The sequence below is a fragment of the Nocardioides currus genome, from assembly GCF_003057875.1.
Classification (GTDB): Bacteria; Actinomycetota; Actinomycetes; order Propionibacteriales; family Nocardioidaceae; genus Nocardioides; species Nocardioides currus.
In genome coordinates, this window is the sequence record NZ_PYXZ01000002.1 from 54,740 (window position 1) to 111,404 (window position 56,665).

The following is a 56,665-nucleotide window of genomic DNA, read 5'->3' on the forward strand; positions in this document are numbered from 1 at the left end:
TCGAAGGACTGTCGGGAGATCAGCGCCGACCCGCCCCAGCCGATCGTCTCCTCGTCGAGCTCGACCCAGCCGTCGGGGAGGTCGACGGCCTCGTAGTCAGCCGGCAGGTGCACGGTCACGTTGATCGCGGACGGGCGCACGAGCCCTTGCGGGTCGACGTCGAGGCGGTAGACCAGCTCGTCGCCCGACCTGGCCGCGGCGCCCGGGACGTCGTACGCGACGGCGAGCTCGTGCGTGGCCTGGGGGCGGAAGGGGACGGTGCGGCGCAGGAACGGCCTCCCGTAGAAGTCGCCGACGTGCGGGGTGAAGAACGCGTCGTCGACCCGCGCCACGACGTCGCTCGCACCGCGCGGCAGGAACTGGGCGAGCGACAGCGTGGCGAAGCGGGTGGAGTAGCCCTGGCGCGGGTCGCGGCCCCGGAACGGGTACGGCGTGGTGTCGTTGTGGATCCGGGTCGTCGCCGTGACCCGGGCGCTGCCGTCGGCGGCGAGCACGACGTCGGAGGTGACCGTCCGGCTCTGCCAGTAGTCGGTCTTGCTCGGCACGGCGTTCTGGGAGAAGACGCCGAGGTAGTCGTGGTCGGTGCCGGATAGCTCCCCGGTGAGGCCCAGCCGGGAGAAGGCGGCCTGGGCGTCGGGGTCGCGGAGGTAGACCGCGAAGTGGCGTCCGGCGGCGTTGTCGGACAGAGCCCGGATTTTCTCCACGAACTGCCCGGTCGCGAACAGTCGGTCGCGGAAGATCGGGACCAGCGCCTGGTTGACCTGGTGGCGCACGCGGTAGTCGGGGATCGAGTCGTAGCTGCCGATCAGGGTCGGCACGAAGTTCTCGGCCGTGATCGTGCCGTAGTAGGGGACCTCGAGCGGGCCGGTGAGCGCGACGAGGTCGCGCAGCGCCATGACGTCGATCGCGACGAGCCCGTCCATCTGCTTGCCGCGCAGGCTGCGCCACGCCCGCAGCGCCTCCTCGCCCGAGACCGTCCAGTCGGGCGCGAAGGTGGCGGTGCCGATGCGGAGCCTGCCCCGGTGGAACGGGTTGCCGTCGACCTTGGGCCAGTAGCGGGGCACGAAGGCGCGGCCGTGCGTGGCGGTGTCCTGCGGCGCGCCCATCTCGATCCTGCCCCCGCGCACCGACATCGGGGTGAAGGTCAGGGGAGTGCCGCCGGAGTAGAGCTGCTCGGCGGGGTTGAGGATCGCGACCAGGTAGTTGCGCTCGCGGTCGGCGCCGAGGACGTCCGGCAGCACGTCGGCCAGCGGGGCGAGCGAGTCGAGTCCGCGCTGCACCGGGTCGAGGCCGGCCAGCCCGTCGTCGCGGAGATCGGCGATCCGGCCGCCCAGCAGCGGCGCGCCGGCGTCGACGGCCGCCAGCTCGCCCTGGGCGTCCGCGACGCGGTCGCGGACCTCGTCGAACCCGGCCAGCACCTCGCGCAGCGCCCGCAGGTCGACCCGCCCGTCGGTGACCAGGCTCCCCTCGTCGCCCGACAGCTGCGGCAGCACGACCAGCCCGGTCTCCGCGACGGACGTGAGGTCGTCGAGGGCGTCCGCCAGGCGGCGTACGTCGTCGTCGGCGGCCGCGAGGACCGGCAGGTGCCGCCACGCGGCGCCCATGACCCCGTGCCGCGTCGCCACCGCCCGGTCGGCGTGCGTGCGCGCGTCCTCGACGTGGGCCTCGGCCGCGTCGAGGTCGTCGTCCTGCAGGGCGGTGACCGCCTGCTCGAGCGCCGACTGCGCCTGCCGGGCCTGCCACCACGTCCAACCGAGGGGCACCCCGATCGCCACCCCGACGAGCAGGACCCCCGCCACGAGCGCGAGGACGATCCGGCGGGGAGGCACGGGCGACATGGTGCCAAACGCACCCGGGCGGTCGCCGGCACATAGGCTGCCGGCATGCGCGGAATCATTCTGGCCGGTGGCACCGGGTCGCGACTGCACCCGATCACGCAGGGCATCAGCAAGCAGCTCGTGCCCGTCTACGACAAGCCGATGATCTACTACCCGCTCTCGACGCTGATGCTCGCGGGGATCCGGGACGTCCTGATCATCACGACCCCGCACGAGGCCGAGGGCTTCCACCGCCTGCTGGGCGACGGGTCGCAGTTCGGCGTCAACATCACCTTCGCCGTGCAGCCCAGCCCCGACGGGCTCGCGCAGGCCTTCATCATCGGCGCCGACCACATCGGCTCCGACACGGCCGGGCTCGTGCTCGGCGACAACATCTTCTACGGCACCGGCCTCGGCAACCGGCTGCGGCGCTTCGAGACACTCGACGGTGCGGCCGTCTTCGGCTACCACGTGGCCGACCCGAAGGCCTACGGCGTCGTCGAGTTCGACGACCAGGGTCGCGCGCTGTCGCTGGAGGAGAAGCCCGAGCAGCCCAAGAGCCACTTCGCGGTGCCGGGCCTCTACTTCTACGACAACGACGTGATCGGCCACGCCGCCGACCTGAAGCCGTCGGCGCGCGGCGAGCTGGAGATCACCGACCTCAACCGGATCTACCTCGAGCAGGGCAAGCTCCAGGTCGAGGTGCTGCCGCGCGGCACCGCCTGGCTCGACACCGGCACGTTCGACTCGCTCAACGACGCCAGCAACTTCGTGCGCACCATCGAGGGCCGGCAGGGCTTCAAGATCGGTGCGCCGGAGGAGGTCGCGTGGCGGATGGGCTTCCTCTCCGACGCCGAGCTCGCCGAGCGGGCCGAGCCGCTGGTGAAGAGCGGGTACGGCGCCTACCTCCTCGGGCTGCTCGAGGAGCAGGCCGGGCGCTGAGTCGGCGCCAATCACCGGCTGAGTCGGCGTCAATGACTGGCTGAGTCGGCGTCAATGACTGGCTGAGTCGGCGTCAATGACTGGCCGAGTCGGCGTCAATGACTGGCTGAGTCGGCGTCAATGACTGGCTGAGTCGGCGTCAATCACCGGGTTCACGCCGACTCGACACCGGGTTCACGCCGACTCGGCACCGGGTTCACGCCGACTCGTCGAGCAGCGCCAGGTCGGCGGCGACCATCGCCGCCACGATCCCGTCGAAGTCGACCGTCGGCTCCCAGCCCAGCCGGTCACGCGCGTGTGTCGGGTCGCCCGTGAGATCGGTGGCGTCCGCGGGCCGGACGAAGGCGGGGTCGGTGGCGACCAGCGGCTCCCAGTCGCTGATCCCGGCGTGCCGGAACGCCGCCTCGACGAAGTCGCGCACGGTGTGGCCGACCCCGGTCGCCACCACGAAGTCATCGGCCTCGTCGGTGCGCGCCGCCCGCAGCATCGCGTCGACGTAGTCGGGCGCCCAGCCCCAGTCGCGGCGGGCGTCGAGGTTGCCGAGGGTCAGGATGTCGGCGCGGCCACGCGCGATGGCGGCGACGCCGCTGGTGATCTTGCGGGTGACGAACCGCTCGGGTCGCCGCGGCGACTCGTGGTTGTAGAGCACAAGGCTCGAGGCGTGCAGCCCGCGCGATCGCTGGACCGCGACCGACAGGTGGGCGAAGGCCTTCGCAGCGCCGTACGGGTTGAGCGGGCGCACGGGCGTGCGCTCGGACTGCGGGGACGCGTCGGGCTCGCCGAAGATCTCCGCGCTCGAGGCCTGCACGAACCGCACGTGGTCGCCGACCTGCCGGGCCGACTCCATCAGCGCGACCGCGGCGAGGCCGTTGACGTGGGCGGTGAGGTCGGGCTCGTCCCACGACTGCGCCACCGAGCTGATGGCCGCGAGGTTGTAGACCTCGTCGGGGGCGAGGTCGAGCACGAGCCGTCGCGTCGCCTCGACGTCGCCGAGGTCACCGACGTGGGTGACGACCTCGGGCGGGGTGTACGTCGCCGCCGACTCGTCACGCAGGACGAGCGCGTGCACCTCCGTGCCGTCGGCGAGCAGGCGCTCGGCGAGGTAGCTGCCGTCCTGGCCGCCGATGCCGGTCACGAAGGCGCGGGCGGTCACCAGCCGGCCTCGAGGGCGGCCACGTCGGCGTCGACCATCATCGTGACGAGCTCCTCGAAGGCGACCTTCGGCTCCCAGCCGAGCTTGGTGCGGGCCTTGGTCGCGTCGCCGATGAGCAGGTCGACCTCGGCCGGCCGCATGAACCGCGGGTCCTGGCGGACGTGGCTGCGCCAGTCGGTGATGCCGACGTGGGTGAAGGCGACGGTGAGCAGCTCCTCGATCGAGTGGGTCTCGCCCGTGGAGATGACGTAGTCGTCGCCCTCGGGCTGCTGCAGCATCCGCCACATCGCCTCGACGTAGTCGCCGGCGAAGCCCCAGTCGCGGCGGGCGTCGAGGTTGCCCATGACGATCTCGTCCTGCATGCCGAGCTTGATCTTCGCGACGGCCTTGCTGACCTTGCGGGTCACGAACTCCTCGCCGCGCCGGGGCGACTCGTGGTTGAAGAGGATCCCCGAGCTCGCGTGCATGCCGTAGGACTCGCGGTAGTTGATGGTCATGTAGTGGCCGTAGACCTTGCTGACGCCGTAGGGCGATCGCGGCCACAGCAGCGTCCCCTCGGACTGCGGCACCTGCTGCACCTTGCCGAACATCTCCGAGCTCGACGCCTGGTAGAAGCGGATGCGACCCGGGTCGTCGCCGGCGTGCAGGCGGACCGCCTCGAGGATGTTGAGCACGCCCAGCCCGGTGACGTCGCTGGTGACGAACGCGTTCTCCCACGAGTAGGCCACGAAGCTGACCGCGCCGAGGTTGTAGACCTCGTCGGGCTCGGAGTCGCGCAACGCGCGCATCAGGCTGGACAGGTCGGTCAGGTCACCGTTGTGGAGGCGGACGTCGGGCACGAGGCGCTCGACCAGCTCGCGACGCGGGTTGTTCTGGCCGCGGATGACCCCGTGGACCTCGTACCCCTTCGCGAGCAGCAGCTCGGCGAGGTAGAGGCCGTCCTGGCCGGTGATCCCGGTGATGAGCGCGGTAGGCATGCGGGCCAGTGTGTCAGCCGCGCTGGCCGTAGGCTGCCGGACCATGAAGATCCTCGTCAGCGGTGGAGCGGGCTACATCGGCTCGCACACCGTCCTCCAGCTCATCGCCGCCGGCCACGACGTCGTCATCGTCGACAACTTCAGCAACTCCCGACCGACCGTGCTGGGGCGCCTGGAGGCGCTGACCGGCCAGGCCATGTCGATGCACGCGTTCGACCTGTGCGACTACGACAAGACCGAGCACCTCTTCGCCACCGAGGACTTCGACGCCGTCATCCACTTCGCCGGCCACAAGGCCGTGGGCGAGAGCGTCGAGAAGCCGCTGGACTACTACGAGAACAACCTCGGCTCGACGTTCTCGCTGGTGCGCGCGATGCAGCGCTACGACGTCGACAAGCTGGTCTTCTCCTCGAGCGCGACGGTCTACGGCACCGACCAGGCGGGCGCGACCGAGGACCGGCGCACCTTCGCGACCAACCCCTACGGCTGGACCAAGGTCATGCAGGAGCAGATCCTGCGCGACGTCGCCGTGGCGGCGCCCCAGATGCGCTTCGCCCTCCTGCGCTACTTCAACCCCGTCGGCGCGCACCCGTCCGGCACCATCGGCGAGGACCCCAACGGCATCCCCAACAACCTGATGCCGTTCATCGCGCAGGTCGCGGTCGGCAAGCGCGAGAAGCTCAGCGTGTACGGCGACGACTACGACACCGTCGACGGCACCGGCGTGCGCGACTACATCCACGTCGAGGACCTGGCCGCCGGACACGTCGCCGCCCTCGAGGCGCTGACGACGACCACCGAGCCGGTGAACACCTGGAACCTCGGCTCCGGGCAGGGCACCAGCGTCCTCCAGCTGCTCAAGGCCTTCGAGCGGGTGGTCGGTCGCGAGCTGCCCTACGAGGTGGTCGCCCGCCGTCCCGGTGACGTCGCCTCCTCCTTCGCCGACCCGTCGAAGGCCAACGCCGAGCTGGGCTGGCGCACGAAGAAGACGATCGACGACATGTGCGCCGACGTGTGGCGCTGGCAGTCGCAGAATCCCGAGGGGTACGGCGGCTGATGCTGACCGGCTTCGCGGGGGTGGTGCTCGCCGCGGCCCTCCCGTTGGCGGGGTCGACGGTCGTCATCGACCCCGGCCACCAGCTCGGCAACCACAACTTCCCGGTCCAGATCAACCGCCCGGTGCCTGCGGGCGGGTTCACCAAGCCGTGCAACACCACCGGCACGGCCACCGCCGGCGGCTACGCCGAGGCGACCTTCGCCTGGCAGGTCTCCCGGGCGCTGAAGCGCACGCTGGTCGCCGAGGGCGCGGCCGTGGTGATGACGCGCCACGCCAACCGCGAGGACCGCTGGGGGCCGTGCGTCGACGTCCGGGGGCGGGCCGGCAACAAGGTGCAGGCAGACCTCCTCGTCTCCGTCCACGGCGACGGGTCCTACGCCGCCGGCGCCCGTGGTTTCCACGTGATCGCGCCCGCCGACCGCGCGCCGTGGACGGCCGACATCCACGACTCGTCGATGCGGCTCGCCCTCGCCGTACGCACCGGACTGGGGCGCGCGGGCTTCCCGGTCGCCAACTACATCGCCGGCGGGGACGGTCTCGACGTCCGCTCCGACCTCGCCACGCTGAACCTCTCCGACGTGCCGGCCGTGATGGTCGAGCTCGGCAACATGCGCAGCGCGTCCGAGGCGCGGGTGATGACGACGAGGGCCGGACGCGCGCGGTACGCCGCCGGGCTGGCCGAGGGCGTCAGGTCGTTCCTGGGCTGAGCGGGCCTCAGGTCAGCGAGGCGGCGAGCGTGCGGGACAACCAGTCGGCGTAGGCCTCGACGGTCCAGCCGCGCTGGAGGACCAGGAGGTCGAAGACCTCGACGGCGATGCAGGCCCACAGCACGTCGCGCGCCTCCTCGACGCCGATCCCGGCGCGCAGCTGCCCGGTGTCGACGAGGTGACGCGCGACCATGGTCATGCCGGCCAGTCGCTCGTCCTGCAGGGTCGCCCACAGCTCGGCGATGGCCGGGTCGGAGTGTGCTCCGTTGCGCAGGGCCAGCTGCACCCGAGCCGACTGCGCGCCACGGCGCGCGGCCCCCGCGGCGTAGAGGCGCAGCTTCTCCCGGACGTCCGGCTCGGCCCGGATGGCCAGCGCCTCCGGGCGCTCGGCGACGGGCACGGGATCGTCGTCGCCGGCGATGGCCACGTCGAACACGACCTTGACGAGGGCGGCCTTCGTGCCGAACCCCTTGTAGATGCTCTCCGGGGAGACGCCGGCGCGTCGGGCGACCTCGACCACCGTCGTCGCGCTGTAGCCGACCTCCTCGAGGAGCTCCTGGGCGGCCGCGATCACGGCCCGGCGGCTGGCGAGGGCACGGGCGCGGCGACCACTCGCGTCGTAGGAGCGCGTGGGTCTGTTGACGTCGTCGGGCATCGGGTCCATCCTATTCGTTACATGTTCACTGTAATCAAAAGGAGGTGTCATGGACGCGCACGACACGGTGCGACCGTCGCTGTCGGCGAGCGAGACGGCCGTGCGCAGCATCGACGTCATGGCCGTCGGCGACCTGGCGGACTTCGAGGCCGTCGTCGCGCCCGGAGCGGTCAACCGCGAGGACGCGGTCGAGCCGCCGGCGTGCCGGGTCGGCGGGCCCGAGGGTTTCCACGCCACGGCCCTGTGGCTGCGGGCGGCCTACAGCGACTTGCGCCACGAGATGGACCACGTCGTCGCCGAGCGCGACCTGGTGGTGGTGCACGCGACGATGTCTGGCTGCCACACCGGCGACTTCGTCCTCCACGGCCCGGACGGAACGGTGGATCGTGTGTGGGCGCCGACCGGGCGGACCTTCGCCGTCGCCCAGACGCACTGGTTCCGCCTCGCGGACGGACTCGTCACCGAGCACTGGGCGGTGCGCGACGACCTGGGCCAGAGCCTCCAGCTCGGGTGGGTGCCGCCGACGCCGCGCTACCTGGTGCGGTGCGCGCTCGCCACGCGTCGTGCCCGCCGGGCGCTCAGGTGACCGCGTTGCGGGTCGCGAACCGTGCCTCGCGCCAGACCCCGGACTCGAGGACGTCGGCGAGGACGTCGACGGCGTCCCACACGTCGGCGTACCCGACGTAGAGCGGGGTGAAGCCGAAGCGCATCAGGTCGGGGGCGCGGAAGTCGCCGATGACTCCGCGCTCGATCAGCGCGGCCATCGGGGCGTAGCCGTCCTCGTGGCGCAGCGAGACCTGGCTGCCGCGGACGGCGTGGTCACGCGGCGTGACGACCTCGACGTGGTCGGGGACCCGGGACTCGACGAGCTCGATGAACAGGTCGGTGAGGGCCAGGCTCTTCGCGCGCAGGGCTGCCATGTCGACGCGGTCCCAGATCTCGAGGCTGGCCTCGAGACCGGCGTAGCTCAGCAGCGGTGGCGTGCCCACGAGGAAGCGGGTGATCCCCGGTGCGGGCTCGTAGGAGTCGGTGAACTCGAACGGGCGCGCGTGGCCGTGCCAGCCCGCGAGCGGCTGCGTCGCCGCGTCCTGGTGGCGCGACGCGACGTAGATGAATGCGGGGGCGCCGGGGCCACCGTTGAGGTACTTGTACGAGCACCCGACGGCGAAGTCCGCACCGCAGCCGTCGAGGTCGACGGGCACGGCACCGACGCTGTGGCTCAGGTCCCAGATCATCAGCGCACCGGCGGCCTGCACCTGTGCGGTGACGGCGGCCATGTCGTACATCCGGCCCGTGCGGTAGTCGACCTGCGTGAGCACGACGACCGCCACCTGCTCGTCGAGGACGTCGGCGAGCGTGGGGCCGTCGGCCGAGATGAGCCGACGCTCGTGGTGGCTGCCCGTGGCGCCCTCCATCATGTAGAGGTCGGTCGGGAAGTTGTCGCGGTCACCCACCACCGCGTGCCGGTCGGGGCGGAGCGTGAGGGCCGCGGCGAGCGCCTTGAAGAGGTTGATCGAGGTGGAGTCGCACACCACGACCTGTCCCGGCCCGGCGCCGACGAGCGCTCCGACGCGGTCGCCGAGGGTGCGCGGCTTGTCGAACCAGCCGGCGTCGTTCCAGCTGCGGATCAGGCCCTGGCCCCACTCCTGCGTCACCACGTGCTCGATCCGCGACGCGGTGTGCGCGGGCAGGACGCCGAGGGAGTTGCCGTCGAGGTAGATCACCCCGTCGGGGATCACGAAGTCGTCGCGGAAGCCCGCCAGCGGGTCCTTGACGTCCAGCTCGACGCAGGACTCGCGGGTGGGGGTGGTCATCGGACCTCCAGGGTCGAGAGGGCGTTGAGGACGACCCGCAGGTGCGGGACCTCGTGGATGCGGAGCAGGTGGGCGCCACCGAGGACGGCGAGCACGGCGAAGAACCCCTCGGCCTTGCGGAACTCGTCGCCGAAGATGTCGTAGTTGTGCGGCAGCACGTTGCACACCGGCGCGCCGAGCGGGCGGAGCCGGAAGGTCTGGGTGAGCACCTTCGTCTGGTGGTTGGCGCGGCCGACCGGGTCGAGCAGGTTGCCGTAGTGGAAGCCCATCCCGGGGTCGATGACCACGCGGTCGACGCCGAGCGAGCGGGCCCGCTCGAGCCGGGCGCCGAAGTGGTCGAGGAGGGCGGGGATCGGGTCGGCGTCGGGAGGCACGTCGGTGGGCTCGCGGACGTTGGCCGCGTCGCCGAAGCACATCACGACCGCCGCGTCGTGCTCGGCGGCGAGGGTGAGCATCTCGTCCTCGTGCTCGCGCCCGGTCATGTTGAGGATCCCGGCGCCGGCGGCCAGGCACGCCTTCACCACCCGCGGGTCGTAGGTCTCCACCGAGACGACGGCGTGCTCGACCAGCCCCTCGATCGCCGGCACCAGGGTCCGCACCTGGTCGTCGGCGCCCACCCGCACGGCCTTCGCGTTGCTCGACTCGGCGCCCAGGTCGATGATCGCCGCACCCTGCGCGGACTGGATCCGGCCCATCCGCACAGCGTCGGCCGGCGAGACGGCGACGCTCTCGCGGTAGGTCGAGTCGCGCGAGAGGTTGACGCAGCCCATCAGCGTGACCGGCCCGTCGCCGATCGACACCGACCCGTGCGGTCCGTCGAGGACGACCGGCGTCACCGGGGCACGCCACGCGTCGGCGTGCTCCACCTGCAGGGACGCGAGGTCGGCGAGCGTGATCACGGGGGCCACACTAGGACGGTGACCGAACTGAGCCTGCACTCCCTGCGCGACCTCGACGACGACGCACTGGCCGCGGCGTACGCCCCGCGCGCCGAGCCGTGGCTGCGGGTCAACTTCGTCAGCAGCGTCGACGGCACCTCCCAGGGCGGCGACGGGCTGAGCAAGAGCATCAACAACGACGCCGACAAGCGCGTCTTCGACGCACTGCGCACGCAGGCGGACTGCCTCGTCGTGGGGGCGGGCACGCTGCGCTCGGAGGGGTACGACGTCCCGCGGCTGCCGCTCGTGGTCGTCAGCCGCAAGGCGGAGGTGCCGGAGAAGCTCCGCGAGGCGCCGTACGGCCGGATCCTGATGGCGACCGTGGCGAGCGCCGAGCACCTGGACGCGACGCGGTCCCTGCTGGGGGAGGAGAACACGCTCGTGCTCGGCGACGACGAGATCGACTTCGCGGCCCTCAAGTCCACGCTCGCCGACCGCGGTTGGGTCGACCAGCTCTGTGAGGGAGGGCCGCAGCTGTTCGGCACGATGGTCGAGGCGGGCGTGGTCGACGAGCTGTGCCACACCGTCGTGCCGCGGCTGCTCGGCGGCGACGGCCTGCGGATCATGACGGGCCCGGACGTCGACGTCGCGCTGGAGCCGATCTTGCTCCTTCAGCAGGACGGCACGATCCTCGGCCGCTGGCTGATCAGCTGAGAGCGGCGAGCAGCGCCTTGTTGAAGGCCGGCAGGTCCTCGGGGTTGCGGGAGGTGATGAGTTTGCCGTCCTCGACGACCTCCTCGTCGACCCAGGTGCCGCCGGCGTTGCGGATGTCGGTCTGCAGGCTGGGCCACGACGTGAGGCGCTTGCCGTCGAGCACGCCGGCCTCGACCAGCGTCCAGGGCGCGTGGCAGATCGCCGCCACCGGCTTGCCGGCTTCGACGAACGCCTTGACCAGGGCGACTGCCGCCTCGTCGGTGCGCAGTGCGTCGGGATTGGCCACGCCGCCGGGCAGGACCAGCGCGTCGTAGTCGTCCACGGACGCGTCGGCGACCGTGACGTCGACGGGTCGCGTCTCCGCCTTGTCGAGGTGGTTGAACAGCTGCACCTCGCCGGACTCCGGCGAGATGAGTGCGGCGGTGTGCCCGGCACCGGTGACGGCGTCCCAGGGTCCGGTCAGCTCGACCGCCTCGATGCCTTCGGCTGCGGTCAGGAATGCGATTCGCTTGGTGTCGGCCATGTCTTCACCATCGCTCGCCGGCCGGGTGCGGACAACCCTCGGAAGGGTGGGCTCAGCCCGGCAGGCTGATCCCCTCGGCGCTCGCGCGCGCCCGCAGTCGCGGCAGCACGTCCTTCTCGTACGCCGCCATGAACCGCGCCTGGTCCGGACCCGGGGCGTGGAAGACCAGGTGGCGGAACCCCATCTCGACGTAGTCCCAGATCTTCTCGACGTGCTCTCCCGCGTCGCTGGAGACGATGAACCGCGACGCGGTCCGCTCGACGGGCAGCGCGTCGGCGAGGCGCTGCATCTCGATCGGGTCCTCGACGCCGGTCTTCTCGTCGCCGGACAGGGCCAGCGCGCCCCAGAAGCGGGTGTCGTCCCTTGCGCGCTCGAGGTCGGGGTCGAACGACACCTTGACCTCGATCATCAGGTCGAGGTCGTCGAGCGTCTTGTCGGCCTTGCCGGCGCCCTCGGCGAGCGCGGGCAGCAGCGTGTCCTCGTAGAGCGAGCGACCCTTGCCGCTGGTGCAGATGAACCCGTCGCCGACCCGGCCGGCGAGCCGGGTGGCGGAGGGGCCCGACGCGGCGACGTACAAGGGGACGGGCTGGTCGGGCAGGTCGTAGATCGTGGCGTTGGCCAGCTGGTAGTAGTCGCCGTCGAAGGTGACGCGCTCGCCCTCCCAGAGCGACCGGATGACCTGGAGCGCCTCCTTGAGCCGGGCGAAGCGCTCCTTGCCCTCGGGCCACTCGAGCCCGAGCGGCGACTCGTTGAGGGACTCGCCGGAGCCGACGCCGAGGATGATCCGGCCGGGAGCGAGGCAGCCGAGCGTGGCGAAGGCCTGCGCGATCACGCCGGGGTGGTAGCGGAAGGTCGGCGTGAGGACGCTGGTGCCGAGCGTGACGCGGGACGTGCGGGCGGCGACGTTGCCGAGCCAGGGCAGGGCGGCGGGAGCGTGCCCGCCGTCGTGGCGCCACGGCTGGAGGTGGTCGCTGATGAAGACCGAGTCGAAGCCGGAGTCCTCGGCCAGCACGGCGAGGTCGGCCAGCTCGACGGGGGCGAACTGTTCGGAGGATGCCTTGTATCCGAGCTGGAGCATGGGAGTCCTTCGTCTCAGCTGATCGTGCCGGAGTTGTTCTTGGCCAGCGAGCGCGAGATGACCATCCGCTGGATCTGGTTGGTGCCCTCGAAGATCTGCATGACCTTGGCCTCGCGCATGAAGCGCTCGACCGGGAAGTCGCGGGTGTAGCCGTAGCCGCCGAGCACCTGCACGGCGTCGGTCGTCACCTTCATGGCGTTGTCCGTGGCGACCATCTTGGCGATCGAGGCCTCGCGGGAGAAGGGGTGGCCGGCGTCCTTGAGACGTGCGGCATGCAGCATCGTGGCCCGGGACGCGACGATCGCCGCCTCCATGTCGGCGAGCACGAACGCCAGGCCCTGGTGCTCGATGATCGGCTTGCCGAAGGTCTCCCGCTCGCGGGCGTAGGCCACGGCGGCGTCGAGGGCCCCCTGGGCCAGCCCGGTCGCGACGGCGGCGATGCCGAGGCGGCCCGAGTCGAGGCCGGCCAGGGCGATCCGCAGTCCCTCGCCCTCCGCGCCGAGACGGCGCTCGACCGGGACGCGGACGCCGTCGAAGCGCATCGTCGCGGTCGCCGACCCGGTGAGGCCCATCTTCCGCTCGGGCGGGTCGGCGGTGAGGCCCTCGCTGTCGGCGGGCACGAGGAAGCAGGAGATGCCGCCCTTGTCCTCGGAGGTCCGGGCCATCACCTTGTAGAAGTCGGCGTGCCCGCCGTGGGTGGTCCAGGCCTTGGCGCCGTTGATGACGTAGGAGTCGCCGTCGAGTCGGGCGGTGGTCCGCATCGCCGCGGGGTCGGAGCCGGCGTGCGCCTCGGAGAGGCAGTAGGCCCCGAGCAGGTCGCCCGACAGCATCTCCGGCAGCCACCGCTGCTTCTGCTCGTCGGTGCCGGCGGTGAAGAGCCCGAAGCACGAGAGCGCGTGCACCGAGACGCCGACGCCCACCGACGACCAGACCGCCGCGATCTCCTCGAGCACCTGCAGGTAGACCTCGTAGGGCTGGCCGCCGCCGCCGAGCTCCTCGGGGTAGGGCAGGCCCAGGATCCCGGCCTCGCCGAGCATCTTGAAGACGTCGCGCGGGAAGGTCTCGGTCGCCTCCGCCTCGGCCGACCGCGGGGCGAGCTCCTTGGTGGCGATCTCGCGCACCAGCTTCAGCAGCTCGGTGGCCTCGTCCGTGGGAAGGGTGCGTACGGCGCTCATGGCCGCGACGCTACCTCCGTCACGACGGCGGTGGGACGGGGGATGGGGCGACGACGAGCCCGCTGCCGAGCAGGCTGGCCAGCGCCTCCTCGACCAGCGCCCCGGCCTGCGGGTGCGGGCCGTGCTCGGCCACCGTCGCGGCCACGACCTCGTCCACGGTGGCGGGCGCGGACAGGGTGAGCCACACGGTCGTCCCGATCCCGCCGAGCAGGTGCGCGACGTCCCCGACCATGACGACCAGCTCGTCGCCGTACTGCACGGCGTCGAGCCACGGGGTGCGCGCCCACTGGTCGCCGCTCGGCTCCACGGGAGGCGACGCTGGGTGGTGCTCCGGCGGCTCGGGAGCCTCGATCTCCTCGGCGAGCAGGTCGACCAGCTCGTCGAGGTGGTCGACGACCTCGTCGTAGTGCAGGCCGAACGCGCCGCCGCAGCGGTCGATGGCGCTGGCCAGCGTGAGCAGCGGGTGCTCGAGCTGGGTCAGCGACGACGTCTGCGGCACGATCTCGACCATCGCCTCCGCGGTGCCGACCGGCTCGAGACCGTGGGTCCCGTGGCCGCGCCGCAGGAGCACGACCCGCCGCAGGCTCGCGTGCTGCGGCGGCACGACCAGCCCGGCGTCGTCGGGGGAGACGCTGGCCTTGTCGCGGGGCCGGCTCGGGTCGGTGATGACCGAGAGCGGCTTGGGGTGCGGGTGGACCGCGAGGTCCTCGGTGAGGGACACGGTCTCGTCGCTGAGGTAGCCCAGCCGGCCGGCGAGAGCGCGGACCGCCGTCGTCTTGCCGCTGCCCGACTCGCCGACGACGGCCAGGGCACGCCCCTCCGTGTCGGCGACGGCGCCCGCGTGGATGTTGAGCCGCTGCCCGGCGGTGGCACGCAGCGCGGTCAGGGTGACGAGCACGGTGAGGGCGTAGTCGTGGGCGACCGGGTCCGCCGGGTCGGGCAGGTCCTCGACGAGCACCTCGGCGGGGCGGTCGGTCACCGCGCGCGACCACTGGTGCCGCAGCCGCGCGGCGGTCGCGTCGTCGGGCACCGGGATGCCCACGGCGACACCCATCGTCTCGACGACGACGAGCTCGGGAGCGGTCACGCCCCAACCCTAGGGTGTGGCTCGTGCGCACCACGTGGATCGTCCGAGCGGTGCTCGTGGCGTACGCCGCGGCGATGCTGCTCGTCGTCGCGGGACCGTGGGGTCATGCGCTCAACCGGCTCACCGTCCGGCTCTACGTGCAGTTCCGCTACACCTGGCCGATCGCCCCGGACTGGGCCCTGCCCGAGCACTACGGCCTGCTGCTCAACGTGCTGCTCTTCGTCCCGCTGGGGGTCGGGCTCGCGCTGGTCACCGGCTGGCGGTGGTGGCAGGTGTGCCTCGCCGCCGCGGCCGCCTCGACGGCCCTCGAGCTGCTCCAGCTCGTGCTGCCGCGCGACGCCGACCCCGTCGACGTGCTCACCAACACCCTCGGCGCCGCGGTCGGCGCGCTGGTCGTCACTGCGTGCGTACGACGCCCATCGCGACGAGGTCCGTGAGCAGCACCTCGACGTCCGCCGCCACCTCGGAGGGCGCGAGCCCGGCCAGCTCGGCCGCCTCCTCGACGATCTCCTCGAGCGTGCCGCCCTGGGCCACCAGCAGCCACACCAGGCACGCCGACCCCTCCAGGACGACCGCGGGACCGTGGGGGAGCGGGGCGACGTACGCGACGGGCAGGCCCCCGGCGTCGAGCTCCTCACGGCTCACCCAGGCGATGTCGTCGGCGATCGCGTAGGTGGTCACGCCGTTCCGCCCGACCGGCTGCCCAGCAGGCCGCGCAGCTCGCGCGCCGCCCGACGCACGCGCAGCAGCTGCCGCTCGCGCAGGTCCCGGCGCGTGGGCGTGCGGCCCAGCTCCATGCCCAGGTGGTCACGGTTGACCCGGAACGACGCCGCGAGCAGCTGCGCCCGCTCCCGGGTGCCCGGCGTGGCGATGAAGCGGGCCCGCCACTCCTGGAAGCGGGTGCCGCCGCCCTGCGAGAAGAGCCGCCACAGCTCGTAGGCGGGGTCGTCGCGGAACTGCTCGAGCTCGCCGAGCGCGGCCGCGAGGGCGACCTCGGCGTCCAGCGTGCGGGCGAGCGTGCGCACTGCCGCCTGCTGCTCGGCGTCCGCGTTGTCCCAGGCGTACTCCACGTCCGAGCGGTCGGTGGAGCGTGCGGCGTGCAGCACCAGCACGAGCAGCTGGCCGGTGCGGTCGGGCACCGGGCAGGGCACGTGGGCGATGTCCAGCGTCTCGGCGTCGGCCGACCAGGCGGCGTACGCCACCTCCGGCGGCAGCCGGACGCCGGGCCAGTGCACGTGCACGTCGACGTAGCCCCAGTCGTCGTGCCACCAGTTGGCGGCGTGGGCGAAGACCGATCCGGTGGCGAAGTCGCTGCGCTTGGTCCAGCCGGCCCCCTCGAGCGCGGCGACGAGCAGGTGCAGGTGCGTCGGGCGGACGAGCACGTCGACGTCGCTCGAGCTGCGGGTGGCCGGCCTCAGGTCGGGCAGCAGGGCCGGCCCCTTGATGTGCAGCAGGTCGGCTCCGGCACGCTCCGCTAGGTGCTGGACGACCGCGTGCGCGAGGTGCACACGGGCCGCCAGGGGGATGCTCACGGCCTTCGCGGACGCGGGCTCGCCCGGGTCGTGGGATGCGGCCGTCATGCCCACATGGTGCCAGCCCCTCACCTAGACTCCGCCGCATGACCTTTGCCGAGTTCGTGCGACTGACTCGTGCCTACTGGTGGTTCCTGGTCCTCCTCACCGCTCTCGGCGCCGGGGTCATGATTGCCAAGACGTCGCGCGAGCCGGAGCTCTACTCCGCCGGCGCGTCGGGCATCGTCAAGGTCGGCTTCTCGTCCTCGGCGGGCGAGGAGATGAGCAACCAGTCGCTGGCCTCCGACAAGGCAGCGCTCTACGTCGCGCTCGCCAACACCACCCCGGTCGCCGAGCGCGTGGTCGAGAAGCTCGGCCTCGACGTCGACCCGGGTGCGATCGCCGGCCGCTTCAGCGCGTCGGTCGACACCGACATCAACCTCCTCACCGTCCAGGCGATCGGCACGACGCCCGAGGAGGCCCGCGACCTCGCCAGCATCGTCGTGCAGGCCATCGCCGACGAGGCCGAGGAGATCGAGAACACCGGACGGCCGGCCGGTAACAAGGCGGAGACCCTCGTCCAGGTGGTGCCGCTCGAGCAGGCCCAGCTCCCCGGCGCGCCGTTCACGCCCAACTACCGCAACGGTGCGATCAAGGGCGCAGGCGGCGGCCTCGTGCTGGCCTACGTGATCCTGATCGCGCGCCGCCTGATCGACCGGCGCATCCGATCGGTCAAGGACGTCGAGACCGCCACCGGCTCCGCGGTCATCGGCATCATCCCGAAGGTCGACGCCCTCAACCGCACCCACCGCGGGGTGCGCGGAGACCTCGGCCAGGCCGCCGAGGCCTTCCGGCAGCTCCGCACCAACCTGCGCTTCCTCGACGTCGACAACCCTCCGCGCCGCATCGTCATCACCAGCGCGCTGGCGAGCGAGGGGAAGTCGACGGTGTCGTCCAACCTCGCCCGGCTCGTCGCGCAGGCGGGCGAGAAGGTCGTGCTGATCGACGCCGACCTGCGGCGCCCGATGCTGGCCACCACCTTCGACATCGACGGCGAGGTGGGCCTCACGCAGGTGCTGGCCGGCGACCTCCGGGCCGGCGAGGCGATGGTCTCGTCGGGCATCGACAACCTCTGGCTGCTTCCCGCGGGCCGCATCCCGCCCAATCCCAGCGAGCTGCTCGGCTCGCTGCGGATGAGCCAGCTGATCGACGAGCTGGCCCGGACGCACCTCGTGCTGCTCGACGCGCCGCCGCTGCTCCCGGTCACCGACGCCGGCCTGCTCTCGGCCTTCTGCGACGGGGCGCTCCTCGTCCAGGCGACGGGCCAGACCTACATCGAGCAGAGCGAGCACTGCCGCCGCATCCTCGACCAGGTCGGCAGCCGGCTGCTGGGCATCGTCCTCAACAAGGCGCCCCTCAAGGGCGTGGGGGCGATCGCCTACGGCGACGGCTACGGCTACGGCGGGTACGGCGCGCAGGCGGAGTACGCCTCCCGCGAGGCCTACTCCACGGCCGGCAAGGGCAAGCGCCGCAGCAAGTGACGCGGTCCGCTCAGTAGGCGCCGCGCGAGCCCAGCACCGCGGTCAAGGTGCGCGCGAGGATCGAGAGGTCCTGCACCATCGACCAGTTGTCGACGTAGTAGAGGTCGAGGCGCACGGTGTCCTCCCACGACAGGTCGGAGCGACCGGAGACCTGCCACAGCCCGGTCATGCCCGGCAGCACGTTGAGCCGACGCAGCATGTCGTCCTCGTAGCGCTCGACCTCCGAGGGCAGCGGCGGGCGCGGGCCGACGAGGCTCATCTCGCCCCGCAGCACGTTCCACAGCTGGGGGAGCTCGTCGAGGGAGAACCGACGGATGAAGCGGCCGGGGCGGGTGATGCGGGGGTCGGCCGCGTCCTTGAAGAGCACGTGGTCCTCGCGCATGACGAGCTCCACCTTGTCGGCGTCGACGACCATCGAGCGCAGCTTGAGGCAGGAGAAGACCTTGCCCTCGCGTCCGACCCGCTGCTGGCGGAAGATCGCCGGCCCGCCGTCGTGCGTGCGCACCCACCACATCAGGGCCAGCAGCACCGGGCCGGCGGGCACGAGGATCAGCGTCGCGGCGACCAGGTCGAACATGCGTTTGGCGCTGTTGGTGGCGGCCTGCGAGCGCGGCCGGCCCAGGTGCATCAGCGGCAGTCCGGCGACCGGTCGGATGCGAACGCGCTCGCTCGAGACGTCGGTGACGTTGGGCGCGACGATGATCTGGACGTACGGGTGGTCCTCGAGCTCCCAGGCCGCGTGCCGGAGCTCGGTCGAGGAGCCGACCGCCCCGCCGGCGAAGAAGACGATCTCGGCGTCGTGCTCGTCCACCGCGTCGCGGACCTTGTCGGCCAGGCCGAGCACGGGGATCCCGGTGGAGGTCTCGACGAGGCCGGCGTAGTCGGGCGGCACCAGGCAGCCGATCACCTGGTAGCCGAGCCACGGCTCGCGACGCAGGACGGCGTAGATCTCGCTGACGTAGCCCGGGGTGCCGATCAGGATCACCCGCTGGTTGAGGATCCCGCGCACCCGCAGCCGCTGCACCACGCGCCGCGCGAGCAGTCGGCCGATCAGGAGCAGGGGGACGCCGATCAGGAAGAGCAGCACGAAGAACCCACGGGAGAGCGGGAACTTCATCAGGAACGCGCTCACCCCGACCAGGGCGGCGGTCACGAAGGAGCCGTTGACGATCAGCCGGAACTCCTCGGTGCCGGCGCCGAAGAGGTCGCGATCGTAGGCGCCGAACAGGACGAGCACCAGGATCCAGGCGATCACCAGGAAGGCGCCGGCCACGGTGGTGTTCTCCAGGACGTCGCCGGCGGTGGTGAAGATCGACAGCGAGACGCGGAACCGGACGGCCAACACGGTGGCGACCAGCACCATGGCGAGGTCGACCGCGGCGATGAACCAGGGCAGGCCCTGACGCGAGATCCGGCTCGCGGAGCCCGTCTCGTGGGCAGGCAGCGGTGCAGGCGACTGAGCCTCGGACTCCTCGGGCATCGTGGCCATGCTAGGCCCGGGTCCTCACGTCGTCGGCGATCGTCCGGAGACGGTCGATGAACTTCGCCTCGCTGAACGCCTCCGCGCGGTCGAGGATCGCGCGACGGTCCCACGGGTGGGTGTCCGCGTCCGCCATGGCTGCGGCGACCTCGTCCGCCCGCGGGTGGTCGAAGAACAGCCCGGTCTGGCCCTCGAGGATGGTGTCGAGGTAGCCACCGGCGCGCAGCGCCACGGTCGGCACGCCGAAGGCTGCCGCCTCGAGGGGAGTGAGCCCGAAGTCCTCGTGGCTGGCGGCGACCAGCATGCCGGCGTGGGCGTAGGCCCAGCGCAGCTGCTCGTCGGACAGGCCCGACAGCAGCCGCACGTGTCCGGGCAGGTCGGCTCGCAGTCGGGCGGCCTCGGGTCCGGATCCGATGACGACGAGCGGTCGCTTCGTGCGGCGTACGGCATCGATCACCACGTCGACGTTCTTGTACGGCAGCAACCGCGAGACGACCAGGGCGTAGCCGGGATCGAAGTCGGCCAGCTCCTCGATCGGCTCCTGTGCGGCGGTGACGTCCATCGAGTGCGGGGGTGGGAGCAGCTCGGCACTGCGGCCGTAGGTCTCGGCGATCCGGCGCTGGACGACCCGGCTGTTGGCGAGGTAGACGTCCACGGACTCGGCCGAGCGGGCGTCCCAGCGCTTGAGGCGGGGCCGCATCGCGAGCAGTGGCATGCCGAGCGGGTGCTTCCACGCGGAGCCGCCGAGGTACTCGTCGGTCTGGTAGAGCCAGCGTGCCGGGTTGTGGCAGTAGACGACCTTGTGGCCGGTGGTCGGGAAGCCGTGCGCCCAGCCGCTGCTCGACGCGATGGTGACGTCGGCATCGATCGTGACGCCCGACGAGGCCCGGCGCAGCGCCGGCAGGGCGAGCCGGTGGTCGCGGCGGAAGCGGGAGATCCGGTTGATCGGGTGGGGGATGACGTTGGCGTTCTTGAACTCGGGGTAGGTGATGCCGCGGTGGTAGAGCACGGTGTGGAGCGGGGCACCGGGAAACGCCTTGAGCATCGTCAGCACGACCCGCTCCGCGCCGCCGCGCTGGGTGAGGTAGTCGTGGGCGAGCGCGAGGGGGATCTTGGTGGTGGGCACGGCCTCGCCCGTCGTGGCGGTCATCTCGATCCCACCTCCTCCAGCAGTCGTCGGACGCGTTCCCGGCCGGCGGCCGGTGAGTACTCAGTGTCCCAACGCAGGCGTGCTGCCGTGGTTATCTTCGAAATCTCGCCGGGTCCGGATTGGTCGATCGCCTCGATGATCGCGGCAAGGGCCGCGACGTCCCCGGCGGGTGAGACCCACGGGTGGTCGGGGCCGGCGACCTCCGGCAGGGCGCCCGCGTCGGAGACCACGAACGGCACGCCGGCAGCCATCGCCTCGGCGACGACGAGCCCGAACGACTCAGGCACGCGGCTCGGGAAGACCGCCACGTCGACCGAGCGGAACAGGTCCGCCGGCGTGACGTGGCCCAGGATGGTGGCCCGCTCGCCGAGGGCGGCCAGTGAGCGGCGTACGGGCTCGAGGTCGGCCTGCGCCACCCAGCGGTCGTCCCCCGCCACCCGCAGGGTGGCGGTCGGTCGGGCCAAGACGGCGTCGGCCAGGACGTCGAGACCCTTGTCGGTGGACAGGCGTCCGAGGAAACCGACGCGCAGCCCGTCCGCCCGCACTGGACGGGGCGCCGCCGGAGGGTCGTCGGTCCAGTTCGGCAGGGCCCGGGAGCCGACGATCCCGCGGCTCAGCGTGTGTGACGGCGTCAGCACCGTGAGGGCCCCGCGGCGGGCCACCGCGAGCGCCGCCCACTGGGCCCGGCTGCGGGGGAGCTGGTGGAGGTGGACGACGCGACGCCGGTGACCGGCGGTGGCGAGGGCCGGCACGAGGCCGTGGCACCAGAGCAGTCCGTCGCGGGTGCGGTCCCAGCGCCGGAGACCGCGGAGGTAGCCGCGACGTCCTTCCCCGGGTACGGCGACCGCCTCGAGCCCCTCGGCCCGCGCGGCGGCGACGACGTCGCCGGGCGTGGCGGGCGCGACGACGACGGCCTCGCGGTCGAGGTCGCGGACGGCCGCGGCGGTGCGCAGGAGCATCTGCTCGCCGCCCCCGAGGTCGCCGTTGTTGGCGGCGAGGAACACGGTCTCAGGCACGCAGCCTCCCGAGCCCGGGGGCAGGCGCCTTCCACTCCGGGTTGGCCAGCCGCATCTCGTGGGCCCGACCCAGCGCGAAGGCGATCGCGATGGCGGCGGGCGTGTCGAGCAGGACCTCGCCGAGGGTCACGGCCATCACTGGGACGGAGATCAGCGCGGCCTGCGCCGCGATCGAGGGGAGATCACCGAGGCGGGACCAGCGGCCGAGGCGGAGGAAGGAGTAGGCGAGCAGGAACAGCACCAGGCCGAGGGCGATCCAGCCTCCTTCCTGACGCACGGCGAGGAAGCTGTTGTGGAAGAAGAACGACCGATCCTGGAGGGACACGCTGGCCGTCCCCGGCCCGTGGCCGTACCACGGGATGTCGGCCAGCGACCGACGCTCGGCGGCGATGATCCGGTCGCGCAGCTCGTCGCTGCCCGAGCGGTTGGAGAAGGCCGGGATCGACTCGACGAGGTTCTCCGGGATGTTGTCGACCAGCCACACGAGCCCGACGACCAGGGCGATCCCGCCCCACAACCCGAGGCGCCGTCCCGCCGCCGCCCACACGATGGCGTAGGTCATCGCCAGCAGACCGGTGCGGGAGAAGGACATGACTTGGCCGGCGATGATCGGCACGGCGACCAGGATGGTCTGCAGGCGGTCTCGCCCCGCGAAGCCGACCGCCAGCGTGCCGAGGGTGACGATGAAGTAGGCGCCGGCGTTGGGATCGGCCAGGAACCCGGTCAGGCGGCCGTCGTACGCGCTGGCCCCGATGGTCGCGATGCCGTAGCCGATCACCGCGATCAGGCCGGTGCCCAGGCCGAGCCCGGCGGAGCGGAGCGAGAATCGTCCGGAGGCGCCGGCCCAGATCAGCCCGGCGTAGATCGCCACGTGACCCACGCGGCGGGTCCAGTCGACGTGGTTGGCCAGACCGGAGAAGCTCAGCAGGGCCACCAGGGCGATGCAGGCAGCCGCGGCCGGCGGAGGCAGACCGCCTCGCGCCCGCTGCGGACGTGCGAGGGCCAGCACGACCAGGAGGCCGGTCGCCAACTCGTTGAGCGGCAGGCCCGCCGCCTCCGTGCTGCGCAGCGGGATCAGCGCGAAGAGCAGGAAGTCGGTGATGCGGATCTCGCGGTCGGCCACCGCAGCCCGCTCGATCCGCTTGTCGGGCAGGTCCCAGGGAGAGTCGATCTTCTTCATCCGCGACTCCGGACCGAGTCGTAGACCTCACCGATCCGCTGGGTCATGTCCGCCACGGTCGGCCACGACCCCAGCCCGGGACGAGCTCCGACCTCGAGTCCCTGCCGGGCCAGCGCGTCGGCGACGGCCCGCGCATCGACCGCGTCGACCAGGCACCGGTCGGGGAGGATCTCCGGGTTGCCACCGACGCGGCTGGCGACGACGCCGAGGCCGCGGGCGGCGGCGTCGAGGAGGGCGTAGGAGCAGTTCTCCCAGACCGACAGCATGGCGAGCACGTCGTGGTCGGCCATCGCCTGCTCGGGATCGACGAACCCCGGGAACGCCACGGCGTCGTCGAGCCCCAGGCGCGTGACCTGCGACCTGAGAGCGGCCTCGCCCTCGCCCCGGCCGCCCAGGGTCAGGGTGGCGCCGGGATGCGAGCGGCGCAGCTCGGCGAAGCCGTCGACGAGGGCGTCCAGCCGCTTCTCGGGGGCGAACCTGGCCAGCGAGAGCACCCGAATCGTCGATGGTCGAGGCGCGAGCGGAGCGAGCCTCGAGACCGAGGCCACGGGGTCCACCCCGTTCGGGATCACGACCACCTCGCGGTGCGGGTGCCACTTCTCGACCATCGCGTCCGCCGTCGCGCGGCTCACGGCGATCGCGGCGTCGAAGCGGCGGAGCCGGGCGGTGTGGACGGTGTTCATCAGCCGCGAGCGGCCGGCTGAGTGGTGGTAGACGAGGTCGTCGCGGGCGATGCCGTGCTCGGTGGTGACGAGGCCCGGTCCGCGCACGGTGGCGGCCACGATGTCGGCGTACGCCAGGTGCGAGTGCACGACGGCCGGCCGCAGCGTCCGCACGGCGTGGCGCAGCGTGGCCACCGAGGAACGCAGGCCGTGGTCGGGACCGATCGGACGCTCGAGCACCGCCGCGCCGGCCTCGCGCAGCGCGGCCGGGAGCTCGCCGGGAGGCGTGAGGAAGACCAGCCGCCAGCCCGGGACGCCCGCACGGGCGACGTCGAGGGCGTGGCGCGCGACGCCGGCGAGGTTGCCGACGGGCACCACCCAGAGCGCGATCGGCTGGGTCAGAACCATTGCTCGAGTCGCTCCAGGGCGATCCAGAAGCCTTCGCCGTCGTTGACGTGGCCCTGCCATATCTCCGGGATGAAGCTGGCGCCCGGGACGATGGCGTCGAGCTGCTGCGCGAGCACGCCCCAGTCGATCTCGCCGTCGCCGACCTGCACGCCCTCGCCGTCGACGCCGGTCGCGTCGACGAGGTGGAGGTGCTCGGTGTGCGGCGCGAGCAGGTCGGTCGCCTCGGCGAACGACATGCCGAGGTAGTTGGCCGCCAGCTTCGAGTGCGACACGTCGAAGCACAGGCGACGGTCGTACGTCGCCGCGAAGTCCGCCGTGTCGCGGGGGTCGACGAAGAGGTTGCAGTAGAGCTGGCCGCCCATGTACCACGGGTAGGGCGGCAGGGTCTGGGCGCACAGCCGCACGCCGGCGTCGTCGACCCGGGCGAGGCCGGCGGCCACCCGGGCGTACATCTCGGCGCGCTCGGCGGGCTTGACGAACGCGTCGGTGGTGAAGCCGCCGAGGCTGGCCACGATCACCGGGCCCAGGTCGTCGGCGCGGTCGTCGGCGGGCTTGCGGAAGTGCTGCTGCATCTCGCGGGTGGTGTCGACGACGCGCTGCAGCTCGCGGATCGAGCGCTCCCAGTGGGCGTCGTCCTCTGACGCGAGGTTGAGCAGGAAGTCGCCGGCGAACAGGTCGGGGGAGTGGGTGGTGAAGCCCATCGGCAACCCGTCGGCGTACGGCGCGAAGACCTCGGCGACCGGCAGGTCGAGGTCCTTGTAGGAGAAGTGGAACTCGAGGAAGTCGGGGGTCGTGTCCCGCGTCATCGCCTCGATGTCGTGGTAGCGCACGGCCAGGCCCCACGGCCGGCGGAAGTCGTAGTCGCGCCCGCGCGGGGCGCCGTCGCCAAGGTCGGTGGCGTAGAAGAAGTCACCGGCGTCCAGGGCGCGGCTGGTCGTGCGGCCGATCAGCCGGTCGTACGCGTTGGGCTGGAGGCCGCGGCCGGGGCTCTTGATGTCGACGTCCGCGGGGGTCAGCACCTCGCCGACCTCGATGCGGCGGGTGGCGACGAGCGACTTGGCGAGGTTGATGCGGTTCATCATCTCGCCGGTGGACACCGCGCGGGGGGCATCGGTGCCGAGCGCCTCCTCGACCTCGCGGATGCGCTGCACCATCTCGGCGAACTCGCCGGGCAGCAGGCTGACCTTGTGGTCGTTGCCCTCGAGGTCGCGGTCGATGGTCACGTGCTTCTCGATGATGCGGGCCCCGAGCGCGACGGCGGCGACGGGCACGTGGAACCCGCGCTCGTGGCCGGAGTAGCCGACCGGGGTCTGGGTCAGCTCGGCCAGCCGGGTGAGGTAGGCGAGGTTGATGTCCTTGAACGGCGCCGGGTAGGTCGACTGGCAGTGCAGGAAGGCGTGCGCGACGCCGCTCGAACGCATCACCTCGACGGTCTCGCGGATCTCGCCCTCCGTGGACATGCCTGTGGAGAGCACCATCGGGGTCCCGGTGGCGGCCATGTGCCGGAGCAGGGCGTGGTTGGTCATGTCGGCCGACGCGACCTTCAGCGACGGCACGCCGTAGTCGACCAGCCGGTCGACCGAGCGTGGGTCCCACGCCGTGCACATGACGTCGATGCCGATGTCGGCGCAGTGGTCGAAGACCGTGACGAGACCGTCGGCGTCGAGGTTGTACTTCGCGAGCAGGTCGAGGGTGTACTGCGTGCCGAGGTCCTCGCCACCCGAGCCGGTGGACCCCTGGCGGTAGAGCGCCTCCATGTCACGCAGCTGGAACTTCACGACGTCGGCACCGGCGGCGGCGAACTCGTCGACCAGCCGCTTGGCCAGGTCGATGTCGCCCTGGTGGTTGATGCCGATCTCGGCGATCACCAACGTCGGCGCGTCCTGGGCGACGAGGTGGCGACCGATGCGGAACTCGTCGGCGCGGTTGATCGCGATCGCAACGAGGTGACCGCGCTCGTCGACGAGCGCGACGTGGTCGATGCCGGAGCCGAAGGCGTGCGCGATCTCGGCCGGGCTGCTGCCGATCGGCAGGCTGCGCGGAGACGTGTTGGCGGCCTCGAGGGCGGGCACGTCGACGTCGAGCCGAGCGCCGCCGCTGACCCAGCGCCGGAAGTCACCGTCGGACAGGACGCCGTCGAGGTGGCCGTGGGCGTCGACCAGGAAGATGACCCGCGCCTTGTTGGCGGTGATCTTCTCCAGGGCCCGGAGGACGGGATCGCCGGAGTAGACGACGTAGGGGGTGAGGTCGCGCTCGATGATCAACGGTCGGCCTTCTCAGTGGTCATGGTCTCCCCACGGTAGCCATCGGAGGCTGCCGGGAAGAGGCGAATGCCGAGACCCGAGACGTGGCCACGGTCACCACCATCATGACCTGCGGAGGAACTTCTCCGCGAGCGCGACATCCACCTCGGTGTCGATGTCGATGCCCTCGTCCTCGGCCATCACGAACAGCCCGATGCGACCGCCGAGGCGGTTGTCGTGCTGCTCGTAGACCTCGGTGCGGGTCACGTAGAGCGAGCCGGTCTCGCGGTAGCGCATCGTCTCGGCGGTGAGGTCCTGGCGGCGCGGGCGGGCACTGACGTCGTACGCCGCCGTCGGTGGCTGCGTCGCCTGCCAGATGAACGGCGCCTGCTCGACCACGCCGACCATCGAGTCGAGCCCGTCGAACTCGCGCAGGGCGCGCGCCAGGGTGTCGTCGTGCCGCACGGGTGATGTCGCCTGGAGCAGCATCACGGCGCCGGGGCGTCCGCGCTCGGCGGTGACCTGCTCGATCGCGTGCCGGACCACCGGCTCGGTCGGCGTGGTGTCCTGCGCGAGCTCAGCCGGCCGCAGCCACGGCACCCGCGCGCCGGCCGCGCGCGCGACGTCGGCGATCTCCTCGTCGTCGGTCGAGACCAGGACGTCGAGGCCGTCGGTCGCGAGCGCCTGCTCGATGGTCCAGACGATGAGCGGCTTGCCTCCCACGTCGAGCAGGTTCTTGCGCGGCACGCCCTTCGACCCGCCGCGGGCGGGGATCACGCAGAGGGTCATCGCGCAGCCTCCGTCACGATCTCAGCGATGCGTCGAGCCGGTTCGAGGTCGGGTCGGGCGGGCGCGGTCGTGGGGTCGTTGCCGAGGCGTCTCATGCCGTAACGCTCCCAGAACTCGCCCAGCCAGGCGGGCGGACGTGGGAAGTCGACCCACGCACCGAGACCCCGCGCGGCCGCCTCGAGCACCCCGGTCGAGAACACGCTCACGATCGGCGAGGTCAGCTCGACCAGCGGCACGCCCCGGTCGTCGACGGTGATCCCGGCGCGTTCGTACGCCGCGAGCGCGGCCCGCGAGGCGAGGTCGCGCTCGGAGGGGTGGGGGCGGTAGACGGCACCGTGCTCCCGGCAGGTCGACAGGGCTGCGTGCACGAGCCGTGCACGACCGATCTCGGCGGCGTGACCCTGCCCGAGGTAAGTCAGAGGTCCGGCCCCCCCGGTGGCCGCGGAGGTGCGCAGCCCGGCCTTCCACAGCAGCTGGCTCCCGGACACCGTGACGCGCACGTCGTCGCGACCGGTCGTCCAGAAGCCCGCATCCGCCTCGCTCCAGGCGAGCAGACGAGCTGCCCGGGGGAGCGGCGGCGCGAAGGGGGTCAGCGCCCCGTGCTGGGAGACGAGGAACGGCACGCCGCGCAGCTCGGCGAGCGCGAAGGCCGCGGCACCGATCTCGGTGTAGTGGCCGGCGGCCAGGACCGCGGTCGGCTCGAGCATGGCCGCCACTGCGTCGAGGGCGATCGTCCGGCGGTCATGGGCGGCGTACCCCTCGGGCGGCTGCCACTCGGTGGGGCAGACGATCGAGGTCCGCTCGGCCGGGAGGTGCCGCAGCGGCGCGACGACGGCGCGGTCGACGCTGGCGTGCGTGGCCTCGACGGCGACCAGCAGGTCACCGCCGCCGGACGGGGTAAGGACGTCCACGACGGTCTCGGGCGTCGGCCGGAGCCGGGAGCGGGCGGCGCGGACCGGGTGCCGGGACTCGTGCCAGCGGCGCCAGGCGACGAGGTCGCCCGGATGCCTCAGACCGTGTCCCACGCGGCCTCCAGCTCAGCGACGCGGTGGTCGAAGGTGTGCTCGGCGAGGGTGCGCTCACGCGCGGCCGCTCGGATGCTCTCGGCCCACTCGGCGTCGCTCGCCGCGCGGTGGCACAGATCGACGAGCTCCTCGAGGGAGGTGAACGCGACGAGCTCGACGCCGTCGCGGTAGAGGCCAGCCGTGTCGGTGCGGTCCACGATCTGCAGCGCACCGACGCCGGCGGCCTCGAAGGTGCGCATCGTGAAGCCGTCCTGGTCGCCGTGCAGGTTGAGGGTCGCGGTCGACGAGGCCATCACCCGATAGGCCGTGGCCCGGTCGACGTCGCGAAGCCCGGTGACGTCCGGGCGGCGCACGCTCCAGGTGCGCAGCCGGTCGACCGGGTGCGACGACCAGTCGCGTCCGTAGGCGCGCACCGGGACGCCCGCGGCGGCCAGTGACTCGAGCGCGAACTGGCGGCTGGGATAGCGCGCGCCGACGAACGTGACGTGCTTGGTCCGCGGCCGGGCCGGTCCGATGGTCAGCCGGTGGTCGAACGCGAGCGGCAGGTAGCGCGTGTCCCAGCCGAGCTCGTTGAAGGCCTCGTCGTCGAGGATGGAGTACGTCGCGAGCGGCCCGATCTCGGACAGCAGCTCGGGGGTGTAGCGGGTGCGGCGCACCTCGTCGTACAGCCAGGTCACGCGCGGCAGCCCGGCGGTTGAGAGGTGCTCCCAGAACGAGGGCTCGAGGGCGTCGCCCTTGACGACCACGACCGCGTCGGGCCGGGTGTCACGGACGGCCTCGATCGCCGCGGCCGTCTGCTCGCGCCCGAGACGCCGGCCCGACCCGACGCCGACCTTCTGCGGCAGCTCATGACGGATCTGGTGCCCGACCCGTCGGGCCATGCCGAGGTGCTGGTCGTAGACGTGCCGGACGACGGTGTGGCCCCGCGCCTCGAGGGACGCGGCGATCGCGCCGTGATAGCCGTGGAAGGCGGGGCTGACGAGCAGCACCCGGCGCTCGGTCACCCGGCGCTCCCGGTGCCGTCGGTGAGCCCGCGCTGCGCGAGCTCCTCGAGGGCGAGGTCCCAGGCCTGCGACGCGGCCCCGGGCTTGTCCCACGACCATCGGATGAAGTCGACGACCGCCTCGCGCGACGTCCACTCCGGCATCGGCGCCCCGACCTCGGTCAGCCGGTCGAGCGAGGCGCAGGCGTGGTCGATGTCGCCGGCCCGGTGGACGTCGAGGTGCTCGATCGGCACGTCGTCGTGGGGCGAGCCCTCGATGGCGTACGCCGCCAGCTCGAGCAGCGTCGTCCGGGTGCCGGTGCCGGCGTTGAGGATCCGCTGCGCCCCGGGCTCGGCGGGGTGCTCGACGGCCCAGGCGATGAGGGCGGCGAGGTCCTGGACGTGGATGAAGTCGCGGGTCTGGGTGCCGTCGCCGTACACCGTGAGCGGACGGCCCTCGCGCAGCATCGCGAGGAAGGCAGCGAGCACACCGGTGTAGGGGTTGTGCAGGGCCTGGCCGGGGCCGATGACGTTCTGCGGGCGGATGGTGGTGATGCCGACCCGCTGTGCGGCGTCCTCCAGCGCGGCCTCGCCCAGCGACTTGGTCTCGCCGTAGAACGAGACGGGGTGGTGGGGGTCGTCCTCGAACGAGGGGCGGTCGGGCGTGCCGTCTCCGTACACCGCCCGCGAGCTCAGGGCGACGAGCGTGATCCCGTGCTCGGCGGCGAACGCCCCGGCGAGGCGGGTGCCCTCGACGTTGACGCGGCGATAGCGGTCCTGCTCGTACATCGACTGCCCGGTGCCGGTCTCGGCGGCGAGGTGGACGACCGCGTCGATCCCCTCGATCGCGCTCCACGCCGCCTCGTCGGCGACGTCCGCGACCAGCACCCCACCGGGAAACGCCGCTCGCGCACCCTCCGGGTCGAGGTGCACCTGGGGGTGCAGGTTGTCGAGCGCGACGACCTCGTGGCCGGAGCCCGTCAGGGCTCGCGCGAGGTGCTGGCCGATGAAGCCGGCTCCGCCGCTGATCAGGACCTTCATGCGTCTCCTCCGAGAACTTTCGCGGGTATCCCGACAACGGTGGCGCCGGCCGGGACGTCACGAGTGACCACCGCGTGCGCGCCGACGGTGGCGCCGTCCCCGATGGTCACGCCGCCCAGCACGACGGCGCGCTGGCCGACGAAGACGCGGTCGCCGATGGTGATCGGCCCGGTGCCGTGGACCTGGTGGCGGTCGTCGCGATCGTGGTCGGACGAGCCGATGAACACGCCGTCGGCCAGCACGCAGTCGTCGCCGAGCGTCACCGGGTCGAGGGCGTGGACGTGGACGCCGTGGCCGAGATAGGTGCGGTTGCCGATCCGCAGCGGGCCGCCACCCGGTTCGCACGCGAGCCACGCGCCCTCGAAGACCGAGCAGCCGTCGCCGAGGTGGATGCGGTCGACGCCCTGCAGCTTGTGCGGGCGGACGATGACCGTGCCGGCCCCGATCGAGCCGAAGGCGCGGCGGTAGACCGCGGAGGTGACAGCACGTCCCAGGTGCCACCGCACCGACGGGCGCGCCTGCGCGAGTCGTCGGGTGAGGGTCACGGGCGCAACTCTAGTGACGACGGAGGCTCAGGGTGCGGGAGAACCGAGACGACGGGCCTCGACCAGCTTGCCGGCCTCGAAGGCCATCAGGGTGAGCCACCGGCGACGTTCGTCGCCGGTGCCGCGCCACGGGAAGCCCTTGAGCAGGAGCAGCTCGTGGTGCACCCGCCGCTTCCACGACTTCGGCGTGACCTCCGCGGGTCGGAACTTCGCGTAGAGGGTGGCGGTGCCGCGCCCGGAGTTGTACTGCTGGCGGAGCACGCCGCGCAGGTCGGTCCGGATCCGGTAGTGGACGAGGGCGTCGGGGACGTAGGCGAACCGGTGGCCGAGGTCCCACGCACGCCAGGCGAAGTCGATCTCCTCGGCGCCGGCCGGGTAGCTCTCGTCGAAGCCGCCCACGGCCTCCCACACCTCGCGACGCAGCCCGAGGTTGCAGCCGATGCCGTACGTCCGGCTCTCCCACGTCTCGAACAGCGCGGCCGTTCGTTGGTCGATCGGGACCCACTCGGCGGACCGCCCGGACAGCACGGTGGTCTCGACGGGACCGCTCACGAGCGGCGCATCCGCCAGAGCGGCGGTCATGGCCGACACCCATCCGCTCGACACGCGGTCGTCGGCGTCGCAGATCAGGATCAGGTCGGTCGCAGCGCCCCCGATGCCGACGTTGCGCGCGACGGACACGCCACGACCGCGCGAGGCATCGATCCGCCGCAGGCCGGGGAGCCGGTCCCGCCAGGTGGTGATGACCGACGCGAGGTCGTCGGTCGACCCGTTGTCGGCGACGACGACCTCGAACGGCGGCGCGTCGACCTGGGCCGCGAGGGCCTCCAGCTGGTGGCCGATCACATGGGCAGCGTTGAAGGTCGGGATGACCACGGAGCACACGGGTGTCTTGTCAGCCACGCACTCACCCTAGGAGAGGATGCCGACATGGAACTGCTCAGCGTTGCTCGTCGCGCGAAGCACCTCGGGTTCGTGGCCAACAAGCGAAGCCGGCGCTGGGCGCGAAAGACCAAGTTCGAGGTCGCGACCGTCGCCTTTCGCGACGCCGATCGGTTCCGGCCCTTCGTCTACCGGCCAGATCGCTATGCCGACACCTTCTTGTCCCACGACGTCCGGACGGACGGGGACTCCGAGTTCCCCCGCAGGGTCTTCGCGGTCTGGACAGGAGACAACGAGATGTCTCCCAACCGGATGGCGAACCTCGGACGCATTCGCCAGCAGATAGGGCTTCCCCTCGAGCTCGTGACCAGCGACTCGCTCGACACGTGGCTGGTCCCGGGCCACCCACTGCACGGGTCGTACCGCGACCTGTCGCTGATCCATCGCTCCGACTACCTGCGCGGCTACCTGATGCACCATCACGGCGGCGCCTACGTCGACATCAAGCAGCCGCTCGGGTCGTGGCTGCCGTCGTACGAGCAGATGGCGGCAGACCCGGACATCTGGGTCACCAGCTACTCGTCGAGCCACGCGAACTGGATCGGCAAGCTGCGTGGGCGTCTGGGCCGCGACATCCTGCTCCACTACAGGGAGATGTTCGGCAAGAGCGGCTTCATGATGCGCTCCCACACCCCTCTGACGGCGGCATGGATGGCTCAGATGCATCACATCCTCGACGAGAAGGCTGCGCAGATCGCCGCGCAGCCCGGTGGCGTGTACGGCGCGGAGGGATATCCGTTGTCCTGGACCGACCTTCTCGCGAGGGTCCTGGATCCGCTGACTCTCAAGTACCTCGCCCACGTACGCTGCGACGACCGCATGCTCCTGCACTTCGAGGACTACCGATGACCGCGTCTCGACGCGGTCCTGTGGCCACCGTGATCCACGTGCTGCGACAGGTGAAGCTCTTCCTGTTCGTGGTCAAGAAGCGAGCCGGCTGGCGCTGGCACATGGCGTGGGTACGACCGGCGGACCCTCCGTGGCGGCTCTACCAGCGGCTGCGCCCGTTCCGTTACGACCAGGCACGCTATGCGCACACCTTCCTTGCGCGCACCTCCGGACTGGTCGTCGACACCGAAGCGGAGGTGCCGCGACGGATCTTCGTCGTGTGGACCGGGCCCAACGCGCTGACCCCCAATCGGCAACGGGGTCTCGACAGCATCAGGAGCATGAATCCCGACCTCGACGTCGTATTCGTCACCGATGAGAACGTGGACGACTGGCTCGTCGAGGGCCACCCGCTGCACCCGGCCTATGAGCACCTGTCCCTCAACCACAGGTCGGACCACTTGCGGGCCTATCTCCTTCACCACCACGGCGGCGGCTACAGCGACGTGAAGCCGCTCCGGTCACCGTGGGCGTCGGCGTACGACCGGCTGGACGCCTCGGACTCGTGGCTCGTCGGCTACACCGAGCACCGCTTCGACATGGTGGCCAAAATCCCCGGTGTGCTCGGACGCGACCTGGTGCGCGGATCGACGCAGGTCTTCGGGTGCGGGTCCTTCATCTCGCGCCCGCGAACGCCGTTCACCGACGAGCTGCTCACCGAGCAGTACCGACGCATGGACGAGTGGGCCGACGACCTGCGGCGGATTCCGGGCGGCGACCGAGGACAGGTCGAGGGCTACGTCGTCCCGTGGCTCGGGCTGATGGGCAGCATCGTCGGGCCGCTGTGCCTGAAGTACCAGTCACACGTCCTGCACGACGACAGGATCAAGGTCGTCTTCGAGGACTATCGCTGAGCTCGGCGACATCCCAAGCCGGCGCGCTTGCATCGGCGGCTTCGTCGCTCAGGGTGCCGAGTGAAACCAAGCCGGCGAAGGTCGGGTTCGACTGACGGACCTGCTCGAAGGTGCCGTAGCTGGCGACGTCACCGTGCTCGAGGAAGGCCAGCGCGTCACAGTGACGCACGGTCGAGAGTCGATGTGCGACGACCACGACGGTGACCTCGCCAGACAGCCCGTCGATGGTCGATGTGATTCGACGCTCGGTGTCGTTGTCGAGCGCGGAGGTGGCTTCGTCGAGCACGAGCAATGACGGGTTCCGGTAGAGGGCGCGAGCGATCCCGATGCGTTGACGTTGTCCTCCCGACAGTCGGCTGCCGCGTTCCCCTGCGCTCGAGTCCAGTCCGTCGGGCAGCTGTGCGATCAGGTCTGCGAGCTGCGCCCTCTCGATCGCGAGCCGCAGCCGTTCGTCGTCGACCTCCTCGTCGAAGGCGATGTTCTGCCGGATCGTGGTGTCGAGCAGCGTCACCTCCTGCGGAACGACGGCGACGTGCCGTTGCCAGCCCGGAAGGTTGTCGAAGATGGAGGTGCCACCTGCCTCGATCGTTCCCCCGGTCGGACGGTGAAGCCCGAGCATCAGGTCCACGAGAGTGCTCTTGCCGGCGCCACTGAGTCCGACGACAGCGAGCGACGAACCCCGCGGGAGCGTCAGGTTGACGTCGTTGAGGACCTGGACGTCAGGTGCATCCGGGTAGGCGAATCGAACGCCTCGCATCTCCAGGTCACCGGCGGGGTTGACATCGGTGACGACCGACGCCTCCTCTGCGGCGCGGTGCGACCGCACCGCGCGCCGGATGCTGATGATGTGTTCGAGGGGGGAGTAGGCGAATCGCACTCCCGCAAACGCATTGATCAGCCTGACTGAGCTGGGGAGGACTCGGGTGCCGGCAGCGACGAAGATCCCGAGCAGCACCAGACCACCCTGGTCGCCGCTGCCCGTCGTAGCCACCACCGACAGGACGCCAACGCCCAGGACGAACACCACCTCGAGGAAGTAGGAGGGGATCGCGTTCAGGACGGACGCCCGGACACCTGCGCCCGCGCTGTCAGCGCTGGCGTCGCGGAAGTCAGCGACGAACTGCGCGTGGGCACGACGTAGCTTGACCTCCTTGACCGCGGTCAGAGCCTCCAAGGAGGTCTTCGACACCGCCATCCCCGCGACCCGGGCCTCTTCGCCCGCAGCCTGGATGCGAGGACGGATCACCCGTTGGACGAGGTATGCCGCCACGCCGAAGTAGGCGGCAGCAGCGAGGGCAACGGTGGGGGAGATCACCACGAGCGATCCGAAGATGAACGCGATGGTCAAGATCTCGGTGAGTGCCGCAAGGGCCGAGGACAGTCCACCCGAGTAGCCCATGCCCACCGCACCCTGGACAGCCCACAGGGTGTCAGCAGTGCTGGTGCGTAGGTGCCACCAGTAAGGAGCCGTGAGATAACCCTCCAGCATCGAGGTGGAGAGGTGGATCTGCTGGTCTGCCATGAAACGAAGCTGCCATCTGCGTACGAGGAGTGAGGCCACGTCCTTGACGATGAAGGCTCCGAAGATGAGGAGCGCCAGGACCAGCACGAGCACCCTCACGCTCGGCTCGCCCAGCACGCCGTTGACGATGCCGATCGCTCCCGCATCCACAGGCTGGCCAGTGACGTACTGCATCATCGGGAGCATTGCGACCACTCCGGCCATGTCGAGCAACGCCAGGAGCGCCGACAGCGCGACCGAGATTGCGAGCCGTCGTCGGGTCGGCTGGTCGATCAGCTCTCCCGTCCCGGGCGGGAACCCCAACAGGCGGGCAAGGCGTCGTAGGGGGACGGCAGTCATGGTCGTCACCGGGACAGTGTGCCCAACGCGTCGTCGCGACGAGGTGACACCTAGGCTCCCGGGTGCACGCGCTGTCGTGATCGACGTGACTCCAGCAGCCGATCGCGAGTGGTACGAACCCTGTTGAGAAGCACGTTCTTGACGTAGTTGATCTTGCCGTAGCTGCTCCGGTAGTAGTCGAGCTCCGCCTGGTTGCGCCACAAGCGTTCCATCACGACGTCGATGTTGTCTCGCCATGGATCCGGGTGGCGCCGCACCATCTCGACCTGCTGCGCGATCTTGTCGTCGCCGCGCCGGGTGGACGTGAGCTGGTCGTCGTGGATTCGGTAGCGGTACCGCGGCGTGGGTAGCACGAAGCAGGTCCCACCCACGGCGTGCAACAGCCGAATCCAGAAGTCGTAGTCCTCGCCCCACGTGAGGGAGGCATAGCCGCCGATGCGCTCCCAATCCTCGCGACGGAACATTGAGATGCCGGGGACGGTGTTGTAGAAGAGCAAGTCGGTCACGCCGTTCGGTGCGCCCTCCGGGACGTACAGCTCGGATGACGCCCCAAACTTCTGGAGAGCCGTGGTGACGACGCTGACGCTCGGGTCACGCTCCAGGACTTCGGCAGCCTCGTGGGCGTACTCCGGGTCCGCCACGTCGTCGGCCGCCACGGCGACGACGTAGGGATTTTCCAGGAGACGGATCCCGGAGTTCATCGATCCACCCGGGCCGGTGTTCACGTCGTGGCGCAACACGTGGAGGCCCTGGGCCTCCAACTCGGCGAGGACGGCCACGGACGCCTCGTCGGTCGAGCAGTCGTCGACGATCACGAGGTCGACGGCTTCTGTCTGGTTGAGGACCGAGTCCACGGCCTCCCGGAGGAGCAAGCCGGAGTTGAAGGTCGGGATGACGACACCGACGCGATGCACTGGGCCTCCGTGGTCTCGGCAACTTGTCTAGCGCCCATTGTCGCTCATGCGATGCGCAGCCGTGTGACGAATGAGCGATGCGAGGATGTCTTGGTGATCCGGTTCATGGCGCCCGACCTGCCCACGCCGAGCGGCGGAATCAAGGTGATCTACCGCTATGTCGAGCACCTGAGCGCACTTGGGTACGACGCTCGCGTCTGGCACGGAACTCCCGGCTTCGCGTACGAGTCGTGGGGATCGACAGCGCCGGTCGACACGGGCAAGGATCTCGAGTTCGCTGCCGGGGACGTCTTGGTGGTGCCCGAGACCGGAGGCTCGAAGTGGAGCTTCATCACCGACGGCCAGCCCGTCGTGATGCTCTGCCAAGGTATGGACTTCGTCTTCTCCAATTCGGACTTCCTCACCGACGAGCCGGGTGCGTACCCGGGCTGGCCGCAGGCCACGGCTGCGATTGCCGTGTCGGACGCGATCCACGCGTTCCTCGAGCGTGCCTGCCACGACGAGTTCCCACTGCACAACGTGCCCGTGCAGATCGAGGACTGGTTCCAGCCCGCGACCAAGGAGAAGCGGATCGCGTTGATGCCCCGACGACGCCGCGAAGACCTGCTCGGGGCGGTGCAGCTGGTCCGCAGGTCCGGCCGTCTGCGTGACTGGCAGATCGTGCTGATCGACGGCATGACACAACAGCAGGTGGCGGACGAGCTCGGTCGTGCGGCCATCTTCCTCTTCGGTGCGGAGCGCGAAGGTGTAGGTCTGCCCGGGGCCGAGGCCATGGCGTCCGGTTGCTACGTCGTGGGATTCACCGGGGATGGAGCCAAGGAGTACATGCTCCCGGCTCATTCGTCGGTCATCGCTGACTCCGACGTCGTCGACATGTGCGACCGCACGCTCGAGGCGATGGAGTGGTTCGAGGATTCCCCCGAGGTCATCCGTCAGCGCGCCGAGGCCGGACGGGAGTGGGTACGCGCCCGGCACAGCCCGGAGCTCGTCCGCCGACGGCTGGGGGAGGCCTTCGAGGCGATCACGGCGCCCGGTTCGCCGTCGCTGCTTCCCACTGACGTCGTGTTGCGCCACTATCAGGCCTTCGGCGGGGCAACCGACCCCTACAACCGCGTCCGCGTAGCGATGCGGCGAAGCGGACGCCGGGTGGTCGATGCCGTGCGATGGGTGCGCTGAGGGCATCTCGACCGGCTCGCGAGGAGTGAGGCCGGGCTACCTGACCGTCACCGCGAGTGCTGGAACCGACCGGACCTGTCGCGCACGCCGACGGGCATGCTCGAGCACGACGACGACGGCGAATGCCTCGACCGCGAGCCTGATGGCGATCGAGGACCAGTACGTCTTGTCGATACCCGCGTCGGGCGTGGTGATCCCTCGGAGGTAGAGCCACGTCGTCACGTAGTGCCAGGTCTCCGCGGCGGCCACCAGCGTGACCAGCCACCTGCTCCGCGTCACGAGCAGGAGACCGAGGACGACCCAGAGCGAGTACTGCGGGGAGTAGACCTTGCCCAGCACGAAGAAGACGACGAGGAAGACGAACGACAGCTCGATGAAGGTCGGTTCGATGAGACGACGCCAGGTGAGCGCACCCAGGACCACCCACGCCGCGAGCATCCCGCCACCCAGCACCAGGCTGAGCTCGTCGGCGCCGACCGTCGTGCCCACCATGCGCAGTGCCATCCATGCGGACCCGAAGGAGGCTGGACGGTTGGTGTTGGTGTCCCAGAACTCCCGCCACGCCTCGGGGTTCGACAGGTAGAGCGGAGCGTTCGTAGCCACGGTGGTCACCAGGAAGGCGACGACCATCGCCGATGCACTTCGTGGCCGTGACCTGGTCACGAGGATCAGGGCCGCGGCGAGGAGGACGAGGGGGAAGAGCTTGGTCGCCGTCCCGAGCGCGACGAAGACGCCGAACCATGCCAGCCTGTCCCGCTGCCAGGCCACGAGGGCCAGAGCCGTGGCGAGGACGGCGATCGCGTCCCAGTTGACGGTCAGGGTGAGGACCACGAGCGGCGCCACCACCGCCCACGAGACGGGGTCGCCGACGGCCCATCCGAAGCGCCAGGCGATCCAGACCGTGGCGAGGACCGCTACCAGGAGCAGGGCGCACGTGACGAGGAAGAACGCCCTCTCCTCGCCCGCCATGCCGGGAAGGTCGTAGAGCTCTGCCGAGGACAGCGACGCCCGGCGGTCGAGCTCGGCGGACGGGATGCCGAGCACGACGTGCGTCAGCTTGGCGCTCGCCTCGATGAAGAGGTTGATGATCGGCGGGTACTCCAGGTCGCGGAAGCCCGGGTTCAGGTGGCCGAGCCACCCGAAGTCGGCGGCCAGCCCGCGGCCGTCGTAGAACAACGGGATGTCGCTGTAGCACTGGGCAGTCGCCAGCACGTCGGTGTCGACCTTGCCGCGCAGGCACGGGAGCTTCTGGACGGCCGACGCCACGGTCAGCAGCGTCGCCACCAGCAACCAGAGGTACGGCGCCCGCGACCGGCTGCCGGAGGTGGCAGTCACGCCAAGGTCGCCTCGCATCCGGCGAGAATAGTGAAGGATGCTCACCGACGAGACCGGTTCTGGAGCGGAGGCCCGTGGTGAGGAAGCACTACCTGGTGCTCGCCCACGACCAGCCCGGGCACGTCCGGAGGCTCGTCGAGCGGCTGGACGACGGCGAGTCGACCTTCTGGCTGCACCTCGACGCACGGAGCCCGTTGACCGCGTGGGACGCCGTCGTCGCCAGCTCCGACGTCCGGTTGGTCGAGCCACGCGCGACGTGCCTCTGGGGCACATGGTCGATGGTCGAGCCGCAGGTCAACCAGTTGAGGGCGTGCCTTGCCTCCGACGACCCCGGCTACGTCGTGGCTCTGAGCGGTCAGAGCTATCCGGTCAAGTCCACGGCCTACATCGACCGCTTCCTCACCGAGCACGCGGGCGCTGTCCACATGGACCTGTGGCGCCTCGAGGACCGGTGGTCGGACAACCACCGTGACCGCCTCGACTACTTCTGCATCCCGATGTCGGAGAGGAAGGGCGACCTCCTGCTCCTCCGACCCAGGCGGGAGATGAACGCCCGCGAGCTGGTCGGCTGGACCCGCCGCCTGATCCGCGAGCACGGCCTGCGGCGAGCGGTGGAGGTGCTCCGCATCATCGGCGAGCCGCGCCCGCACGTGAAGGACCGCATCGCCGGGGGATCGCAGTGGTGGGCGATGTCGTGGGAGACCGCGCTGGCGGTCATGGCCTACCGCGACGAGCACCCCGAGCTGGAGGAGTTCATGCGGTGGAGCCAGTATCCCGACGAGTCCTACTTCCAGAGCCTGGCGGTCGGTGTGGACCCGACGCTCTGGGAGCACGTCGGGCCGACTCTCACGCACATCGACTGGACCGAGGGCGACTGGGACCTCCCGCGAGCCATGACCCCACGCGATGTACCCGCGCTGGTGACCTTGCCCGACCACATGCTCTTCGCCCGCAAGTTCCTCTCGCCCGGCGGTGACGACGCCGTCGCCGCGCTGGACGAGGCCCTGGCCTCCGGAGGAGCCGCATGAGCACGCAGACCGCGCCGAGGTCAGTGCCACGAATCGCGACGTCGGTGCTCCTGGTGGCGGCAGGGCTCTTCGCCGTACGCCAGCTGGTCAGCGGGTGGCGGCTGGGCGCAAGCATGCGTCTCGGTGAGGACGGCGACATCTCCGTCTACATCGGTGCCATCAACTACCTGAAGTCGGGTGGGGCGCTCTACGACTACCCACTCGGCTGTGGGTACGGCTTCACCTACCCCCCCTTCTCGGCCATCGTGCTGCGGCCGCTGACCTGGCTGTCTCCGCTGACGACCGGGAAGGTCTGGCTCACCCTGTGCGTGGTCATCGCCGTCGCGGTGGCGGCGCTGGTGGTGGCGAGCCGCTCCTGGCCGACGTCCACGCTCGCCCGCCTGACCGTCCTCGGCCTCGGGGTCGGGCTCTTCCTCGGGTCGTCGCAGGTGCAGAGCGACCTGATTACCGGTCAGGTCAACCTCGTCCTCGCTCTCCTGGTGATCCTGGACGTGGGTCGCTACGTGCCCGACCGACTCCGTGGCGTCCTCGTGGGGCTCGCGGCCGCGATCAAGCTCACGCCGATGGTGGTCTGGGGCTGGTACGCCCTCACACGCCAGTGGCGGGCGCTCGCCGCCTCGGTCGGCACGTTCGCCGCGTGCGTGGTGCTCGCCTGGGTCGTGCTCCCGTCCGACTCGCGTCGCTTCTGGACCGACGCGGTGCTCGACACCAGCCGCGTGGGTGACGTCGAGCTGCGCTTCAACTCGTCGGTGATGGGCGTGCTGGCACGGGCCGGCGTCGACGGCACGACGCGCTCGGTGCTGTGGCTGCTGCTCGGTGGTGCCCTGGTGCTTCTCGCCTTCTGGAACGCCGAGCGCTGCCGTCGGGCCGGCGACCACGTCGCCTCGGCCGTCCTCCTGGGCTGCGCCGCCGTCGTCGCCACCCCGATCGCGTGGCCGCACCACCAGATCTGGCTGCCGCTCGCGGGCATCGTGCTGGCCCTGCGCACGCCGTGGCTCCCTCGAGTCCTCGGGTTGGCGATCCTCGTCTTCTGCTACCTCCACATCCCGATCACCGAGTGGTCCGACGCACACGGGACGGGCTGGTTCGTCGACAACATCGATGTCGCGATGTTCGTCGGCATCTGCCTCCTCGGCCTGGCGCCCGGCGCGTCGACCAGGTCGATCAGTGAGCCGTCGCCGCCCTCGACACGATCTCCATCGGGTCGTCGTAGTCCATCAGCACGGTGACGATCGAGTCGCCGGTCGTCTTCTCGTGGTCGGAGAACTCGAGCCCGATGCCGAGCTGGTCGAACTTCGCGCGAGCCTCGTCGCCGAGGTAGTCCTTCGCGCCGGTGCCGGACAGGTAGGACGTCGCGCCCACCATCTGCAGCTGCTCGAGCACGCGGTCGGCGGCCTTCTCGGTCGGCGGCTCGGTGACCACGACCTCGGTGGTGATGCCGAGGTAGTCGCGCATGCTGAGGATGAGCTGGTGGTTGATGTCGGCGAGGTTGTGGCTGTCGACGGCGTGGATCATCTCCAGCACGTCACCACTGCGGGACTTCCAGTGCCTGGCGCCGACGTAGCGCCCGCGGATGGAGCTCTCGAGGTGGTCCTGCCACCCGGGCTTGACCATCGTCTCGTTGATCGGCACCAGGTGGGCGCCCGACTCCAGCGGCATCGTGACCCAGGTGTCGCGCATCTTCACGCGCCGCTGCACCCAGTGCTTCTGCAGCTGGTCGTGCACGGCGAGCACGAAGGTGTCGCAGTTGAGCATCTTGAACCAGAACCCCGGCCACGGCAGCAGGTCTGGCTGGTGGATCGCCGCCCTCATCGCGCCGTCACCGGCGCACCGTGCGGACGAGCGCGAACTGCTCGGCGTACGGCACGAGCCGCACCTGTCCCAGCGCGCCGGCGATCTGGCGGACGCTGTTGATCGGGTGCACCTCGGTGGGGATCTCCGACTGGTAGGCCTGGCAGGCGCGCTCCTTCTGCGTGATCTGCTCCTCGGTGAGGGCCTCGAAGACGTTCCAGCGCAGGTCGGTCGGGTAGAGGTTCACGTCGTAGACCGCGATGTCGTAGACGTAGACGCTCGGCGGGAACCAGTGGTCCAGCGACATCGACACCCGGCACGAGCGCATGCCGGCCTCGTAGACCGAGATGTGGTCCTGGTGCAGCGACGGGTAGGGGAGGTAGAGCTCGTCGGGCTTCAGCTCGGCCATGATCGCGTCGATGGCGCCGACCATCTCGGACATGTGGGCCGGGGTCTCGCCGTCGGGGAAGCCGAGCACGCGCGACTCCGAGACGCCGAGGATCTCCATCGCATTCTGGTGCTCGGCTGCGCGCACCTCGCCGCTGTCGGTCATCACCACGACCACGCACTCGTCGGGATGCTTGGCCATCAGGCCGCCACACCCCATGGCCTCGTCGTCCATGTGGGGCGCCAGGATCAGCCGCTTCATCGCTCTCCTCGGTCGGGGACGCCCAGAGTCTAGGTGGGGCGATGCGTCCCGGTGGCAGGATGTGCCGGTGCCCGGGCCACGCGTCGTCTTGATCTCCATGTACGTCGGACACGAGGGCGTCCCCCACGCCGGAGGGCGCTACCTCCTCGAGCTGCAGCGGCTGCTCGACGAGGAGACGGACCTGACAATGCTGTCGGTGGGCAACAACCTGAACCGGGGTGTGCTCGGGGAGGCGGGAGTGCCGCGTCGACTGCTCCTGCTGGGGCACGAGGCTGGCCGCGGTCCCCTCGGCAGGGTCCTCAACCGTCTCGCCGTCTTGGCTGACACGACGTGGCGGCACAGGCGCGATCCCGGGATGGCGTCCGCAGCGTTCGTCCTCGGACTGCTGCGTTCCCCGGAGGCCCGCGCTGCCGTGCGCGAGGCGGACGTCATCGATCTCCAGTACTCAGAGTCCATCCGCCTCGTGCGACTCCTGCGACGGCTCAACCCGCGCGCCCGGATCACCGGCACCTTCCACGACGTGATGTCCCAGTCGTTCTCCCGCGAGCCTGGCGATCCGGACTTCTGGCGGGCGGTGGCCCAGCGCTCCCGCAGGCACGAGGCCGCGATGGTGCGCCGGCTCGACGAGGTGCTCGTCTTCAGCGCGAAGGACGGAGAGCTGCTCCGCGTGCCCGACGCCACCAGGGTCGACCCACCTCTCGCGACCGGCCTCGAGGAGCGGCACGCACCCGCGCCGGCACCGACCGTCCTGGTCGTCTCCTACCTCGCCCGCGACGAGAACGACAAGGCCGCACGCTGGACCCTCGACGAGGTGTGGCCGCAGGTGCGTGCGCGGGTGCCCGGGGCGCGGCTGAGGCTCGTCGGCGGGGGAGCGCTGCCCGCCCTCGTCGACCGCGCCGACCGTGAGCCGGACGTCGTGCTCACTGGCTTCGTCGACGACCTCGACGAGGAGTACGCCGCTGCGTCGGTCGCCCTCGTCCCGGTCCTCCAGGGAGCCGGGGTGAAGTTCAAGGCCATCGAGGCACTGCTGCACGGCGTCCCGCTGGTGAGCACCACGGTCGGGCTCGAGGGCATCGAGGGACCCGATGTCACTGCCGGCCTCGCCGACGACCCGGCCGGGCTCGCGGATGCGCTCGTCGCCGTGCTGTCCGACCCGACGTCCGCGCAGCGGCGGGCCGACGCCGCCCAGCGGTGGGCGGTCACGCGCTACGGCCGCGAGACCTTCGCGGACACGATCAGGCGGAGCTGGGTCACACGATCCCGCGCCGGCGCATGACCTCGGCGAGCTCGGTCCACATGTGCCGGGCGTTGAAGGTCGTCGCCACGCTGCGGCGAGCGGCCGTACCCAGCCGCTCCCGCTGCGACCGGTCCTCGGACAGCTCGGCCAGCACGCTCCGCCACCCGTCCGCGTCGCCTTCCGCCACGAGGCGCGCGTCGGTGTGGTCGGTGAAGTAGTCCTTCATCGCCCGCGTACCGGTCACGACGACGCACGCGCCCGACGAGGCGGACTCGAGGGCGACGCTCGACCCGGTGGGGTAGGCGAGGTCGCGGGTCGGGACGGCGACGACCTGCGCGCGCTGGAGCATGCTCCGGTAGGTGGGCAGCGGCACCACTCCGTGCAGCCGCACGTTGTCGGGCACGTCGAGCCCCGCCACGTTGTCCGGTCGGCAGACCAGGTCGAGGGTCAGGTCGGTGCCGCGGATCGCGTCGAACAACGTGGCGTAGTCGCGACCACGGTCCTGGCCGACCGCGAGCAGCTGGATGTCGCGCTCGGCCCCGCCGGGGACGTAGAACTCGTGACTGACGCCGTAGGTGACCGGGAACAGGCGCTCCTCGGGGATCCCGAGGTCGGTGAAGACCTCGGTCTCGTGCCGCGACAGGTGGGTGACGAGGTCGGCTGCCTCGAAGCGGCGCTTCAGCCTCCGCCGCTGGTCGGCGTCGGCGCGACGGATGTCGTCGGCAAGCCAGCACGACCAGATGACCAGCGGTGTCGAGGCGTACGGCGCCAGGCGCCCCCGCTTCGCCAGCCCCGCCGCGAAGCCCTCACGCTCGAGCAGCGCGAGCACCACGTCGGCCTCGGCCGCGGCCCGAGCACCCCGAACCGCCCGCTCGACGGGGAACCCCGACCGGTGCTCGACGACGTCCCGCAGGCGCTTCCATCGGGAGTCGGTCGCCCTCGGTGCGCCACGGAGCGAGAACCCGGCGTCCTGGAGGGCGTCCACGCCGTACGGCAGGGGAGCCGGCACCTCGCCGGCGCGGTAGCGGGCGTACCAGCGGTCGAGGTCGTGCTCGGAGAGGAGCAGTGCGCGGGTCATCGATCTCCTCTGATCAACGCCAGCTCGGTGCGGGCGACGCCGACGGCGTCGACGTCGCGCCCGGCGGCCTGCCGCACGGTGTTGACGACGAAGTTGGCCGCCGTGGCCGCAGTCAGTGCGGCCCGGAGCCGTCGGCGCGACCCCCACTTGTCGGCGTAGCTCAACCGACCCTGCACGAGCCAGCGTCGTCGCGACTCGGAGGGCGACGAGCCGCCGCCCTCGTGGAGGACGGTCGGTGAGCGGAGGGCGACCACGGAGAGCCCGCGCTGTCGGAGGCGGCGCTGGAGGTCGACCTCCTCGGAGTTCATGAAGAAGCGCTCGTCGAAGCCGCCGACGGCACGGAAGTCGGCCAGGGGGATCCACATCGCTGCGCCGACGACCCAGTCGACCTCCGCCTCGGCGGTGTGGGCGCGCACGTCGTGGCCCACGGCTCGGTGCCACGCCGTGGTGCTCCGGAAGCGTGCCAGGGGCGTGAGCCAGCCGACGGCGTCGTGCCGGACCTTCGGGAAGGAGCGGCCGACCCAGGCCTCGACCCCGTGCTCGTCCACCATGCGCGGGGCCAGTACCGCGCGTGGGTGCGCATGGGCGGCAGCGACCATGTCGGCGACGAAGGTGGGCTCGAGGGTGAGGTCGCTGTTGAGCACGAGCATCGCGTCGCCGGTGGCCGCAGCCGCGCCGGAGTTGACGTTGGCGCCGAACCCGCCGTTGGTGGCCCGCCGCACCACCTCGACGCCGGCGGTCTCGGGAAAGGGGGTGGGGGATGCGTCGTCCGACACGACGACCTGCACGGGACAGGTCTGCGCGCGCAGCTGTTCGATGAGGGCGAGGGTCGGCGTCGGGTCGCCGTGGTGGGGAACGACGACGCTGACGGTCGGCGCCGGTGCCTCGCGCTCCCAGGTGTCGTCGCCGACGCGACGACCGGCTGAGGCGGCCGACTCGACGGCCCACGCGACGAGCTTGCCGCCAGCGCGCCGGGGCACCCGCGGCAGCAGGCGGTCCAGCCGGCGGCCCAGGCGTGCCGCGTCGGCTCGGCTGCCGAGCCGATCGGCCTCGGCGGCGACGAGCCGACTCCACGGCCCACGGTCGGCATCGGCCGGTGTCGCCTGCTCGGGGTGCCGTGCCTCGAAGGCCCGCGTGGACGCGCCTGAGGTGAAGGCGCGGGCGACCCGCGTCTCGGCGTCGGGTGCCGGCCCGCGATGGGGGATCTCGAGGGCGGGATCGATCACGATCTCGACGCCGGACCGGGCGAGTCGCAGTCCGAGCTCGGAGTCCTCGCGGTAGGCCATCGTCGGGTCGAAGCCACCGACCGCGTCGTAGGCCGCCTTGCGCACGGAGTTGCACGCGGCCCAGTGCAACCACCGCTGGTCGGCGGGCCGGGCGTACGCCGCGGCCAGGAGCCGCTCGTTGGCCGGTCGTCCGTACGAGCTCGCGTAGGGACCGTCCACGAACTCGTCGCGCGTCAGCCCGATGACGCCGAGCGCCGGTGCGTCCTCCGGGCGGCCGACGTGGTGGGCCAGGTGGCGGGCGACGAAGTCGGGGGCCGGGGTCAGGTCGTCGTCGCAGCGGATGACGATCTCGCCGTACGCCGCTGCGTACCCGTCCGCGAGCGCCGCTGCGACCCCGTGGCCCCCGGCCCGCTCGATGATGCGGATCGGAAGCCTGTCGGCGAAGCCCTCGACCACGACGCGGCTGCCGTCCAGGTCGCCGTCGAGGACGACGACCAGCTCCCACTCGGCAGCGACCCGCTGTGCGGACAGCGCGTCGAGGAGCACCGGGAGTCGTGTGGCACCGCCGCGCGAGGGCACGACGACCGAGACGAGGGGAGGCGGCACGCGCCGATCCTAGGTGGCCGCGTCCGGCGCCGACTCCAGCTCGGCCAGGACGTCCTCGACGAGCTGCGTGATGTCGTTGCGGCCACCGAGCGGTCCGCCGGCCAGCAGGCCGTCGGCGCCGAGCAGCACGGCGGCCGGCGCGCTCGGAATGTTGAAGACCGCGCGCACCGTGGCGTCGGGGTCGAGCGCGACCAGGTCGGGGTCGTGGTGGAGGAACTCCGTGGTGCCCGAGGTGTAGACCGTCACCAGGTCCACCGCCGGGGCGAGCCGGGCGCTCCAGTCGTCGACGTGCTCCGAGACCCGGATGCAGGATCCGCAGCCGCTGCTGAGGAAGACGAGGAGTCGCGCGCCGGTCGAGGCGAGGTCGCGCAGCGACTGCGACGTGCCGTCGGGGAAGTCGAGGCGGGCGAAGGGGATCGGGGTGCGCTGGTAGTCGAGCTCGGCGTCGCCGTACGCACCCTCGACCGGCCGACCGCCGGCCGCGACCAGCGCCGCGACCAGCGCGACGACGACGGCTGCCCCGACGGCAGCCCACCCGGGCCTGTCGAGGGCCCCAGCCGCCCCGGGGACGGAGCCACCGCCGGCGGCCACCTCGACCGCCCACGCGCCGAGCCCGGTCAGCAGGACGTTGCGCACCAGCGTCAGCCGATCGACCCGGTGGCCGCCGAGGCGGCCGAAGCAGGCGCACGTGACGGGCTCGTCGAAGGTGAGGGCCCGGGCGACCAGGAGGGTGTACGTCGCCATCAGCACCGCCGCCGCGATCGCGACGACGACGAGGATCCGCGACGGAGAGGCGACGAGGCCCGCCGCGAGTGCGATCTCCAGCCAGGGCAGCGCTGCGGCGCCGAGCCGACGAGGCATCCAGGCCGGGACGCGGAGCGACGCGAAGGCGTCCTCGGTCTCCTCGCGGGCTCGGAGCTTGGAGGCACCGCTCAGGGCCAGGACGGCCGCCAGGCAGGCGAGCACGAGCAGGTCGGCAGCGGGCACGAGACGGATCCTATGCATGCCCGAGGGGGACCTCTGTGGGGATCGCTTGGCGGTCCTGTGACCCGGCTCACCTACCCAATTTGTGTTGTTACTCGTGCGTTGACTTGGCGTGGACGCCCGGATCCCTTCGCCTTTCTAGATTTCTTCTTGTCGATCGTTGGGATCGGCCACTACAGGGGGAATCGTCATGACCAGCACCCAGATCCGGCCCACGCGGCGCACGCTCGTGCGCGGCGCCGCCTGGAGCGTGCCCGTCGTCTCGATCGCTGCGGCTGCGCCGGCCTTCGCCGCGTCGGCCTGCAACCAGACCCTTAACTGGGCCTCGCTCGGAAACGGCGCGGTCTTCTCGAGCACGACGGTCGCCGGCATCACGATCACCCTCAGTCTCTCCGGCGCGACCACAGCGGCAAACAACCGGACGGTCTCGACCACCCAGACCGGCGGACAGACCAGCAACCTGCGCTTCTACAGCACCGGCACTGCCAACAGCTCGCAGACGGCGACGTTCACGTTCACCAAGGGCGGCCAGCCCTTCAACGTGACGAACCTGAGCTTCTCGTTCCTCGACATCGACTCCGGTGGCGCCTCGTGGGACGACCGGGTGTGGGTCGGAACGGCAGGCTTCACGCGCGCGATCCAGAACACCACCTACGTCACAGGCACGGGTGTCGACCTGGCCAACGCATTCCGCGGGAACGGCACCAACACCTCCGGCCAGGTCCAGGGTGGGCAGACGAACGGGAACGTGCAAGTCACTTGGGCCGCTGCGCTCAACAGCGTCTCCTTCACCTACGCCCAGGACGGGACGGCCAACGGCTCGCCGTTCATCGGCATCTCCAACATGTCCTTCACTGCGGCGGTCTGCTGATCAACCGATAGCCCCTGAACCCGACAACCCGGCTCCGTGATGCGGAGGCCGGGACGTCGGCATTTCTGCGATCTTTTGGGATTCGTTGGATACCTCATTTAGGGTAAAGATGAGGTAAAGACGACGTCGTCCCGGGAGATCGTCATGTCAGAGCAGGCCGCAGGCCCCACCCGCCGCACCTTGGTGCGCGGCGCAGCGTGGAGCGTTCCGGTGGTCGCCATCGCGACGGCGGCCCCCGCGTTCGCGGCCTCGCCGTGCTCCGACACCTACTCCTACCGCCTCGACTGGGGCACGACGCCGTATACTCCGCCGGCGAACCTGACGGTCAACCCCAACGTCGCAACTGCCATCGTCCCCGCTCTCCCGGGCGGCGGCCCCGGAGCCAGCGCCGTGACGGTCACCCTGACCAGCACGCTGCAGGGGGGCGTCACCCGCTACGACCAGAACCTCAACGTCCTGGCCACCACCGGGATCGGTGGGTTCCCCGGTGAGCAGGGCGTGGCGATCCGGAGCGCCACCACTGGATTGCCCTCGGTCGGCGGCCCGCTCGGGATCTCCCGGAGCCAGACGATCACGTTCGGCTTCAGCCGTGCCGTCCGCAACCTCAGCTTCACCGTCGTCGACCTCGACCGTGACACGAACTTCTGGGACCGCGCGAGTTTCTCTCCGACCCCGACGAGCTACGTCCGGGTCGGCACGGTCCAGGGCAACGGCAATACTGGGACTGAACTGACGGCGGACAGTGGAGGTTTCCGCTACACGGGGCTCACCGGGATCGACGACACCAGCAACGCCGGCAACGTGACGATCACCTACGCGGGCGGGTCGTCGTTCACCTCGTTCCAGCTCGTCTACTGGAACGCCGGCACCCCCGGTCCTCAGGGCATCTTGGTCAGCGACCTGACGTTCAACGCTCTCGGCTGCTGACCACCTGCCGTACGACGCGAACAGCCCGGCCCCGCGATGCGGGACCGGGCTGTCGACGTGAGACCTACTTGTTGGCCTTGCGCGCCTGGGACGCGGTCTTGGCGCGGGCGTTGGCGTCGAGCACGACCTTGCGGATGCGGACCGAGTCGGGCGTGACCTCGACGCACTCGTCGTCGCGGCAGAACTCCAGGCACTGCTCGAGCGAGAGCCGCTTCGGCGGAATCAGCTTCTCGAAGTTGTCCGAGGTCGCGGACCGGATGTTGGTCTGCTGCTTCTCCTTGGTGATGTTGACGTCCATGTCGTCGGCACGCGAGTTCTCGCCGACGATCATGCCTTCGTAGACCTCGGTGGTCGGCTCGACGAACATCACGCCGCGCTCCTGCAGCGACGTCATGGCGTACGCCGTCGCGGCACCGCTGCGGTCGGCGACCAGCGAGCCGTTGTTGCGCGAGCGGATCTCGCCGGCCCACGGGTGGTAGCCCTCGGAGATGTGGTGGGCGATGCCGGTGCCGCGCGTCTCGGTGAGGAAGTCGGTGCGGAAGCCGATCAGGCCACGGGCGGGCACGACGAAGTCCATGCGGACCCAGCCGGTGCCGTGGTTGGTCATGCCCTCCATGCGGCCCTTGCGGGCGGCGAGCAGCTCGGTGATGGTGCCGAGGTACTCCTCCGGCGCATCGATGGTCAGGCGCTCGAACGGCTCGTGCACCTTGCCGTTGACCTCCTTGGTGACCACCTGCGGCTTGCCGACGGTGAGCTCGAAGCCCTCACGCCGCATCTGCTCGACGAGGATCGCCAGCGCCAGCTCGCCGCGGCCCTGCACCTCCCAGGCGTCGGGACGCTCGGTCGGCAGGATGCGCAGCGACACGTTGCCGATGAGCTCCGAGTCGAGGCGGTCCTTGACCAGGCGCGCGGTGACCTTGCCGCCCTTGACCTTGCCGACGAGCGGGGAGGTGTTGGTGCCGATCGTCATCGAGATCGCGGGCTCGTCGACGTGGATGAGCGGCAGCGCGACCGGGTTGTCCGGGTCGGCCAGGGTCTCGCCGATGGTGATCTCGGGGATGCCCGCGACGGCGACGATGTCACCGGGTCCGGCCGACTCGCCGGGCTGGCGCTCGAGGCCCTCGGTGACGAGCAGCTCGGTGATCTTGACGTTCTTGACCGTGCCGTCGCGCTTCATCCACGCGACCTGCTGGCCCTTCTTGAGCGTGCCCTGCTTGATGCGCAGCAGGGCCAGGCGGCCCAGGAAGGGCGACGCGTCGAGGTTGGTGACGTGGGCCTGGAGCGGCGCGCCCTCGTCGTACTCCGGGGCGGGGATCGTCTCGAGGATCGTCTTGAAGAGCGGCTCCAGGTCACTGCCCTCGGGCATCGCGCCGTTCTCGGGGCGCTCCAGCGACGCGATGCCGGCGCGACCCGACGCGTAGACGACCGGGAAGTCGAGGGCGTCCTGGCTGTGCGAGTCGTCGAGCAGGTCCATGAAGAGCTCGTAGCTCTCGTCGACGACCTCCTCGATGCGGGCGTCGGCACGGTCGGTCTTGTTGACGACCAGGATCACCGGCATGTCGGCGTTGAGCGCCTTGCGCAGCACGAAGCGCGTCTGCGGGAGCGGACCCTCGGAGGCGTCCACGAGCAGCACGATGCCGTCGACCATGGACAGCCCGCGCTCGACCTCGCCACCGAAGTCGGCGTGGCCGGGGGTGTCGATGATGTTGATGACCATCGGCTGGCCACCACCGGCGGGACCGGCGTAGTGCACCGCGGTGTTCTTGGCGAGGATCGTGATGCCCTTCTCGCGCTCGAGGTCGCCGGAGTCCATGACGCGCTCGGCCACGCTCTCGGCCTGGTGGGCGGTGAAGGCACCGGCCTGGCGGAGCATGGCGTCGACGAGCGTGGTCTTGCCGTGGTCGACGTGGGCGACGATGGCGACGTTGCGGAGGTCAGAGCGTGCTGGCATGCGAAGGATGCTCGCTTTCGGGGCAGAGAGAAGGGGCGCGTACGGCGCGCCGCCCAAGGCTACCGGCGTACGGCGCAGGGCCCCGAATCGCAGGACAGGCACTGTGAACGGGAGCACACCGTGCCCGAGCTCGGCCCTTGCGTTGTCGGTGGGAACCGGTAGACAGAGGACATGGACACATCTCGGGCTCACTGCACCTTCATCCCGCCCTATCTCCTCGAGCGGGTGGGCGCCGCCGACGCGCTCGTGCTCGACGAGCAGCTGCGGCTGCGCCGCAACGCGCGCGCGGCCGAGCCACGCACCACCCGCGCGGCAGCGGTGGACGAGCCGGCGTGGACGGTCCACGACGCCGACAACACGACCACCCTGCCCGGGCGCGCGGTGCGATCGGCCGGCAGCGAGCCGTCGGGCGACGAGGGCGTGGACGAGGCGGCTGCCGGCATCGAGGGAACGCTGGCGATGTTCGCCGACGGCTTCTCCCGCGACTCCTACGACGGGGCCGGTGCCCCCGTCAGCATCACCGTCCACTACGGCCAGCGCTACGACAACGCGTTCTGGGACGGCGAGCAGCTCGTCTTCGGTGACGGCGACGGCGAGGTCTTCGAGCGCTTCACCAAGGCCGCTGATGTGCTGGCCCACGAGTTCGGCCACGCCGTCACCGAGCACACCGCCGGCCTCGTCTACGAGGGCCAGTCCGGCGCCCTCAACGAGTCCGTCTCCGACGTCTTCGCCGCCTGCTTCAAGCAGCACTTGGCCGGCGAGTCCGCTGCCGACGGCGACTGGCTGATCGGTGAGGGCATCTTCGTCGCCGGCATCCAGGCCCGCGCCCTGCGCGACATGGCCGCTCCCGGGACGGCCTACGACGACCCCAAGCTCGGCACGGACCCCCAGGTCGGCCACATGGACGACTACGTCGAGACGGCCGAGGACAACGGCGGTGTCCACCTCAACTCCGGCATCCCCAACCGTGCCTTCCAGCTCGCGGCGACCGCCATCGGCGGCACGAGCCTCGAGGGCGCCGGCCAGGTGTGGTACGCCGCGCTCACCTCGGGCGACGTCGCGTCGACCGCCGACTTCGCGGCCTTCGCGGCCGCGACCGTCGCCGCGGCCGGCGAGCACGCCGCGGCCGTGACTGCCGCGTGGGAGCAGGTCGGCGTGACCGGCGCGGCTTCCTCGATCCCGCAGCCGGGTCCGGTCCCCGTCGGGACCGCGGGCGTGGTGCGAGTCAAGCGGTCGGGCGGGTTCGCCGGTCGCACCGAGGAGGGCATCGTCACGCTGAGCGACGCCGACGACGGGGTGCGGAGCCTCGTCGAGCGGGTCGACCTCGACGCCGCCGCGGCCGGCGCAGCGGCGTACAAGCAGATGCCCGACATGTACGTCTTCACGTTCCAGATCGACGACGGCGACCCGGTGACGCTGCCCGAGCAGGTCGTCACCGGCGACCTGGGCGAGCTCGCCACGCTGGTGCTCAGGAACCAGGCGTGAACCTCAGGCGCTGAGGGCCCGATCGATCGCCGCCTGCACGTGCAGCGTGGTGCACGGCATCGCCGGCAGCTCGATGTCGGCCTGGCGGATCAGCAGCTCCAGCTCGGTGCACCCCAGCAGGATCGCCTCCGCCCCGGCGTCCCACAGCTCCTCGGTGATCGCCACGACCCGGCGACGGGTGGCGTCGACGACGTCGCCGTGCACGAGCTCGTCGTAGATCGCGGAGTTCAGGGTCTCGTGGTGCTTCGCCTCCGGCACGAGCACGGTCACCCCGTGCTCGGCGAGGCGGTCGACGAAGAACGAGTCCTCCATCGCGACCGTGGTGCCGATCAGGCCGACCGTGGTGTGGCCCCCTGTCGTGCAGGCCTCGGCGACGACGTCCCCGAGGTGCAGCAGCGGGATGCCCACGGCGTCGGCCACGACGTCGGCGACCTTGTGGAAGGTCGTGGTGCACAGCAGCAGGAAGTCGGCGCCCGCGCGCTCGACACCGCGACCGGCCTCGGCCAGCAGCTCGCCGACCTGGTCCCAGCGCTCGTGCTCCTCGAGGTCGGTCAGCTCGGCGAAGTCGACGGTGCTGAGCACCAGCCTCGGCGACGACAGCCCGCCCAGCCGCTCCTGCACGCCGAGGTTGAGGTCGCGGTAGTAGACGGCGCTGGATTCCCAGCTCATGCCGCCGATGAGTCCGATTGTCTGCACGAGCCGAAGTCTCTCAGACCCGGTGGACCTTGTGCGGGGCTGCCTGAGCGACGGGCTTGATCACCAGCTCGTCGATGTTGACGTGGGCGGGCAGGGTCGCGATCCAGCGGACGGCCTCGGCGACGTCCTCGGCGACGAGCGGCTCGGCGACCCCTTCGTAGACCTTCTCGGCCGCCGCCCGGTCGCCGCCGAAGCGGACCAGCGCGAACTCGTCGGTCCGGACCATCCCGGGCGCCACCTCCGAGACCCGGATCGGCTCGCCGTTGAGCTCGAGCCGCAGCGTCTCGGTGACCGCCCGGGTGCCGTGCTTGGCCGCCGTGTAGCCGCCGCCGTTCTCGTAGGTCACCCGCCCGGCGATCGAGCCGATGTTGAGGATCAGCGCCTCCCCGCTCGCGCGCAGGGCGGGCAGCAGCGCCTGGGTCACCCGCATCAGCCCGACGACGTTGACGTCGTACATCGCGCGCCACTGCTCGGGGTCGCCCTGCTCGACCGGCTCGGACCCGAAGGCCCCGCCGGCGTTGTTCACCAGCACGTGCACGACGTCCAGCCGTGCGGCCAGCGCACCCACGGAGTCGGCGTCGGTGACGTCGAGCGCGATCGCCTCGCCGCCGATCTCGGCCGCGAGGGCCTCGATCCGGTCCGTACGGCGTGCGGCGCACACCACCCGGAACCCCTCCGCGGCGAGGGCGCGCGCGGAGGCCGCACCGATCCCGCTCGATGCTCCGGTGACGACGGCGATCCTCTGGTCGGTCATGGGTCCCATCCTGCCGGGTGCCGTTTCCCTGATTGGATGCACCCGTGATCATCGCGGCGGCAGACGGCTCGGCACTCGGCAACCCCGGACCGGCGGGATGGGCGTGGTACGTCGACGACACGTGCTGGGCCTCGGGCGGCTGGCCCCACGGCACCAACAACATGGGCGAGCTGATGGCGGTGCTCGACCTGCTCCAGCAGACCGCGCACCTCGACGACGACCTTCTCGTCTACTGCGACAGCACCTACGTCATCAACGCCATCACCAAGTGGATGGCGGGCTGGAAGCGCAAGGGCTGGAAGACCGGCGCCGGCCAGCCGGTGAAGAACGTGGAGCTGATGAAGGCCCTCGACGCCGCGATGCGGCCCACCGTGCGGTTCGAGTGGGTCAAGGGCCACGCCGGGCACTCCCTCAACGAGGCGGCCGACGCGCGGGCCAACGCCGCCGCATCGGCGTACCAGCGTGGTGCCACGCCCGACCCCGGGCCCGGGTTCGCCGGCAGCAGCACCGCCCACCCTGCCGCGACCGTGGGCCAGGTCGAGGAGGAGCCCGACCTCTTCAGCGACCTCGGCGCGGACGCGGCGGCCACCGACGAGGAGCACGTCGTCGAGCTCGAGCGCTCGCTGCTGAGCGACGAGGTGCGCTCCGACCGCGCCGCCGTGGCCGCGCTGCTGCACCCGCAGTGGCAGGAGATCGGCGCGTCGGGGCGCCTGTGGGAGCGCGACGCCGTGCTGGACGAGATCGGGCCGCTCACGGTCCCGGTCACCCTGGACGTCATCACCGTCTCGCGCCTGTCGACGGACGTGATCCTGCTCGTGTGGCGCGCCTCCGACGACGACGGCACCCGCCTGCGCAGCTCGGTGTGGCAGCGCACCGGAGGGCAGTGGCAGCAGCGCTTCCACCAGGGCACCGCCGAGGCCTGAGCTCCACCCGTCGGGGTGGGGTGAGGGTGCCGACGACCCACAGGACGGTAACGGGCGACCCACAAACGAGGCGTACGACCACGGCGATCCACGACCGGTGTTGGGCTGCGCGGGTGCGAATCCTCCCCTCCTCCCGTCTCCGTCGAATCCTCGTCGCGACCACGCTGCTGCTGCCGGCTCTCGGCACCCTCGGGCTGGTGAGCCCGGCCAACGCCGCGGTCACCACGTTCACCAACTCGGCCCCGATCGCCATCCCGCAGTTCGGCAACGGGGCTCCCTATCCGTCGACGATCGCGGTCAGCGGACTGGCGACGAACGTGAAGAACGTCGAGCTGACCCTGACCGACATCCGTCACGAGATCTCGTACGACGCCCACGTCATGCTCGTCTCCCCGACCGGGCGGAACCTGACGGTCGTGTCGGACGTGTACTGGAACAACCAGTCGCAGGCGCGGACCTTCACGTTCGCCGACGGGGCGCCCGCCCTCACGTCCGGTCGGCCCGGTGCCGCCCCGACCGGGCGGTATGCGCCGACCGACCTGGGTGGACCCAACACGTTCCCGGCCCCGGCTCCCGCCCAGTCGGGTGCGACGACCTTCGCCGGCGCGTTCAACGGGACCAACCCCAACGGGACGTGGCAGCTGTTCGTCTACGACGACATCGGGGGAGGGGCCGGCAACATCGGGTCGTGGAGCCTGAAGATCGACGCGGGCATCCCGCAGGTCGTCACCTTCGGCACCACCGCGCCCAACCCGGCTCGCGTCGGCGACACGTACAAGCCGACCGCGACCTCCGACGCCGGATTCCCGGTGACCTATTCCGTGGCTGCGTCCACCACGAACAACGCCTGCCGCCTCGCCGACGACGACCAGACGCTGTTCTTCCAGCACAGCGGGACGTGCGTCGTGGCCGCCGACGCGGCCGGTGACGTCGACCACGACCCGGGCCGCGCCACGCAGACCATCACGGTCGTCGCCGCCCAGTCCGACCTGGCCACGCTGGCGATCAGCCCGCTGAACGCCTCGACCACCGCCGGCCAGCCGGTGCCCTACTCGGTCCAGGGCACCGACTCGAGCGGCAACGCCATCCCGGGCCAGCAGGCGACCTACTCCTTCACCCCTGCCGGCGGCGGAGCGTCGACCGTCTGCCCGAGCGGAGCCTGCGCCCCCGTGAGCGCCGGCACCTACACGGTGACCGCCAGCGCGCCCGGCAAGACCGGCCCGGTCACCTCCTCGACCACCCTCACCGTGCTGGCCGACGACGTGGCCGCCCTGTCGATCACCCCTGAGGACTCCGCCACCACCGCCGGCACCCCGGTGCAGTTCACCGTCGGCGGCATCGACGAGTTCGGCAACGCGCTGCCCGACCAGACGTCCGCCAGCACGGTCGTCGCCACGCCGGTCGGCGGCGGCACGCCCGTCACCTGCGCCTCCGGGCTCTGCGACCTCACCGTCGCCGGCGTCTGGTCCGTCAGCGCCTCCCAGTCCGGAGCCGGCGCGCCCGCCTCCGACGCCACCACGCTGACGGTCGCGCCCGCTGCGCTCGACCACGTCGAGCTCGCCGGTGACGCCACCACCGTGGCCGGGACGCCCGTCGTCTACACCGTGACGGCCTACGACCGGTTCGACAACGTCCGCCAGGGCGCCGCGACCGTCACCGCGACCCGCGGGGCGACCACGATCACCTGCCCCAACGGCGTGTGCGCCCCGACCACCGCCGGCACCTGGACCGTCCAGGGCACCGTCGGTGGCGAGACCGACTCGGCCGACCTCGAGGTCACCGCCGGTCCGCTGTCGAGCCTCGTCGTCTCGCCGGACGTCACCACCGTGACGCCGGGCACCGACGTGACCTACACGGCCGCCGGCGCCGACACCTACGGCAACAGCCTCGGTGACCGCACCGCGACCAGCGCGTTCAGCCTGCAGCGCGCCGACGGCTCGGGCTCCTCCGTGCCGTGCCCCGACGCCGTGTGCACTCCTGGTGCCCCCGGCAGCTTCCGCGTCACGGCCACCGACGGCTCCGTGTCCGGCACGGCCACGCTCGTCTCGGCCCTGCCCTCGGTGAGCCTCGAGCTCGGCGCGCTGCCGACCTCGACGTACGGCGACGGCATCCCGCTCTCCGCGACGGCCACCAGCCCCGACGGCGCACCCAGCGGGTCGGTGCAGTTCAACCTCGACGGCAGCCCGGTCGGGTCGCCGGTCGCGGTCAACGGCTCTGGCGTCGCCACGGCTCCGGCGCTCACCGGCGTCCACGCCGGCACCCACATGGTCTCGGCGACCTTCACCGCCACGCCGGCGGGTGCCTACGACACCGCGACCACGACCCAGAGGTTCGTCGTC

General features: G+C 71.2%; 53 protein-coding genes (2 of these 53 cut by a window edge). 18 read left to right on the plus strand and 35 right to left on the minus strand.

Annotated features, from left to right (window positions below; all coding sequences use genetic code 11):
- A protein-coding gene (locus tag C7S10_RS05315) for a DUF4012 domain-containing protein (protein WP_165807063.1) crosses the window boundary here: on the minus strand, positions 1 to 1,829 show its 5' portion. The gene continues 25 nt to the left of window position 1, outside the view; only the first 1,829 of its 1,854 coding nucleotides appear in the window; the start codon lies at positions 1,827 to 1,829; its stop codon lies beyond the left edge, outside the window.
- 54 nt (positions 1,830 to 1,883) lie between these two features.
- On the opposite strand from C7S10_RS05315, the gene rfbA reads away from it, so the two are divergent.
- The gene (gene rfbA / locus C7S10_RS05320) at positions 1,884 to 2,759 is read left to right on the plus strand and encodes a glucose-1-phosphate thymidylyltransferase RfbA (RefSeq protein ID WP_108343397.1); all 876 of its coding nucleotides are present in this window, start codon (positions 1,884 to 1,886) and stop codon (positions 2,757 to 2,759) included.
- A 196-nt stretch (positions 2,760 to 2,955) separates the two neighbouring features.
- Here rfbA and C7S10_RS05325 read toward each other — a convergent pair whose 3' ends face one another.
- Entirely contained in the window at positions 2,956 to 3,912 is a 957-nt protein-coding gene (locus tag C7S10_RS05325) for a GDP-mannose 4,6-dehydratase (RefSeq protein WP_243395229.1), read from the minus strand.
- The gene (gene gmd, locus C7S10_RS05330) at positions 3,909 to 4,889 is read right to left on the minus strand and encodes a GDP-mannose 4,6-dehydratase (RefSeq protein WP_108343990.1); all 981 of its coding nucleotides are present in this window, start codon (positions 4,887 to 4,889) and stop codon (positions 3,909 to 3,911) included. Before gmd ends, C7S10_RS05325 begins: the two co-directional genes overlap by 4 nt.
- Positions 4,890 to 4,932: 43 nt before the next feature.
- Here gmd and galE point away from each other — a divergent pair, with 43 nt between their 5' ends.
- Complete coding sequence (gene galE, locus C7S10_RS05335; RefSeq protein WP_108343398.1) at positions 4,933 to 5,946, plus strand: UDP-glucose 4-epimerase GalE; 1,014 nt, start codon at positions 4,933 to 4,935, stop codon at positions 5,944 to 5,946.
- Positions 5,946 to 6,653, plus strand: coding sequence for an N-acetylmuramoyl-L-alanine amidase family protein (locus C7S10_RS05340; protein ID WP_108343399.1), 708 nt, complete (start codon positions 5,946 to 5,948; stop codon positions 6,651 to 6,653). Before galE ends, C7S10_RS05340 begins: the two co-directional genes overlap by 1 nt.
- Positions 6,654 to 6,660: 7 nt before the next feature.
- Here C7S10_RS05340 and C7S10_RS05345 read toward each other — a convergent pair whose 3' ends face one another.
- Entirely contained in the window at positions 6,661 to 7,308 is a 648-nt protein-coding gene (locus C7S10_RS05345) for a TetR/AcrR family transcriptional regulator (RefSeq protein WP_108343992.1), read from the minus strand.
- Positions 7,309 to 7,357: 49 nt separating this feature from the next.
- Here C7S10_RS05345 and C7S10_RS05350 point away from each other — a divergent pair, with 49 nt between their 5' ends.
- Positions 7,358 to 7,894: an ester cyclase gene (locus C7S10_RS05350; protein ID WP_108343400.1), complete on the plus strand. Its 537-nt coding sequence runs from the start codon at positions 7,358 to 7,360 to the stop codon at positions 7,892 to 7,894.
- Here the strand turns inward: C7S10_RS05350 and kynU are convergent.
- Together kynU and C7S10_RS05360 are read right to left on the minus strand one after the other, a co-directional pair.
- Positions 7,887 to 9,122 (minus strand): kynureninase, encoded by a 1,236-nt coding sequence (kynU, locus tag C7S10_RS05355; RefSeq protein WP_108343401.1) that lies wholly within the window; start codon positions 9,120 to 9,122, stop codon positions 7,887 to 7,889. The genes C7S10_RS05350 and kynU overlap by 8 nt on opposite strands.
- Positions 9,119 to 10,021 (minus strand): dihydropteroate synthase, encoded by a 903-nt coding sequence (locus tag C7S10_RS05360; protein WP_133176437.1) that lies wholly within the window; start codon positions 10,019 to 10,021, stop codon positions 9,119 to 9,121. Before C7S10_RS05360 ends, kynU begins: the two co-directional genes overlap by 4 nt.
- An 18-nt stretch (positions 10,022 to 10,039) precedes the next feature.
- On the opposite strand from C7S10_RS05360, the gene C7S10_RS05365 reads away from it, so the two are divergent.
- The gene (locus C7S10_RS05365) at positions 10,040 to 10,714 is read left to right on the plus strand and encodes a dihydrofolate reductase family protein (protein WP_108343403.1); all 675 of its coding nucleotides are present in this window, start codon (positions 10,040 to 10,042) and stop codon (positions 10,712 to 10,714) included.
- On the opposite strand, the gene C7S10_RS05370 is transcribed toward C7S10_RS05365, so the two are convergent.
- From C7S10_RS05370 to C7S10_RS05385, 4 genes are read right to left on the minus strand one after another with little or no spacing between them, the layout of a single operon-like run.
- Positions 10,707 to 11,237, minus strand: coding sequence for a type 1 glutamine amidotransferase domain-containing protein (locus C7S10_RS05370; protein WP_108343404.1), 531 nt, complete (start codon positions 11,235 to 11,237; stop codon positions 10,707 to 10,709). The two genes, C7S10_RS05365 and C7S10_RS05370, sit on opposite strands and share 8 nt — an antisense overlap.
- Positions 11,238 to 11,289: 52 nt before the next feature.
- Complete coding sequence (fgd, locus tag C7S10_RS05375; protein ID WP_108343405.1) at positions 11,290 to 12,315, minus strand: glucose-6-phosphate dehydrogenase (coenzyme-F420); 1,026 nt, start codon at positions 12,313 to 12,315, stop codon at positions 11,290 to 11,292.
- Positions 12,316 to 12,329: 14 nt separating this feature from the next.
- Positions 12,330 to 13,490, minus strand: coding sequence for an acyl-CoA dehydrogenase family protein (locus C7S10_RS05380; protein WP_108343406.1), 1,161 nt, complete (start codon positions 13,488 to 13,490; stop codon positions 12,330 to 12,332).
- A gap of 19 nt (positions 13,491 to 13,509) precedes the next feature.
- Positions 13,510 to 14,577, minus strand: a complete 1,068-nt coding sequence (locus C7S10_RS05385) for a hypothetical protein (protein ID WP_108343407.1) — start codon at positions 14,575 to 14,577, stop codon at positions 13,510 to 13,512.
- 23 nt (positions 14,578 to 14,600) lie between these two features.
- Between C7S10_RS05385 and C7S10_RS05390 the strand changes: the two genes are divergently transcribed.
- The gene (locus C7S10_RS05390) at positions 14,601 to 15,014 is read left to right on the plus strand and encodes a VanZ family protein (protein ID WP_133176438.1); all 414 of its coding nucleotides are present in this window, start codon (positions 14,601 to 14,603) and stop codon (positions 15,012 to 15,014) included.
- Here the strand turns inward: C7S10_RS05390 and C7S10_RS05395 are convergent.
- Positions 14,974 to 15,258: a PqqD family protein gene (locus tag C7S10_RS05395; RefSeq protein ID WP_108343409.1), complete on the minus strand. Its 285-nt coding sequence runs from the start codon at positions 15,256 to 15,258 to the stop codon at positions 14,974 to 14,976. The genes C7S10_RS05390 and C7S10_RS05395 overlap by 41 nt on opposite strands.
- The gene (locus tag C7S10_RS05400; RefSeq protein ID WP_133176439.1) at positions 15,255 to 16,157 is read right to left on the minus strand and encodes a nucleotidyltransferase family protein; all 903 of its coding nucleotides are present in this window, start codon (positions 16,155 to 16,157) and stop codon (positions 15,255 to 15,257) included. The genes C7S10_RS05395 and C7S10_RS05400 overlap by 4 nt, the downstream gene beginning before the upstream one ends.
- Before the next feature lie 38 nt (positions 16,158 to 16,195).
- On the opposite strand from C7S10_RS05400, the gene C7S10_RS05405 reads away from it, so the two are divergent.
- Positions 16,196 to 17,629 (plus strand): tyrosine-protein kinase domain-containing protein, encoded by a 1,434-nt coding sequence (locus tag C7S10_RS05405; RefSeq protein ID WP_108343411.1) that lies wholly within the window; start codon positions 16,196 to 16,198, stop codon positions 17,627 to 17,629.
- Positions 17,630 to 17,639: 10 nt separating this feature from the next.
- Here the strand turns inward: C7S10_RS05405 and C7S10_RS05410 are convergent, their stop codons facing one another.
- The 12 genes from C7S10_RS05410 to C7S10_RS05465 form a co-directional block, all read right to left on the minus strand.
- Positions 17,640 to 19,109 carry a sugar transferase gene (locus tag C7S10_RS05410; protein ID WP_108343993.1) on the minus strand — a complete coding sequence of 490 codons (1,470 nt, stop codon included), beginning with the start codon at positions 19,107 to 19,109 and terminating at the stop codon, positions 17,640 to 17,642.
- Positions 19,110 to 19,119: 10 nt separating this feature from the next.
- Positions 19,120 to 20,259 carry a glycosyltransferase gene (locus C7S10_RS05415; protein ID WP_108343412.1) on the minus strand — a complete coding sequence of 380 codons (1,140 nt, stop codon included), beginning with the start codon at positions 20,257 to 20,259 and terminating at the stop codon, positions 19,120 to 19,122.
- On the minus strand, positions 20,256 to 21,275 hold the full coding sequence (locus C7S10_RS05420) for a glycosyltransferase (RefSeq protein ID WP_108343413.1): 1,020 nt from the start codon (positions 21,273 to 21,275) through the stop codon (positions 20,256 to 20,258). The genes C7S10_RS05415 and C7S10_RS05420 overlap by 4 nt, the downstream gene beginning before the upstream one ends.
- Positions 21,268 to 22,455: an O-antigen ligase family protein gene (locus C7S10_RS05425; RefSeq protein ID WP_108343414.1), complete on the minus strand. Its 1,188-nt coding sequence runs from the start codon at positions 22,453 to 22,455 to the stop codon at positions 21,268 to 21,270. Before C7S10_RS05425 ends, C7S10_RS05420 begins: the two co-directional genes overlap by 8 nt.
- The gene (locus tag C7S10_RS05430) at positions 22,452 to 23,525 is read right to left on the minus strand and encodes a glycosyltransferase family 4 protein (RefSeq protein WP_108343415.1); all 1,074 of its coding nucleotides are present in this window, start codon (positions 23,523 to 23,525) and stop codon (positions 22,452 to 22,454) included. The genes C7S10_RS05425 and C7S10_RS05430 overlap by 4 nt, the downstream gene beginning before the upstream one ends.
- Positions 23,516 to 25,789, minus strand: a complete 2,274-nt coding sequence (locus C7S10_RS05435) for an N-acetylneuraminate synthase family protein (protein ID WP_108343416.1) — start codon at positions 25,787 to 25,789, stop codon at positions 23,516 to 23,518. The genes C7S10_RS05430 and C7S10_RS05435 overlap by 10 nt, the downstream gene beginning before the upstream one ends.
- 102 nt (positions 25,790 to 25,891) lie before the next feature.
- Positions 25,892 to 26,557: an acylneuraminate cytidylyltransferase family protein gene (locus C7S10_RS05440; RefSeq protein ID WP_108343417.1), complete on the minus strand. Its 666-nt coding sequence runs from the start codon at positions 26,555 to 26,557 to the stop codon at positions 25,892 to 25,894.
- Complete coding sequence (locus tag C7S10_RS05445; protein ID WP_108343418.1) at positions 26,554 to 27,582, minus strand: RNA-binding protein; 1,029 nt, start codon at positions 27,580 to 27,582, stop codon at positions 26,554 to 26,556. Before C7S10_RS05445 ends, C7S10_RS05440 begins: the two co-directional genes overlap by 4 nt.
- Entirely contained in the window at positions 27,567 to 28,586 is a 1,020-nt protein-coding gene (locus C7S10_RS05450; protein WP_207769254.1) for a CgeB family protein, read from the minus strand. Before C7S10_RS05450 ends, C7S10_RS05445 begins: the two co-directional genes overlap by 16 nt.
- Entirely contained in the window at positions 28,583 to 29,605 is a 1,023-nt protein-coding gene (locus tag C7S10_RS05455) for an NAD-dependent epimerase/dehydratase family protein (protein WP_108343420.1), read from the minus strand. The genes C7S10_RS05450 and C7S10_RS05455 overlap by 4 nt, the downstream gene beginning before the upstream one ends.
- The gene (locus C7S10_RS22980) at positions 29,602 to 30,150 is read right to left on the minus strand and encodes an acyltransferase (RefSeq protein WP_279303157.1); all 549 of its coding nucleotides are present in this window, start codon (positions 30,148 to 30,150) and stop codon (positions 29,602 to 29,604) included. Before C7S10_RS22980 ends, C7S10_RS05455 begins: the two co-directional genes overlap by 4 nt.
- A 27-nt stretch (positions 30,151 to 30,177) precedes the next feature.
- A complete protein-coding gene (locus tag C7S10_RS05465) occupies positions 30,178 to 31,053 on the minus strand; it encodes a glycosyltransferase family 2 protein (protein WP_108343421.1) in 876 nt (291 codons plus the stop codon).
- A 27-nt stretch (positions 31,054 to 31,080) separates the two neighbouring features.
- Here C7S10_RS05465 and C7S10_RS05470 point away from each other — a divergent pair, with 27 nt between their 5' ends.
- Together C7S10_RS05470 and C7S10_RS05475 are read left to right on the plus strand one after the other, a co-directional pair.
- Positions 31,081 to 31,941 carry a glycosyltransferase family 32 protein gene (locus C7S10_RS05470; protein ID WP_108343422.1) on the plus strand — a complete coding sequence of 287 codons (861 nt, stop codon included), beginning with the start codon at positions 31,081 to 31,083 and terminating at the stop codon, positions 31,939 to 31,941.
- A 38-nt stretch (positions 31,942 to 31,979) separates the two neighbouring features.
- Complete coding sequence (locus C7S10_RS05475; protein ID WP_133176440.1) at positions 31,980 to 32,834, plus strand: glycosyltransferase; 855 nt, start codon at positions 31,980 to 31,982, stop codon at positions 32,832 to 32,834.
- Here C7S10_RS05475 and C7S10_RS05480 read toward each other — a convergent pair.
- Positions 32,806 to 34,695, minus strand: coding sequence for an ABC transporter ATP-binding protein (locus C7S10_RS05480; protein ID WP_243395275.1), 1,890 nt, complete (start codon positions 34,693 to 34,695; stop codon positions 32,806 to 32,808). The genes C7S10_RS05475 and C7S10_RS05480 overlap by 29 nt on opposite strands.
- Positions 34,696 to 34,745: 50 nt before the next feature.
- On the minus strand, positions 34,746 to 35,609 hold the full coding sequence (locus C7S10_RS05485; protein ID WP_108343425.1) for a glycosyltransferase family 2 protein: 864 nt from the start codon (positions 35,607 to 35,609) through the stop codon (positions 34,746 to 34,748).
- 105 nt (positions 35,610 to 35,714) lie between these two features.
- On the opposite strand from C7S10_RS05485, the gene C7S10_RS05490 reads away from it, so the two are divergent.
- Positions 35,715 to 36,785, plus strand: coding sequence for a glycosyltransferase family protein (locus C7S10_RS05490; protein WP_133176441.1), 1,071 nt, complete (start codon positions 35,715 to 35,717; stop codon positions 36,783 to 36,785).
- Between the two features lie 36 nt (positions 36,786 to 36,821).
- On the opposite strand, the gene C7S10_RS05495 is transcribed toward C7S10_RS05490, so the two are convergent.
- Positions 36,822 to 38,120 (minus strand): glycosyltransferase 87 family protein, encoded by a 1,299-nt coding sequence (locus C7S10_RS05495; protein WP_165807065.1) that lies wholly within the window; start codon positions 38,118 to 38,120, stop codon positions 36,822 to 36,824.
- A 77-nt stretch (positions 38,121 to 38,197) separates the two neighbouring features.
- Here C7S10_RS05495 and C7S10_RS05500 point away from each other — a divergent pair, with 77 nt between their 5' ends.
- Entirely contained in the window at positions 38,198 to 39,148 is a 951-nt protein-coding gene (locus C7S10_RS05500) for a beta-1,6-N-acetylglucosaminyltransferase (protein WP_165807066.1), read from the plus strand.
- Complete coding sequence (locus C7S10_RS05505) at positions 39,145 to 40,377, plus strand: glycosyltransferase 87 family protein (protein WP_108343429.1); 1,233 nt, start codon at positions 39,145 to 39,147, stop codon at positions 40,375 to 40,377. The genes C7S10_RS05500 and C7S10_RS05505 overlap by 4 nt, the downstream gene beginning before the upstream one ends.
- Here the strand turns inward: C7S10_RS05505 and C7S10_RS05510 are convergent.
- Together C7S10_RS05510 and C7S10_RS05515 are read right to left on the minus strand one after the other, a co-directional pair.
- Positions 40,313 to 40,960 (minus strand): WbqC family protein, encoded by a 648-nt coding sequence (locus C7S10_RS05510; RefSeq protein WP_108343430.1) that lies wholly within the window; start codon positions 40,958 to 40,960, stop codon positions 40,313 to 40,315. The genes C7S10_RS05505 and C7S10_RS05510 overlap by 65 nt on opposite strands.
- 7 nt (positions 40,961 to 40,967) lie before the next feature.
- Entirely contained in the window at positions 40,968 to 41,588 is a 621-nt protein-coding gene (locus C7S10_RS05515; RefSeq protein ID WP_165807067.1) for a PIG-L deacetylase family protein, read from the minus strand.
- A gap of 67 nt (positions 41,589 to 41,655) precedes the next feature.
- Between C7S10_RS05515 and C7S10_RS05520 the strand changes: the two genes are divergently transcribed.
- Entirely contained in the window at positions 41,656 to 42,864 is a 1,209-nt protein-coding gene (locus C7S10_RS05520; RefSeq protein WP_133176442.1) for a glycosyltransferase, read from the plus strand.
- On the opposite strand, the gene C7S10_RS05525 is transcribed toward C7S10_RS05520, so the two are convergent.
- The 3 genes from C7S10_RS05525 to C7S10_RS05535 are packed head-to-tail and all read right to left on the minus strand — an operon-like array spanning position 42,839 to position 46,722.
- Positions 42,839 to 43,903: a glycosyltransferase gene (locus tag C7S10_RS05525; RefSeq protein ID WP_108343432.1), complete on the minus strand. Its 1,065-nt coding sequence runs from the start codon at positions 43,901 to 43,903 to the stop codon at positions 42,839 to 42,841. The two genes, C7S10_RS05520 and C7S10_RS05525, sit on opposite strands and share 26 nt — an antisense overlap.
- On the minus strand, positions 43,900 to 45,735 hold the full coding sequence (locus C7S10_RS05530; RefSeq protein ID WP_114327784.1) for a glycosyltransferase family 2 protein: 1,836 nt from the start codon (positions 45,733 to 45,735) through the stop codon (positions 43,900 to 43,902). The genes C7S10_RS05525 and C7S10_RS05530 overlap by 4 nt, the downstream gene beginning before the upstream one ends.
- Before the next feature lie 9 nt (positions 45,736 to 45,744).
- A complete protein-coding gene (locus C7S10_RS05535; RefSeq protein WP_165807068.1) occupies positions 45,745 to 46,722 on the minus strand; it encodes a TlpA family protein disulfide reductase in 978 nt (325 codons plus the stop codon).
- A gap of 187 nt (positions 46,723 to 46,909) precedes the next feature.
- On the opposite strand from C7S10_RS05535, the gene C7S10_RS05540 reads away from it, so the two are divergent.
- Positions 46,910 to 47,590 carry a hypothetical protein gene (locus C7S10_RS05540; protein WP_108343434.1) on the plus strand — a complete coding sequence of 227 codons (681 nt, stop codon included), beginning with the start codon at positions 46,910 to 46,912 and terminating at the stop codon, positions 47,588 to 47,590.
- Positions 47,591 to 47,734: 144 nt separating this feature from the next.
- Positions 47,735 to 48,517, plus strand: a complete 783-nt coding sequence (locus C7S10_RS05545) for a hypothetical protein (protein ID WP_133176443.1) — start codon at positions 47,735 to 47,737, stop codon at positions 48,515 to 48,517.
- 64 nt (positions 48,518 to 48,581) lie between these two features.
- Here the strand turns inward: C7S10_RS05545 and typA are convergent, their stop codons facing one another.
- A complete protein-coding gene (gene typA, locus C7S10_RS05550; protein ID WP_108343436.1) occupies positions 48,582 to 50,468 on the minus strand; it encodes a translational GTPase TypA in 1,887 nt (628 codons plus the stop codon).
- 171 nt (positions 50,469 to 50,639) lie between these two features.
- Between typA and C7S10_RS05555 the strand changes: the two genes are divergently transcribed.
- On the plus strand, positions 50,640 to 51,953 hold the full coding sequence (locus C7S10_RS05555) for a M4 family metallopeptidase (protein WP_108343437.1): 1,314 nt from the start codon (positions 50,640 to 50,642) through the stop codon (positions 51,951 to 51,953).
- Between the two features lie 3 nt (positions 51,954 to 51,956).
- On the opposite strand, the gene C7S10_RS05560 is transcribed toward C7S10_RS05555, so the two are convergent.
- Positions 51,957 to 52,649, minus strand: coding sequence for an aspartate/glutamate racemase family protein (locus C7S10_RS05560; RefSeq protein WP_108343438.1), 693 nt, complete (start codon positions 52,647 to 52,649; stop codon positions 51,957 to 51,959).
- Between the two features lie 13 nt (positions 52,650 to 52,662).
- Positions 52,663 to 53,403, minus strand: coding sequence for an SDR family NAD(P)-dependent oxidoreductase (locus C7S10_RS05565; RefSeq protein ID WP_108343439.1), 741 nt, complete (start codon positions 53,401 to 53,403; stop codon positions 52,663 to 52,665).
- A 44-nt stretch (positions 53,404 to 53,447) separates the two neighbouring features.
- Between C7S10_RS05565 and C7S10_RS05570 the strand changes: the two genes are divergently transcribed.
- Together C7S10_RS05570 and C7S10_RS05575 are read left to right on the plus strand one after the other, a co-directional pair.
- Positions 53,448 to 54,326, plus strand: a complete 879-nt coding sequence (locus C7S10_RS05570) for a ribonuclease HI family protein (RefSeq protein ID WP_108343440.1) — start codon at positions 53,448 to 53,450, stop codon at positions 54,324 to 54,326.
- 113 nt (positions 54,327 to 54,439) lie between these two features.
- A protein-coding gene (locus C7S10_RS05575; RefSeq protein WP_108343441.1) for an Ig-like domain-containing protein crosses the window boundary here: on the plus strand, positions 54,440 to 56,665 show its 5' portion. The gene runs 972 nt beyond the window's last position; 2,226 of the gene's 3,198 nt are visible here — the first part of the coding sequence; its start codon is at positions 54,440 to 54,442; its stop codon lies beyond the right edge, outside the window.

Coding starts and splice junctions, on each gene's coding strand:
- rfbA (WP_108343397.1), top strand. CDS start 1,884: ATGCGCGGAATCATTCTGGCCGGTGGCACCGGGTCGCGACTGCACCCG.
- gmd (WP_108343990.1), bottom strand. CDS start 4,889: ATGCCTACCGCGCTCATCACCGGGATCACCGGCCAGGACGGCCTCTAC.
- galE (WP_108343398.1), top strand. CDS start 4,933: ATGAAGATCCTCGTCAGCGGTGGAGCGGGCTACATCGGCTCGCACACC.
- C7S10_RS05340 (WP_108343399.1), top strand. CDS start 5,946: ATGCTGACCGGCTTCGCGGGGGTGGTGCTCGCCGCGGCCCTCCCGTTG.
- C7S10_RS05345 (WP_108343992.1), bottom strand. CDS start 7,308: ATGCCCGACGACGTCAACAGACCCACGCGCTCCTACGACGCGAGTGGT.
- C7S10_RS05350 (WP_108343400.1), top strand. CDS start 7,358: ATGGACGCGCACGACACGGTGCGACCGTCGCTGTCGGCGAGCGAGACG.
- kynU (WP_108343401.1), bottom strand. CDS start 9,122: ATGACCACCCCCACCCGCGAGTCCTGCGTCGAGCTGGACGTCAAGGAC.
- C7S10_RS05370 (WP_108343404.1), bottom strand. CDS start 11,237: ATGGCCGACACCAAGCGAATCGCATTCCTGACCGCAGCCGAAGGCATC.
- fgd (WP_108343405.1), bottom strand. CDS start 12,315: ATGCTCCAGCTCGGATACAAGGCATCCTCCGAACAGTTCGCCCCCGTC.
- C7S10_RS05380 (WP_108343406.1), bottom strand. CDS start 13,490: ATGAGCGCCGTACGCACCCTTCCCACGGACGAGGCCACCGAGCTGCTG.
- C7S10_RS05400 (WP_133176439.1), bottom strand. CDS start 16,157: ATGACGGCCGCATCCCACGACCCGGGCGAGCCCGCGTCCGCGAAGGCC.
- C7S10_RS05405 (WP_108343411.1), top strand. CDS start 16,196: ATGACCTTTGCCGAGTTCGTGCGACTGACTCGTGCCTACTGGTGGTTC.
- C7S10_RS05410 (WP_108343993.1), bottom strand. CDS start 19,109: ATGCCCGAGGAGTCCGAGGCTCAGTCGCCTGCACCGCTGCCTGCCCAC.
- C7S10_RS05415 (WP_108343412.1), bottom strand. CDS start 20,259: ATGACCGCCACGACGGGCGAGGCCGTGCCCACCACCAAGATCCCCCTC.
- C7S10_RS05425 (WP_108343414.1), bottom strand. CDS start 22,455: ATGAAGAAGATCGACTCTCCCTGGGACCTGCCCGACAAGCGGATCGAG.
- C7S10_RS05430 (WP_108343415.1), bottom strand. CDS start 23,525: ATGGTTCTGACCCAGCCGATCGCGCTCTGGGTGGTGCCCGTCGGCAAC.
- C7S10_RS05440 (WP_108343417.1), bottom strand. CDS start 26,557: ATGACCCTCTGCGTGATCCCCGCCCGCGGCGGGTCGAAGGGCGTGCCG.
- C7S10_RS05455 (WP_108343420.1), bottom strand. CDS start 29,605: ATGAAGGTCCTGATCAGCGGCGGAGCCGGCTTCATCGGCCAGCACCTC.
- C7S10_RS05470 (WP_108343422.1), top strand. CDS start 31,081: ATGGAACTGCTCAGCGTTGCTCGTCGCGCGAAGCACCTCGGGTTCGTG.
- C7S10_RS05480 (WP_243395275.1), bottom strand. CDS start 34,695: ATGACTGCCGTCCCCCTACGACGCCTTGCCCGCCTGTTGGGGTTCCCG.
- C7S10_RS05490 (WP_133176441.1), top strand. CDS start 35,715: ATGGCGCCCGACCTGCCCACGCCGAGCGGCGGAATCAAGGTGATCTAC.
- C7S10_RS05505 (WP_108343429.1), top strand. CDS start 39,145: ATGAGCACGCAGACCGCGCCGAGGTCAGTGCCACGAATCGCGACGTCG.
- C7S10_RS05510 (WP_108343430.1), bottom strand. CDS start 40,960: ATGAGGGCGGCGATCCACCAGCCAGACCTGCTGCCGTGGCCGGGGTTC.
- C7S10_RS05515 (WP_165807067.1), bottom strand. CDS start 41,588: ATGAAGCGGCTGATCCTGGCGCCCCACATGGACGACGAGGCCATGGGG.
- C7S10_RS05525 (WP_108343432.1), bottom strand. CDS start 43,903: ATGACCCGCGCACTGCTCCTCTCCGAGCACGACCTCGACCGCTGGTAC.
- C7S10_RS05540 (WP_108343434.1), top strand. CDS start 46,910: ATGACCAGCACCCAGATCCGGCCCACGCGGCGCACGCTCGTGCGCGGC.
- C7S10_RS05545 (WP_133176443.1), top strand. CDS start 47,735: ATGTCAGAGCAGGCCGCAGGCCCCACCCGCCGCACCTTGGTGCGCGGC.
- typA (WP_108343436.1), bottom strand. CDS start 50,468: ATGCCAGCACGCTCTGACCTCCGCAACGTCGCCATCGTCGCCCACGTC.
- C7S10_RS05555 (WP_108343437.1), top strand. CDS start 50,640: ATGGACACATCTCGGGCTCACTGCACCTTCATCCCGCCCTATCTCCTC.
- C7S10_RS05565 (WP_108343439.1), bottom strand. CDS start 53,403: ATGACCGACCAGAGGATCGCCGTCGTCACCGGAGCATCGAGCGGGATC.